Genomic DNA, 56,187 nt, shown 5'->3' on the forward strand with positions numbered 1-56,187 from the left:
GAGCTCCACCTCGAGACCCAGACCGCCCAGGCGGCGGTCGCCGAGGCGGAGCCGTCGTACGCCGGTCTCGGCGCCCGGGTCGAGAAGATCCTGCGCCTCGCCGAGGAGGAGGCCAAGGACCTGCGCGAGGAGGCGCACCGCGCCGCCGAGCAGCACCGCGAGCTCGCCGAGGCCGCCGCCCAGCAGGTTCGCACCGAGGCCGAGAACTACGCCAAGGACCGCAAGGCCAAGGCGGAGGACGAGGGTCTGCGGATCGTCGACAAGGCCAAGAGCGACTCCGCCCAGCTGCGCGCCGAGGCAAACAAGGACGCGCAGAACAAGCGCGAGGAGGCGGACGCCCTCTTCGAGGAGACCCGCACCAAGGCCGCCCAGGCCGCGCTGGAGTTCGAGACCAACCTGGCGAAGCGCCGCGAGCAGTCCGAGCGCGACCTGGCCGCCCGTCAGGCCAAGGCCGAGAAGCGGCTGGCCGAGATCGAGCACCGGGCCGAGCAGCTGCGCCTGGAGGCCGAGAAGCTGCGCACCGACGCCGAGCGCCGCGCCCGCCAGACCGTCGAGACGGCCCAGCGCCAGTCCGAGGACATCGTGGCCGACGCCAACGCCAAGGCCGACCGGATCCGCAGCGAGTCCGAGCGCGAGCTGGCGGCGCTCACCAACCGCCGCGACAGCATCAACGCCCAGCTGACCAACGTCCGCGAGATGCTGGCGACGCTGACCGGCGCGGCCGTGGCCGCCGCCTCGCTGCCGAACGACGACACCATGGGCGTGCCCGCCCAGCAGTCGCGCTGACGCACCCCGCGAGCCCCGACGGCCCCCGCCCCTCCCGGGCGGGGGCCGTCCGGCTTCCCCGGAACAGGCTTCAGGGGTTGTCGGACAACCCGTAGCGCGGGTAGGCGCCGTCCGGCCGCTGGTGGCCGTGGCTCAGCTGGTTGCCCTCGTCGTCCGAGACGGTGCCGAACCACGAGGTGCACCAGACCGACACCGAGTCCGGCCAGTACTGCACCTCGAACGGGTGACCCGGCCCGTAGTCGCCGTACGAGGTGACGATGAACGTCTCCCCCGGGCGCATCCAGTAGTCCTCCCCCAGTGGCTCCAGGGTCAGTTCGAGCAGTCCGTCGCCCCGGTTCGTCAACGGGATCCGGCCGGTCACCTCCAGGGCGGAGAAGTCCCAGCCGCCGGCCTCCGCACGGTCCTCCTTCATCCCGCCGCCACCACCCGCTCCAGCAGCCGGCGCGCGACCGCGTCGAAGGCCTCCGGCGCCTCGATCGCGCTCAGGTGCCCCACCCCGGGCAGGACGGTCAGCTCGGCGTCCGGCAGCGCCCGCGCCATCAGCTCGGCCTCGGTGACGGGCATCAGCGCGTCCTCCGCGCCCGCCAGCACGGCCGCCGGCACCCGCACCCCGGCCAGGACGTCCAGCCGCTCCGGACGGGCCGCCATGGCCCGCTGCGCCCAGGCGACGGTGGCCGGCGGTGCGGCGGCGATCATCCCCTCCACCCGGTCCACCAGGTGCTGGGAGTCGGGACCGAGCTGGCCGGCCGCCATGCGCTCGTCGAGCAGCAGCCGGACGCTGTCCCGGGCCAGCACCGCGGCGGCGATCCGCTCCCGGTTGGCCCTGGCCGGCCCGGGGTCGGCGGTGGCCTTGGTGTTGGCCAGTAGCAGGCCCGCCAGCCGGTCGGGGTGGCGCTCGGCGAAGGCCAGCGCCACATAGCCGCCCATGGAGAGCCCGCCGAGCACCGTCCGGTCGATCCCGGCGGCGTCCAGCAGTCGGGCCACGTCGTCGGCGACGGTGTCCAGCGAGGGCTCCTCGGAGCCCAGCCCGGCACCGCCGAAGCCGCGCTGGTCCGGGGCCACCACCCGGGCCCGGTCCCCGGTCGGACCGGGCAGCGTCTCCAGTTGGGCGGACCACATGGCGGCACTGAGCGGAAAGGCGTGCAGCAGCACGAGGGGAGTTCCGGTACCGCTCTCGCGGACCGACACTGCGGAGGGGAGCTGGGTCATGGGGCCACCGTATTCCGGTGCGCCCGGCGGGCCCACTCAGCGGGCCGCCTTGTCCGCTTTGTCATAGCCTGACGGAGAGTAAGGGAGCAGCGATGATCGAGTTGCACGACCTGACCAAACGTTACGGCAAGACCCTGGCCGTCGACCGGCTGAGCTTCAAGGTCCCCCAGGGCGTGGTCACCGGGTTCCTGGGGCCCAACGGGGCCGGGAAGTCCACCACGATGCGCATGATCCTCGACCTCGACCGCCCCACCGGCGGCCGGGTCACCATCGACGGCAAGCGGTACGGACAGCTGAGCGAACCCCTCAAGTACATCGGCGCGCTGCTGGAGGCCAAGGCCGTCCACCCCGGCCGCACCGCCCGGGACCACCTGCTCTGGCTCGCCCAGAGCAACCGGATCCCCGAGCGCCGGGTCGACGAGGCGCTCGGGCTGGTCGGCCTCACCCCGGTCGCCCGCAAGCGGGCCCGCGGCTTCTCGCTCGGCATGGGCCAGCGCCTCGGCATCGCCTGCGCGCTACTCGGTGACCCGGAGATCGTGATGTTCGACGAACCGGTGAACGGGCTCGACCCGGAGGGCATCCTCTGGATCCGCAACCTCATGAAGCGCCTCGCCGCCGAGGGCCGGACCGTCTTCGTCTCCTCCCACCTGATGAGCGAGATGGCCGTCACCGCGGACCACCTGGTGGTCATCGGCCGCGGCCGGCTGCTGGCCGACCTGCCGATGGCCGAATTCATCCGGCGCAACTCCCGCTCCGCCGTCCGGCTGCGCACCCCGCAGCCCGAGCGGCTGCTCGACGCGCTGGCCGGCGCCGGAGTGCGGCACGAGGCGGGCCCGACGGGCTCGGTCGAGGTGGTCGACGGCGACCTCGCCGCGCTCGGCGAGCTGGCCGCCGCGAACGGCGTGGTGCTGCACGAACTCAGCCCGCAGCAGGCCTCGTTGGAGGAGGCGTTCATGCAGATGACGGCCGACGCGGTGGAGTACCACGCCGGCGACGGACCGGGCCGGGACGCGGCCGGCGCACCCGGCGTCTGGGGCGCCGACTGGAAGGGCGGGGCGGCGGGCCAGCCGGCCGCCCGCGGCACGGAGGAGAACTGAGATGGCGTCCTTCCCCGCGGTCCTGCGCTCCGAGTGGACGAAGATCCGCAGCGTCCGCTCGACGATCTGGACCCTCGCGCTGACCTTCGTGGTCACCCTCGGCGTCGGCGCCCTGCTGTCGCTGCTGACCAACAACAACTTCGAGGAGTTCCGCAGCGACAACACCCCCTTCGACGCCACCGGCACCGCCTTCTCCGGCATCCTCCTGGGCGAGCTGGCCATCATCGTCTTCGGCGTCCTGGCGATCGGGAACGAGTACAGCAGCGGGATGATCCGGGTCACCCTGGCGGCCGTCCCGCAGCGCGGCACCCTGCTCACCGGCAAGGCCGTGGTGCTCGGGGGCCTCGCCCTGGCCGTCTCGCTGGTGACGGCCTTCCTGACCTTCTTCACCGGCCAGGCGCTGCTCGGCGACCACTCCACCTCGCTGGGCGAGCCGAACGTGCTGCGCGCGGTGTTCGGCGCCGCGCTCTACCTGACGATGCTCTGCCTCTTCTCGGCCGGGGTCACCACGATGCTGCACAACCAGACCCTCGCGCTGGGCGTGCTGGTGCCGTTCTTCTTCCTGCTCTCGCCGATCCTCTCGGCGGTGCCGGGCGCCAAGACCGTCGCCCACTACTTCCCCGACTACGCGGGCTCGCGGATGCTGCTGGTCTACGAGCAGAACGGCCAGCCGTACGGGCCGTGGGCGGGCTTCCTGATCTGCCTGGCCTGGACGGTCGCCGCGCTGGCCGGCGGCGCGCTGGTGCTGAAGAACCGCGACGCCTGAGCCGGTCGGGCGGACCGGTGCCGGCCGGTGCGGGTCAGTAGCGGGGAGCGCCGCGGCCGCGGAGCAGGTTCGAGGCCCGGCGCTCCCGAGCGCCCCAGCAGGCCCGGTGCCAGTGCCGCCGGTCGTCCACGCCCGCGCCGTGCAGCGGCCACGCCACCAAGTGCCCCGTCCCGGGCGGGATCTCCTGGTCGCAGCCCGGGCAGCGGTAGTGCCGGCCGGCCGTCCCCGCGACCGTCTGCACCACCCAGTCGTCGCCCTGGTAGCTCTCGGTCCGGCGCATCGAGCTGCCCATCGGGGCGGCCGGCTCCGCCCGGTCCGGTTCGGCGGCGCTCTTGATCCGGTTGCGTCGGGGCGACACGTCGGGCTACCTCTCTGCGGGGTGTCGGGAACCGTTCCAGCGTACGGCCGCACACCGGCCGGGTGGGCCACTATCACGGCATCGGAGGATGATCGGCTGTTTCCCCTGAGATCCACCCGATTCTCTGGGAAATTGGTGGTTCGGCGTGCCATTGGCACATGACATGGGCTACTCACGAGGGGACAGGCGGGGCCCGCAGACCCTGCGCGCACCCGAGGAGGCCTCACCATGACCCGAACCAGCACCCGCGCCGAGACCCGCCGGCCCGTCGGGGTCCGCCCGCCGGCTCCCGGCCCGGCGCTGACCCCCACCACCGTGACGGCCGCCGCCGGCACCCCGCTGCCGGCGGACCGGCGCACCGGCGCCGGCACGGCGGACACCGCACCCGTCCAGGTCGGCGCGTTCCTGCTCTCGGCGCAGTTCCCCGGCCAGACCCACGGGGAGGCGCTCGACCGCACCGTCCGCGCCGCCGTCGCGGCCGAACAGGCGGGACTCGACAGCGTCTGGCTGGCCGAGCACCACTTCGTCCCGTACGGGGTCTGCCCCAACGCCGCCACCCTGGCCGCACTGCTGCTCGGCCGCACCAGGCGGATCGGCATCGGCACGGCCGTCAGCGTGCTCTCCACCGTCCATCCGGTGGCCCTCGGCGAACAGGCGGCACTGCTCCACCTCACCTCCGACGGACGCTTCACGCTCGGGGTGGGGCGCGGCGGCCCGTGGATCGACCTGGAGGTGTTCGGCGGCGGTGTCGACGCCTTCGAAAGGGGCTTCCCGGAGCGGCTCGACCTGCTGCTGCGCTGGCTCCGCGGCACCCGGGTGGGCGCGGCCGGGCCGCAGTTCACCTTCCCCGAGGTCGCCGTGGTGCCCCGGGCCACCGAGCCGCCCCGGCAGCCGGACCTCGGCTCCTGGCTGGGCCTCGACGAACGGGCCGGCACCCTGCGGTTCCCCCGGCAGCGCCAGGACGTCGACGGCTCCGCCGAGGAACTCACCGCCACCGGCCGGCCGGTGGCGGGTCCGCCGATGGTGGTCGCCTGCACCTCGCCCGGCGGGGTCCGCACCGCCGCCGAGCGGGGCCTGCCGATGCTGCTGGGCATGCACTCCGGCGACGAGGACAAGCTGCACATGCTGGAGCTGTATCGTTCCGCCTGGCTCGCGGCCGGGCGCGGCGAGGAGCAGCTGCGGCGCATCACCCGCCAGCACGTCGCGGCCGGGGTCGCCCAGGTCGACGACCGCGCCTCGACGGCCCGGGCCACCCTGCTGCGCGCCATGCCCGGCTGGTTCGAGTTCGGGCTCGGCGCCCACCGCACGGTGGACGGCCGGGAGCGGAAGATGCGCGATCCGCACCAGTACACCGAGCTGCTCTGCGACCTGCACGCCGTCGGGACCCCGAAGCAGTGCGCGGACCGGCTGCTGGCCACCGCCGAACGGACCGGCATCCGCCGGTTCGCCCTGCTCGCCGAGGGCAGCGGCGACCGGGATGCCACCCTGCACAACATCGCCCGTATCGGCTCCGAGGTCCTGCCGCAACTGGGGTGAGGCACGGCCGCCGGGCACCCGTCAGGGGCCCGGCGGCCGGTACGGTCGTCGGACGAGAGCGCCGACCGTACGCACCGACAGAGGTGCCCCGGAGGCGAGCAGGTGACCTGCTCAGCAGTCCCGGAGTTCGTCGGACTGGTTGAGGAGTTGCTCGCGGACCGAGGTGAAGCGCTCGTACCGCTTCTTGTTGGCGGAGGACGGCCGGAAGACCGCCACCCGGTGACAGTTCTGGAAGGCCAGGCGGACGCCGAAGTGCCGTTCCAGGGCCCCCCGGATGGCGTCGCTGGCCAGTGCCCGCAGGAGCTGGCCGCGGGCCTGCTCGCTGGGCGGCGGTACGTGGTTGTCGGCGAAGTCGGTGCCGTCGACCTCGGCCCGGGCGACCAGCGAGCTGATCAGCTCCCAGGCGTACGGCAGGGAGACGCGGACGCAGTCGACGAACTCCCGCTCGTCGACCTCGTCCCGCGCGGCCTTCTCCAGCAGGGCCGGTGAGACGTCGAGCGACATGGATTCTCCTCTCGCGGTCCGCCCGCGCGGCGCGCGGGCGGTGAAATGCGTAGTCCAAGTCAGAGCTGAGGGTGAGGGTGTAGGCGCGTCTGTGTCCGGAACACCGTCGGACGGGTGTGACGCCGTCGGACGACCGTGTTTCCGGCAACACGCCGAGGCAGGGGCGCCGCTGGTGCGTCGAGGGACGCGGCCGGGGCGCCGCCCGCTTAGGACAGCGTGGCAGCCAACGACGGACCAGGCCGGTGGTTCCGGCGGATTCCTCCGGGAATACGCCCCTGTGCACCGGATTGGCCGGAACCTGTCGGATCGTTCATCTGAAGTCTCCATCCCCGTTGACAGCGCTCCCGCAAGCAAGCCGTCACACACCGTAGCTGTCTATGGTGATGGCCGCCAGGGTGCCGACAGGCTTTGACGGGATCGCAGGGCATCCATCGTGGCGGGGTTCGCGGATTCTTCACCCGGTCGTCGTGGAATCGCATCAACTGGCCCCGGTGGGCTAGCGTGGTCGACCGTGCGTCTCGTAATTGCCCGCTGCTCAGTCGACTATGCCGGTCGGCTCTCCGCCCATCTGCCCTCCGCCACCAGGCTCATCCTGGTCAAGGCCGACGGCAGCGTCAGCATCCACGCCGACGACCGCGCCTACAAGCCGCTCAACTGGATGTCCCCGCCGTGCGTCCTCAAGGAGGCCGACGGGGTCTGGACGGTGGAGAACAAGGCCGGCGAGAAGCTCATCATCACGTTGGAGGAGGTGCTGCACGATTCCTCCCACGAACTCGGGGTGGACCCCGGACTCATCAAGGACGGCGTCGAGGCACATCTCCAGGAGCTGCTCGCGGACCGGATGGAGGTGCTCGGCGCCGGCTGGTCGCTGATCCGCCGCGAGTACCCGACCGCGATCGGCCCGGTGGACATCCTGTGCCGCGACGCCGACGGCGCGACGGTCGCCGTGGAGATCAAGCGGCGCGGCGAGATCGACGGCGTCGAACAGCTCACCCGGTACCTGGAACTCCTCAACCGGGACCCGCTGCTGGCCCCGGTGAAGGGCATCTTCGCCGCGCAGGAGATCAAGCCCCAGGCCCGCGTGCTGGCCACCGACCGCGGCATCGGCTGCGTGGTGCTGGACTACGACGGGCTGCGCGGCATCGACGACGACAAGCTGAAGCTGTTCTGACCCCCGGCCGGCCGGTCAACCGGTCGGCGGAGGCGCCGGAGTGGACGTCGTCGGGCTCGCCGAGCCCGGCGACGTCGCCGTTCCGGAAGGGCTAGAGGTCGGGCTCGGGGGCTGGGTCGCCGTCGGGGAGGCCGTGGACGGGGACGGACTGGGGTCCCCGGGCGGCGGGGTGGTGCCGCCACCGGTCGTTCCGCCTGTCGACCCACCGGTCGTCCCACCGCCGCTCGTACCGCCCGCGGCGCCGCCGGTACCGCCCGCGGCGCCGCCCCCGGGGGGCTGCGGCGGGTTGGGGGCCTGGGTCTGCGGCGGAGTGGTGGCGGTGCTCGCCCCCGGGCTCGGCGAACCGCTCGGCTTCTTCGAGGCCGAGGCCGAACCCGAGGCCGACGGCGAGCCGGAGGGCGTCCGGGAGGCCGTGGTGCCGGCGCTCGGCGTACCGGCCGCCGACTGCTCCAGGACCGGCCCGCCCGTCGCTCCGGTGGCCGGCAGGGTGACCGGCGAGGAGGCCCCGGAGGCCGTCGGCCGGGGCGAGGACGGACGCGGCGAGGTCTCGGCGCCGGGCAGCGTGGAGCCGTCGTCGCTGCTGCTGTGCGGGTCGTTGCCGCGGTCCTCCCCGGTCACCGTCAGCCCGACCGCCGTACCGAGCACGCCCAGCGCCAGCACCGCCGCCGAGGCGGCTATGACCGTCCGTCTGCTCCGGCCCGGACCGGCCGCCGCGGCGGCGCCGATCCGCAGCGGCACCCGCGCGATGGCCCGGATGCCGGGCCTGCGGACGGATCCCGAACCGGCCGGGTCCGCGGCCGTCAGCTGGCGGCCCTCGGCCCGCAGCAGGTCGAGCATCCGGCGCGCCCCGGCCGCCCCGCGCACCTCGCCGAGCGCGGACCGCAGCGTCAGCGCGGCCTCCAACTCGGTGACGGCCCGCCCGGGTTCGCGGACACAGAGGGCGTACACCCCCAGCTCGTGGTGGAACCAGGCCTCGTCGGCCCCGGCGCCGGTCCGCCGGGCCGCCTCCAGGCCGAGCTGCAGCGCCCGCTCCCAGGCCCCCCAGCGCAGCGCCAGGGCCAGGGCCGGGGCCGCCGCCCGGGCCAGCCGCCGCACCGAGTCGTGCCGCCCGGCCTCCCGGTCGGCGAGCAGCACGCCGATCACCACCTCGGCCTCGGCCGCGATCTGCGACAACGAGACCGAGGAGTGCCCGACCCACCAGGAGAAGTGCTGGGCGGCGCCGTCCACGCTGTCCCGGGCCGGCCAGTGCGGGGCGAGCAGTTCCAGCGCCCCGGCGGTCAGCCGGTGGTGGCCGCCGATCGAGACCGCGAGCCCGGCGTCGGCGAGTTCGGCGAGCGCGCTCTCGCCCTGGCCGACGTCGATCAGGGCGGGCAGGTGCGGGGCGGTCGGGCACTCGCCGCCGAGGGCCACCGCGAGCCTCAGCACGGCCTGCGCGGTCTCGGTCAGCCCCTCGGCCAGCCGCACGGCGGGGAGGGTGGACTCGGCGACCGAGGGCAGCGGCACGGTGCCCCGCAGCGCCGCCTCGCGGACCGCCGGGTCGGGGTCGTGCACGGGCTCCCGGACGGCGCCGAAGACGTCCATCCGGTCCTCCTCGGCGGCGACCAGCGCGTCCACCGCGACGTCCCGCTGGCGCAGCAGCGCGGCGGCCTGGACGAAGCGCAGCGGCAGTCCCTCGGACTCGAACCAGAGGTCCACCGCCCAGGCCTTCTCCGCCGCGTCCAGCGGCCGTCCGGCCAGCCGGGCGGCGAGGGCCAGGCAGGCGGGCCGGGAGAGGCCGGCCACCAGGTGGTCCTGGAGCCGGGAGTCGGCCGGGAGCAGCGGGCCGTCGGCGGCGGAGGAGATCAGGAAGGCGCAGTCGGGGGCGGTGGCGAGCAGCGCCTCCAGTTCGGCGCCGTCGGGTTCGACCTCGTCGATGACGACGATCGCGCCGACGCCCGCGAGGTGCTCGGCGAGCTGGCCGGGGTCGGGGCGAAAGCCGGGGGCGTGGTGGGTCGCGGCGAAGAGCTCCTGGAGCAGGTCGGCGGCGGTGCGCCGGTGGCCGCGGAGCTGGACCACGCCGCCGGGGGCGAGGTCGCCGGCGGCCGCGGCGACGGCCGACAGCAGGGCGCTGCGGCCGGAGCCGGCCTGGCCGACCAGGCGTATCGAGCGCCCCTCGGCGAGCAGGCCGAGCAGTTGGGCGATGTCGGCCTCGCGGTCGAGCAGCGGGAGGTCGGCGGGGCCGGCGCCGAGCGCGAGCGGGCCGACCTGGCGGCCGGGGTCGCCGGCCGGGCCGCGGGCGGCCGCTCCCGGTTCGGTCCGGCGGGGGCGGGGGCGCCACTCCTCGGGACAGGGCCGGACCTCGGAGCCCTCGGGGCCGCCGACTCCCACCAGCAGTCCGCCGGAGACGAGTTCACCGTTCCGGGTGCGCACGGACTCCTGCCGGAAGTCCCCGGTTGGCTGTGCCACGTTCTGCTCCGCCCCACGCTCGCGCCGTCGCTCCGTACCGGCCGGCGTCGTCCACGGCCTGCGGCCGGGCCCCGGCGGCCGTTTCCTGACGCCAGACTCTCGCACATCCGCGCCCGCCCGTGCAGCGTCGGGCCGTCACCGGCCGCTGGGCGCAAGGATTCGCGGGGTCCGGGGCCGGGCCGGGGCTGGGCCGGGGCCGGGCCGGGGGTGTCGCCGCGGCTTCCGCCGGGACCGTCAGAGGGCCGGCAGGGTGGCGCCGAGCGGTTCGGCGGTGACGCCCTCGACGGCGAGGATGCGGTGCAGCCGGGTGGCCACCAGGAGGCGCTGGAGCTGGGCCGGGACGGAGCGGAGCACCAGTCGGCGCCCGATCCGGCCGGCCCGGCGGTGGGTGCCCATGATCACGCCCAGACCGGTGGCGTCCCAGAACTCCAGCCGGCCGAGGTCGAGCACGAGGTCGCCGAGGCCGCCGTCGACGGCCTGGTGCAGCCGCGCCCGCGCGTCGGCGGCGGTACGCACGTCGAGGCGGCCTTCGAGGGCCAGCGCCACGTGGTTGCCGGTGATGCGCATGCTCTCCTCCTCCGCGGGGCGGGCCCGGCGTGCCGGGGCGGACCGGGCTCGGCGCCGGTCCTGGCGGTCGGTGCCGCCGGGTGTCGGTGGCCGGGTGGGTCTCGGTGGGTACGGGTGCCGCCGGCGGTGCCGGGCCGGGGGCGGTGACGCTCCGGGCGCCGGTCGGGCCCTGCGGCCCCGCGCGCCGGCCCCGGACGGAATGCCGGGTTCCCCGTCATCCATCTGACGGCGAGCCGGGCCCTCGGGTTGCTGGTTCCGGCCGGATCTGAAGCAACTTCACTCGTCCGAGGGAATATACGCAGGAACTCTCCACACTTACGCTCGATTACCGCCCAAATCACCCGTCTGCGGCACCGGCGTGAGGAAACTCACCAGGCCCGGCAGAACGGGCCGCGCGGTCCCACGACCGCACGGCCCGTCCGATCCGTCGGCTCAGCCGGCGGCGGTCACTTGCCCGGGTACGGGTAGAAACCGCGGCCGCTCTTGCGGCCCAGGTCACCGGCGGTGACCATGCGGGCCATGATCTCCGGGGCGGCGAACTTCTCGTCCTGGGTCTCGCTGTAGATGTTCCGCGCGGCGTGCAGCAGGATGTCCACGCCGGTCAGGTCGGCGGTCTCCAGCGGGCCCATCGGGTGGCCGAAGCCGAGCCGGCAGGCGGCGTCGATGTCCTCGGCCGAGGCGACGCCCGACTCGTAGAGCTTGGCGGCCTCGACGACCAGGGCGGTGATCAGGCGGGTGGTGACGAAACCGGCCACGTCGCGGTTGACCACCACGACGTCCTTGCCGACACCCTCGGCGAAGGCCCGGGCGGTGGCCAGCGTCTCGTCGCTGGTCTTGTAGCCGCGGACCAGCTCGACCAGCTTCATCAGCGGCACCGGCGAGAAGAAGTGCACGCCGACGACGGACTCGGGGCGCGAGGTGGCGGCGGCGATCCGGGTGATCGGGATGGCGGAGGTGTTGGAGGCGAGCACCGCGCCGTCCTTGGCGAGCTTGTCGAGCTCCCGGAAGACGCCCTCCTTGACCTCCAGCTGCTCGAACACCGCCTCGACCACGATGTCCGCCTCGGCGACCGCGCCGAGGTCGGTGGTGGTGGTGATCCGGCCGAGCGCCGCCTCGGCGTCCTCGGCGGTCAGCCGGCCCTTGGAGACGAACTTGTCGTACGAGGCGCGGATGCCGTCGAGGCCCCGGCGCAGCGCCTCCTCGGTCACGTCGCGCAGGACCACCGGGTGTCCGGCCTGGGCGGAGACCTGGGCGATGCCGGCGCCCATCAGGCCGGCCCCGATCACGGCGATCTGCTTGCTGGACGCACTGCTCATGGCTTGGTCTCCCGATGCCGTCGCCGCCCTGGTGGGCGGGCCCTGAAGGCGGCTCAAGGCAGGGGTCACCCACCGAGCCGCATCACTCATGGGCGGGACTTTAATGCCGATTCGGCGCCCGTGGTGGCATCCGGGGGTGTGATCTGCGACAGACCTGAGCGGGCGAGAAGGTCAGCTGATCGGATCGATCGGACCGGTCAGATCATCAGCCCCAGATCCTGGGCCAGGATCGCCGCCTGCACCCGGCTGCGCAGCCTCAGCTTGGCCAGGATACGGCTGACATGGGTCTTGGTGGTCGCCTCCGCCATCTCCAGCCGCCCGGCGATCTCACCGTTCGACAGCCCGGCGCCGATGCAGGCCAGCACCTCCCGCTCGCGCGGCGTCAGCCCGGCCACCGCCTCCCGGACCTCCGGCCCCACCTGCCGCTCCGGGCGGGCGAAGGTCCCGATCAGCCGGCGGGTCACCGAGGGCGCCAGCATGCCGTCCCCGCGCGCCACCGTGCGGATGCCGTCGACCAGGGCGTCCGCCTCCAGGTCCTTCAGCAGGAACCCCGCCGCCCCGGCCCGCAACGCGCCGTAGACGTACTCGTCCAGGTCGAAGGTCGTCAGCACCAGGACCTGCGCCGCCCCGGCCGCCACCACCTGGCGGGTCGCCGAGACCCCGTCCAGCCGCGGCATCTGCACATCCATCAGGACGACGTCGGGCCGCAGCTCCAGCGCCAGCCGGACGGCCTCCTCGCCGTCCGCCGCCTGGCCGACCACTTCCAGGTCCGGCTCGGCCCGCAGGATCATCACCAGCGCCGCCCTGACCGCCGCCTGGTCCTCCGCGACCAGCACCCGGATCGTCATGACCGTCCCGCCCCCTTCTCCGTCGTCTGCTCCCTCGGCAGCACCGCGCGCACGCTCCAGTTCCCGTCCCCCGGCCCGGCCTCGAAGCTGCCGCCCAGCAGCGAGGCCCGTTCCGCCATCCCGACCAGCCCGGCCCTGGCCCCCGGCAGTGCCTGCCCGGCCCCGCTCCGGAACGGGCTGTCCACACTGATCCGCAGCTCCTCGACCCGGAAGTCCAGCAGTACCCGGACCTCCCCCGGGCCGGCGTGCTTGAGCGCGTTGGTGAGCGACTCCTGCACGATCCGGTACGCGGCCAGCCCGACCGGCACCGGCAGGACCCCGCGCTCGCCGCACTCCGTCAGCTCGAAGTCCAGTCCGACGTCCCGCCCGGCCGCCCGGGCCTTGGCGAGCAGCGCGTCCACCGCCGACAGGTCCGGCGCGGCGTACGACTCGTCGGCCTCGCCACCGCCGCTGTCCCGCAGCAGCCCGACGATGCGGCGCATTTCGGCCAAACCCTGGACGCTGTTCTCCCGGATCACGCCGAGCACCTCCAGCACCGGATCGTCCGCCGGCCGGCCCTGGCGCCGCGCCAGCGACTGCGCGCCGGTCGCGTGGATCGCGATCGCCGACAGGTGGTTGGCCACCACGTCGTGCAACTCGCGTGCCATCCGCGCCCGTTCGGTGACCACCGCCTCGCGCCGGTCCATCTCCGAGAGCAGCGCGGTCTGTTCCGCCCGCAGCCGCTGGGACTCCGCCTCCTGCCGGTGCTTGCGCACGATGTCGGCGCTCCACAGCGGGCCCAGGAAGACCAGGGTGGTGATCACCGCCACCGCGACCGCCGTACCGGTGTCGCTGTAGACGAAGCTCAGGGTGCTCAGCACCAGGACCGAGGCGATTCCGCTGATGTGCAGGATCGGCGACATCCGCCGGGGCCCGTACACCACCGCCGCGTAGAGCAGGTCGGTGTACATCATGGTGGTCGCCAGCAGGGCGCCGGAGAAGATGCTCCCGGCGAAGACCAGCCCGCCGAGGACGGCGATGGTGATCGGCCTGGTCCGCCGGACGAGTTCCAGGGCCGCCATCGCCAGCAGTGCAGGCAGCACCTGCCAGCGGGGGATGGCCGAGGAGTGGTCGTACACCTGGAAGGCGATCAGCAGCAGTCCGCCGAGCAGCCCGGCCAGCGCGATCGAGGCATCGACCTGCCGTGGGGTGGGTGTGGGTCTGCGCACGCCCCCATCAGATCATCCCCGGCCCCGCGGCCGACTCCGGAGGCGGGAGGAGCGCCGCTACATCGAAAGATGCAGGGCGGGTCCGTCCTCGCCGACGACGCGAGCGAGGGGGTGCCGCGGGGAGGCTGGAGGCGTCGTCGAGAACTGGAGCGCCTCATGATCGTCACCCTTGTCCTCGCCGCCGAGGTCGCCTTCTGGGTGGTTCTCGCGCTGGGCCTGGCCGCCCGCTACCTGCTGCGGTGGCAGAAGGTGAGCACCGTCCTGCTGGTCGGGCTGCCCGTGATCGACCTGGCGCTGTTCCTGCTCACCTTCTTCGACCTGCGCGGCGGCGCCACCGCCTCCTGGACGCACGCGCTCGCCGCGAGCTACCTGGGCTTCTCGGTCGGCTACGGGCCGTCCGTGGTCCGCTGGGCCGACGGGCAGTTCCTGCACCGCTTCGGCGGCGGCCCGAAGCCGCTGCCCGCGCCCAAGTACGGCACCGCCCGGAGCCGGCACGAGTGGGCGATCTGCCGGCGCACCCTGATCTCGGTGGCGATCACGCTCACCCTGATCACCTCGCTGAAGCTGTTCACCGACGCCACCGGGACCGGGGTGTTCGACCAGTGGTACTGGCGGCTGGGCATCGCCGCCGTGGTGAACCTCGTCATCGCCACGAGCTACACCCTCTGGCCCAAGCAGCCGCCGGCCGGCGCGATCGTCGAGGACGGCCGGGTCGTCGGCCGGAGCGTCCCCGAGCGGGCGAACCACTCCTAGAACAGCGACGGCGGGTGCGGGTGCGGTGGACCGAACGGGAGACGGTCCACCGCATCCGCGCGCGCTCGCCTCAGCGGTTCTCGCCCGGCACCCAGAGCACGTCGCCGCGCTCCTTGTTGGCGGCCCGGGCCAGGATGAACAGCAGGTCGGACAGCCGGTTGAGGTACTTGGCGGTCAGCGGGTTGACGGTGTCCCCGTGGGTGTCGATCGCCGCCCAGGTGGCCCGCTCGGCCCGCCGCACCACGGTGCAGGCCAGGTGCAGGTACGCGGCGCCCGGGGTGCCGCCGGGGAGGATGAAGCTGCGCAGCTTCTCCAGCTCCGCGAGGTAGTGGTCGCAGTCCGTCTCCAGCTTGTCGATGTAGGACTGCTCGACCCGAAGCGGCGGGTACTTGGGGTCCTCCACCACCGGGGTCGCCAGGTCGGCACCGACGTCGAAGAGGTCGTTCTGCACCCGGGTGAGCACCGTGACCACGTCGTCCGGCAGCGCGCCGGCCGCGATCGCCACACCGATCGCCGCGTTCGCCTCGTTGGCGTCGGCGTAGGCGACCAGGCGGGGATCGGTCTTGCTCGTGCGGCTCATGTCACCGAGCGCCGTGGTGCCGTCGTCGCCGGTACGGGTGTAGATGCGCGTCAGATTGACCATGCGGCCACCCTAGCCGGGCCGGTTAGGCGACGTTGACCCTCTGCCCGGGCGGGGCCGCTTCGAGCCAGGCGAGGAAGCCGGTGAGCGCGTCCTCGCTCATGGCGAGCTCCAGCGGGGCGCCCTCGTGCAGGCATCGCAGCACGACCGAGCCGGAGAGCAGGGCGAGCTCCTCCTGCCCCTCCGGGTAGCGCCGGCCCAGCACCTCGATCTCCCGGCGCGGCAGCACCTTGCGGGGGCGCGGGGCGTAGGAGAAGACCCGGAACCACTCGATGGAGTCACCGCTGTACCGGCCGATACCAAAAACCCACCCCTTGCCGTCGGTCTGGGGAACCGGGGCCGAGGTGGGTTTGCCGTTCTCGTCGAGGTCGGGCTGCGTGGAGGCGTCGACCGGCATTTTGAGCCGGTAACTGCAGTCGAACGTGCCGCCGACCCGCTGGATCACACGGCGGCGTACCGCGAACGCGACCAACCCGATCACTCCGAGCGCCACGACCGCCGCACACACCACAAGGGCGAGGACCATGCTCACCTACCTCCTCGCTACCCGCGTTCCCCGTTCGGCCGTACCAGGCGACCGCGTTGACCTACCAACTGAGACGACAGTCCCGGGGTCACGCTCACGCGTCCCCGGGACCGTCGGTCGACCCCGCTCAGGCGGGGTCCGGCACAATCAGGCGCGGGCCTTGAGGCCGCGCGCCGCGAACAGCCGGACCTCGGCACGCCGCTCGGCGTGCTCGTCCAGGTCGGACTTGGCCTTGTCCAGTGCGCGCTCGGCGCGCGCGACGTCGATCTCGTCCGCCAGCTCGGCGATCTCCGCGAGCAGAGACAGCTTGTTGTCGGCGAAGGAGATGAAGCCGCCGTGCACCGCAGCGATCACGGTGCCGCCGTCCGTGGTGCGGATGGTGACCGGACCGGTCTCCAGCACGCTCAGCACCGGGGTGTGACCCGGCATGATGCCGGTGTCACCGGAGGCCGTACGGGCGACGACGATGGTGGCCGCACCGGACCACACCTTGCGGTCGGCTGCGACCAGCTCGACGTGCAGCTCAGCCAACGTGGGCTCCTAGGCTCATGCAACCCCCGATTACTCGGGAGTTTCGGTAAGAATAACGGGCCCGCGCCCCCGGCATGAAACCGGCGGCACGGATTTGACCGGAATCACAGCCGATGCGACGCGAGGGGTGGGTCCCAGGGCTGGGGCCCACCCCTCACGATCACGCTCGGCTGCTACCGGCCGCGACTACTTCTTCGCGAGCTCGGCGGCGTTGCGCTCGAGGTCCTCGATGCCACCGCACATGAAGAACGCCTGCTCGGGAACGGCGTCGTACTTGCCGTCCGCGATCGAGTTGAACGCCTCGATGGTCTCGGACAGCGGCACGGTCGAACCCTCGACGCCGGTGAACTGCTTCGCCACGTAGGTGTTCTGCGAGAGGAAGCGCTCGATGCGACGGGCACGGTGGACCGTGATCTTGTCCTCCTCCGACAGCTCGTCCATACCGAGGATGGCGATGATGTCCTGGAGGTCCTTGTACTTCTGCAGGATCCCCTTGATACGGATGGCCGTCTCGTAGTGGGTCTGCGCGATGTACCGCGGGTCGAGGATGCGGGACGTGGAGTCCAGCGGGTCGACGGCCGGGTAGATGCCCTTCTCCGAGATCGGGCGCGACAGAACGGTGGTCGCGTCCAGGTGGGCGAAGGTGGTGGCCGGGGCCGGGTCGGTCAGGTCGTCCGCGGGGACGTAGATCGCCTGCATCGAGGTGATCGAGTGACCGCGGGTCGAGGTGATGCGCTCCTGGAGGAGGCCCATCTCGTCGGCCAGGTTCGGCTGGTAGCCCACCGCGGAGGGCATACGGCCGAGCAGGGTCGACACCTCGGAACCGGCCTGGGTGAACCGGAAGATGTTGTCGATGAAGAGGAGCACGTCCTGCTTCTCGACGTCACGGAAGTACTCCGCCATGGTCAGCGCGGAGAGCGCGACCCGCAGACGGGTGCCCGGCGGCTCGTCCATCTGGCCGAAGACCAGCGCGGTCTTGTCCAGAACGCCCGAGTCGACCATCTCGTCGATGAGGTCGTTGCCCTCACGGGTACGCTCGCCGACGCCGGCGAAGACCGACACACCACCGAAGTTCTCGGCGACGCGGTAGATCATCTCCTGGATCAGAACGGTCTTACCGACACCGGCACCACCGAACAGACCGATCTTGCCACCGGTCACGTACGGGGTGAGGAGGTCGATGACCTTGATGCCGGTCTCGAACATCTCGGTCTTGGACTCGAGGTCCTTGAAGTCGGGGGCCTTGCGGTGGATCGGCCACCGGACCTGGACCTGCGACTCGAACTCGTCCTTGTCGACGTTCAGCACCTCACCGAGGGCGTTGAACACCTTGCCCTTGGTGATCTGGCCGACCGGCACCGAGATGGCGGAGCCGGTGTCGGTGACCTGCGAGCCACGGACCAGGCCGTCGGTCGGCTGCATCGAGATGCCGCGGACCAGGCCGTCGCCGAGGTGCTGGGCGACCTCGAGGGTGAGGGTCTTCTTGCCGCTGCCGTCGGGGTTGTCCACCTCGACGTGCAGGGCGTTGAACATGTTCGGGATCGCGTCGACGGGGAACTCCACGTCGACGACCGGGCCGATGACCCGCGCGACGCGGCCCGTCGCCGTGGTCGGCTCAACAGTGGTAGTCATACTCATTCGCTCCCGCGGCTCGCGTCAGCGAGCGCGTTCGCGCCACCGACGATCTCGCTGATTTCCTGGGTGATCTCGGCCTGGCGGGCCGAGTTGGCAAGCCGCGTGAGCGACTTGATGAGCTCGCCGGCATTGTCCGTCGCGCTCTTCATCGCGCGGCGGCGGGCGGCGTGCTCGGAGGCGGCCGACTGCAACAGCGCGTTGTAGATCCGGCTCTCCACGTACCGCGGCAGCAGCGCGTCGAGGACGCCCTCCGCCGACGGCTCGAAGTCGTAGAGCGGGAAGATCTCCTTGGCCGACGACTCCTCGCTGACCTTGACCTCGTCGAGCTTCAGCGGCAGCAGCCGCGCGTCGACGGCGGTCTGCGTCAGCATCGACTCGAACTTGGTCGAGATCACGTGGACCTCGTCCACCCCGCCGGTCTCGGCCGTGAAGGCCTCGATCAGCGCGGCCGAGACGAGCTTGGCGTCGCCGTAGGTCGGCTTGTCCGAGAAGCCCGTCCACGACTCCGCGACCGCGAGGTCACGGAAGCCGTAGTACGAGACGCCCTTGCGGCCGACGGCGTACGTCACCACGTCCTTGCCCTCGGACCGCAGACGCTCGGCGAGCGCCAGCGAGGCCTTGATGGCGTTGGACGAGTAGCCGCCCGCCAGACCGCGGTCCGCCGTGATCAGCAGGACTGCGGCACGCGTGGCGTTCGGGTTCTCGCTGGTGAGCGGGTGCTTGGCGGTGGACCGGGTGGCCACTGCCGTCACCGCCCGGGTGAGCTCATCGGCGTACGGGGTGGAGGCGGCCACCGCGCGCTGCGCCTTACCGATGCGCGCCGCGGAGATCATCTCCATCGCCTTGGTGATCTTCTTCGTCGCGGTGACAGAGCGGATCCGGCGCTTGTAGACCCGAAGCTGTGCTCCCATGGGTCGTTACGTCCTTTCCCTCGCTACCGGACTCAGGCCTGCTCGGAGAGCAGCTTGCCGTCAGCGGTCTGGTAACCCTGCTTGAACTCGCCGATGGCGGCGGTCAGCGCGTCGACGGTGCCGTCGGCGAGCAGACCGGTCTCGACGATGCCCGCGAGCAGGTCCTTGTGCTGCAGGCGCACGTAGTCCAGGAACTCGCGCTCGAAGCGGCGGATCTCGGCGACCGGGACGTCGTCCAGCTTGCCGGTGGTACCGGCCCAGATGGAGACGACCTGCTCCTCGACCGGGAACGGCTGGTACTGGCCCTGCTTCAGCAGCTCGACCATGCGCGCACCGCGCTCCAGCTGGGCCTTGGAGGCCGCGTCCAGGTCGGAGCCGAAGCCGGCGAAGGCCTCCAGCTCACGGTACTGGGCGAGGTCCAGGCGCAGACGGCCGGCGACCGAGCGCATGGCCTTGATCTGGGCGGAGCCACCGACGCGGGAGACCGAGATACCGACGTTCACGGCCGGGCGGATGCCGGCGTTGAACAGGTCGGACTCCAGGAAGCACTGGCCGTCGGTGATCGAGATGACGTTGGTCGGGATGTACGCCGACACGTCGTTGGCCTTGGTCTCGATGATCGGCAGACCGGTCATCGAGCCGCCGCCCAGCGCGTCGTTCAGCTTCGCGCAGCGCTCCAGCAGACGGGAGTGCAGGTAGAAGACGTCGCCCGGGTACGCCTCGCGGCCCGGCGGGCGGCGCAGCAGCAGGGAGACGGAACGGTAGGCCTCGGCCTGCTTCGACAGGTCGTCGAAGATGATCAGGACGTGCTTGCCGTCGTACATCCACTCCTGGCCGATGGCGGAGCCGGTGTACGGAGCCAGGTACTTGAAGCCGGCCGGGTCGGAGGCGGGAGCGGCCACGATGGTGGTGTACTCCAGCGCGCCGGCCTCCTCCAGGGCGCCGCGGACGGACGCGATGGTGGAGCCCTTCTGGCCCACGGCGACGTAGATGCAGCGGACCTGCTTCTCCGGGTCGCCCGAGCGCCAGTTGTCACGCTGGTTGATGATCGTGTCGACAGCCACCGCGGTCTTGCCGGTCTGGCGGTCGCCGATGATCAGCTGGCGCTGGCCGCGGCCGATCGGGGTCATCGCGTCGATGGCCTTGATGCCGGTCTGCAGCGGCTGCTTGACCGACTTGCGGGCCATGACGCCCGGGGCCTGCAGCTCCAGGGCGCGACGACCGGTGGCGGCGATGTCGCCGAGACCGTCGATCGGGTTGCCCAGCGGGTCCACAACGCGGCCGAGGTAGTTGTCGCCGACCGGCACGGAGAGGACCTCGCCGGTGCGGCGCACCGTCTGGCCCTCCTCGATGCCGCCGAACTCACCGAGGATGACGACACCGATCTCGCGGGTGTCGAGGTTCAGCGCGAGGCCGAGCGTGCCGTCCTCGAACTTCAGCAGCTCGTTCGCCATGACCGAGGGCAGGCCCTCGACATGCGCGATGCCGTCCGCCGCGTCAGTGACCGTGCCGACCTCTTCCACAGAGGCGGCGTCCGGCTGGTACGACTGGACAAAGTCGGCCAGCGCGTCCCGGATCTCCTCCGGACGGATCGTAAGCTCCGCCATCAGGCTTCCCTGCTCTCCTAGTTTGCGATCCTCGGCCCGCCATTGAGGGCCGCAAGTGCTCGACTCTCGGCCGGGTCGTATGAACCGGCCGTACGTTTTGCCGACTCCGGTGGAGCCGGTTTCCCGACCGAGGGTCGGATGTGCTGCTTCGGTGCTCAGCCTTCGAGTACCTGGCGAGCGCCCTCGAGGCGGCTCGACACGGTGCCGTCGATGATCTCGTCACCGATCTGCACCCGGACACCGCCGACGACCTGGGGGTCGACATCGATGTTCAGGTGGACCTGGCGGCCGTACAGCCGGCCGAGGGCGCCCGACAGGCGCTCCTTCTGGCTGTCCGACAGCGGCACCGCGGTGGTGACCTGGGCCACCATGCGATCGCGCCGGGCGGCGGCGAGCTTGGAGTAGGACTCCAGCCCCTGCTCCAGGCTACGGCCACGCGGGTTGTTGACGAGGCTGGTGACCAGCCGCACGGTGCCCGCGTTGGCGCGGCCGCCGAGCAGCTTCTTGATCAGGCCCGCCTTGGCGACGGCGCCGGCCTTGGGCTCGGTCAGCGCGGCGCGCAGCTCGTGCGAGCCGCTCACCACCCGGCCGAAGCGGAAGAGCTCGTCCTCGACGTCGTCCAGGGCACCGGCCCTGTCGGCGGCGATGACCTCCGCGTACGCGGCCAGCTCCTCCACGGCGTCGACCAGGTCACGGCCACCCGACCAGCGGGAGCGGACCAGGCCGGAGACCAGGTCGGCGGTCTCGCCGGAGACCTGGCCGGCCAGCAGCGAGGAGACCAGCTGAGCCTTGTCCTGACCGGACCGGGACGGGTCGGTCAGGACCCGGCGCAGCGAGACCTCGCGGTCCAGCACGGCCGTGACGGCGGTGAGCTCCTCGGCGAGCCGGGCCGCGTCCACCGAGGTGGAGTCGGTCAGGCTCTCGAGGTTCTGCCGCCCGGCGGCGAGGGCCTCACGGCTGGCGCCGATCACTTCGCCGCACCCTGAGCAACGGTGGCCTTGGCCTCCAGCTCGTCCAGGAAGCGGTCGACGACGCCGCTCTGTCGCGCCTGGTCCTCGAGGGACTCACCCACGATGCGGGACGCCAGCTGGGTTGCCAGCGAGCCCACGTCCTGGCGCAGGGCGGCGGTCGCCTGCTTCTTGTCGGCCTCGATCTGGGCGTGGCCGGCGGCGACGATGGCCTCGCGCTGACGCTGGCCCTCCTCGCGCATCTCGACGAGCTGGGCAGCGCCCTGCTCGCGAGCCTGCTCAACGATGCGAGCAGCCTCGTGACGCGCCTCGGCGAGCTCGGCGCGGTACTGCTCGAGCAGGGCCTGCGCCTCGTTCTGAGCGGCCTCGGCGCGCTCCATGCCGCCCTCGATGGCATCCCGGCGCTCCGCCAGCACCTTCTCGATGCTGGGGAGGATCTTCTTGCCGAGGAGACCGAAGACGATGAAGAAGCAGAGCAGGCCGATGATGATCTCGGGCCAAGCGGGGAGGAGAGGGTTCATCTTCTCCTCGGCCGCGAGCTGAGCCGCGATGCTCATATCTGGACCTTCCTCGAATGGGTCTGCGGCGGGATTACTTGTTGCCGAAGACGAACGGCATGACGATGCCGATCAGCGCGAGGGCCTCGGTGAGCGCGAAGCCGATGAACATGTTGGAGCGGATGAGGCCGACAGCCTCGGGCTGGCGGGCCATGGCCTGGACGCCGTTGCCGAAGATCAGACCGACGCCGATGCCGGGGCCGATGGCGGCGAGGCCGTAGCCGATCGAGGCGACGGAACCGTAGACAGTGCCCTCAGCGAGGAAGCTCATTGCAGTTGTCCTTTGCAGGGTGGTGAACCGGTGGTGATTGGCCACCGGGCATTCCGGGAGGTGTGGATCGTGGCGGGCCCGGTGAGGGGCCCGGGCTCAGTGCGCCTCTTCGAGGGCACCGGCGATGTAGCTGCTGGCCAGCATCACGAAGATGTAGGCCTGCAGGAACTGGACCAGCAGCTCGAAGGCGGTGAGGCCGACGGCGACGACGAACGAGGCCGAGCCGTACAGCGCGCCCAGGGTCGGGCTGAGCAGGTACCAGGAGGCGATGGAGAACATCACGATCAGCAGGTGGCCGGCGAACATGTTCGCGAAGGCTCGGACCGCGAGCGTGAAGGGGCGCACGAAGATGTTCGAGAAGAACTCGATCGGCACCAGGATGAACATGACCCAGCCCGGGATACCCGACGGCCAGCAGAGGTTCTTCAGACCACCGACGAAGCCGTGGTTCTTGAAGGTCAGACCCATGTACGTGACCCACACGACGGCCGCGAGGCCGGCCGGGAAGGCGATCGCCGCGGTCACCGGGAACTGGGCGAACGGAATGACCGACAGGATGTTCATCAGCCAGATGATGAAGAACATCGAGACGAGCATCGGGACGTACTTCTCGCCCCGCTTGCCGATCGTCTCCAGCACGATGGAGCGCTTGACGAAGTCGTAGCCGATCTCACCGACCAGCTGCAGCTTGCCCGGGACGAGCTTCGGCTTCGCGAAGGCCGCCCAGAAGAAGCCGATGACCAGGACAGCCACGATCATCGACAGCAGCATCGGCTTGTTGAACTCGAAGCTGCCGATGGTGAAAATCGGCTCGAACTGGAACTCGTTCAGACCCGGGGCCGGGAAGCCGCAGCCAGCGTCCCCGAAGTGGCAACTGCCTGAGGCGAGGGACGTGAGTTCAGCACTCACCACGGACTCCTTCGTCGTGACGCATGGTTACGGCAACCTCGGTGTGTCGGCATGGCCTGGGGCCACGGAGCGGCACTGGAACTTGATGGGTTTCTCGCCGACCCCGCGCGGCAGAGCACTGCACCACAGCGGGATCATCGAAGACTGCGCGGATCCGGGGGGCGATCGATCCGCGGTGCGGATGGACCTGGCCTCTTCCCGTACTCCGTTGTTGCGACGGACGATAGCAGTCCGTCAGTGCGGCATAAACACCGCCCCCCTCGTCGGGGGGACAGTGGGCGGTCGTCACTGTTGACGCCCCTTGTCCGAGGGCTTCTCGGCCTTGTTTTCGGAGGCGTCGGTCTCGACGTAGAAGGTCTTGGCCTTGAGGAAGCCGCGCACCTGGAAGCCCGTCCAGATCAGCACGCAGCCCAGCAGGGTGAAGGCGAAGGCCTGCCGGTTGAAGAGCTCGGTGTTCTTGAAGACCGCCAGCACGATGCCGACCAGCAGGATCTGCGTGGTGTACACCAGCAGCCCGACAGCCATCATCATCTGCGGGTTCGACCTGGTCAGCCGGTCGAGGGCGACCTGGCCGGAGGCGAAGAAGACCAGCACGAGCAGGGCGCCGAAGAGAGCCCCGAGCAGGCCCTTGCCACCCGCGACGGCGAAGGAGATCGCCATCGCGATGACTCCGGCGACCGCAGTGGGGATCGCGGCGCCTCGGAGGATCCGGGCGTCGTTGGACGGCATGTCGGCAGCTCCGGCGGCATGTCGATGTGGCGGGGGGACGGGCACAGAACTCGGTGGGTGATACCGGACCGGAAACCACCGCAGGCCGACCTCTCGACGGCGAGCCCGTCGAGTGGGACCTGCCAGGGACGGAAGTCATCCACCTGTCAGGTCTTTCGGCGTGTTCTCGGTACTCGTGAACGGTATCACAAACTATTTGATGAGAGCTTTACCATGAATGTGTGGCACCTGTCACACCGATGGCCCAAGGGTGCCGCCGATCGGGTGAAGCCACTTGACGCGCCCTCACCTCTCCCAACGGCCGCGGCCGTTGCCGTGTCCGCGGCCGGTGACCGCCGACGATCCCTTGGGCACTCCGCCGAGCAGGCGCTTGTCCTCGGCCGACAGTTCGGCCATCGGCTCGGAGCTCGTACGCCCGGCCGACTCGGCGGTGAGCTCGGAGCCCTCGGTGCTCCCGGTGCTCTCCGCAACCGGGGCGGCGTCGGTCCGGCGCACCGGACGGCGGCGGTAGCGCGGCGGCACGAAGGCCTGCACCGCGCGCGGGGCCCGGGGCCGGAACCGCGGGGTGAGCAGCACCACCAGGCCGACCAGGCAGAGCCCCGCCAGCGTGAGGACGACGGTCCGGCCGGTGTTGGTGACCGAGAAGGCGACGGTCCCGAAGGCGATCAGCGCGGCCCAGAAGTACATGATCAGTACGGCGCGGCTGTGCGAGTGGCCGACCTGGAGCAGTCGGTGGTGCAGGTGCCGCTTGTCGGCGGCGAACGGGGACTGGCCCGCCCAGGTGCGGCGGACCACCGCGAGCAGCAGGTCCGCCAGCGGCAGCGCGATGACCGTCAGCGGCAGCAGCAGCGGGATGTAGATCGGCACCAGGGCGTGCACGGTGGCGGTCTGCGACCCCAGCTCGCTGGTGATGAGGTCGGGGTCGACCCGGCCGGTGATGGAGATCGCGGCGACGGCCAGCATCAGGCCGAGCATCATCGAGCCGGAGTCGCCCATGAAGATCCGGGCGGGGTGCATGTTGTGCGCCAGGAAGCCCAGGCACATGCCGATCAGCAGCACGCTGAACAGCACCGCGGGGGCGGCGTCGGAGATCGTGTAGCCGTACCAGAGCCGGTACGAGTACAGGAAGAAGGCGATCGCGGCGATGCAGACCATGCCGCCCGCCAGGCCGTCCAGTCCGTCGATGAAGTTCACCGCGTTGACCATGACGACGACCAGGACCACCGAGATGACCATGCCCTGGGTCGGACTGACCGCGACCGGCCCGACACCGGGCACCGGCAGGGTGATCACCGTGACGCCCTGCCACACCATCACGCCGGCGGCGATCATCTGGCCGCCCAGCTTCACCAGGGCGTCCACGCCCCACTTGTCGTCCAGCACGCCGAGCAGCCACATGATGCCGGCGCCGGAGAGCAGCGCGCGGATGTCGGTGCCCTGGGAGAACACCTTGCTCAGGTTGTCGAGCTGGGAGGCGACCAGGATGCCCGCGCAGAGTCCGCCGAACATCGCGATGCCGCCGAGCCGCGGCGTCGGCTCGCGGTGCACGTCGCGCGCGCGGACCGGGGGCATCGCCCCCGCCGCGATGGCGAACTTCCGGACCGGGCCGGTCAGCAGATAGGTGACCGCCGCGGTGCAGAACAGCACCAGCAGATACTCACGCACCACTGGCCTCCCGCAGCGCTGTCCGACGGTTGGGTACCGAAGGTACTCCCGTGCCTGTCCGAGGTTCGAGGTGCGTCGCCACGGCACACACCTTATTGAGTCGGACGCCCGGGGCACGCATCGCGGTTCGCCCTACCGGGTAGGAGATTCGGAAGCGCGGTCAGCGACGCCCGGCGAAGGCCCGCGCGAGCTCCCCGACCCGCTCCGCCACCCGGACGTCCGTACCCCCGGCGAGCAGCCGTCCGATCAGGGCGGCGATCTCCGCCAGCTCCGCCTCCCCCATGCCCTGCGTGGTCACGGTGCCGGTCCCGAGCCGGATCCCGGAGGCCTCCGACGGCGGCGCCGGGTCGTACGGCAGCGCGCACTTGCCGAACAGCAGTCCGGCGGCCGCGCAGCGGCGCTCCGCCTCGGCCCCGCTGACGCCGAGCGCGCCGACGTCGGCGGTCACCAGATGGGTGTCGGTCCCCCCGGTCAACGGGCGCGCGCCCACCGCCGCGAGCCCGTCCGCGAGCACCCGTGCCCCGGCCACCGTGCGGTGGGCGTAAGCCCGGAAGGCGGGGGTGGCGGCCTCGGCCAGCGCGACGGCCTTGCCGGCCACCTCGTTCATCGCGGCGCCGCCCTGGCTGAACGGGAACACCGCCCGGTCGACCCGCTCGGCCAGCTCGGCGGTGCACAGCAGCAGCCCGCCGCGCGGGCCCCGGAGCAGCTTGTGGGTGGCCGCCACGGTGACGTCCGCGTAGGGCACCGGGGACGGCGCGACACCGGCCGCGATCAGGCCGGTGGTCTGCGCGACGGAGGCCACCAGATAGGCGTCGGTCTCGTCGGCGATCGCCCGGAAGGCGGCCCAGTCGGGGTGCCGCGGATAGGAGATGGAGCCGGCCACGATCGCCTTCGGCCGGTGGCGCAGGGCCAGTTCGCGGACCTGGTCGAGGTCGATCAGCCCGTCCTCGCGGCGCACCCCGTAGCCGACGAAGTCGAACCAGCGGCCGGAGAAGTTGGCCCGCGAGCCGCAGCTGAGGTGGCCGCCGTGCTCCAGCGACATCGCGAGCACCACGTCGCCGGGCCGCAGCAGCGCGGCGTAGGCGGCGAGCATCGCCGCCGTGCCGGAACGCGGCTGGACGTTGGCGTGCGGGGCGGCGAACAGCTCGCGGGCCCGGTCGATCGCCAGCAGCTCGGCGGCGTCGGCGAGCGAGCAGCCGGCGTGGTGGCGGCGGCCGGGGTAGCCCTCGGCGTACTTGTCGATCAGCGGGCCGGTGAGGGCCGCCAGCACGGCCGGGCCGGTGAGGTTCTCCCCCGCCAGCAGCTGGATCGTCTCGGCCCGCCGTTCGGCCTCGGCGGCCATCAGGTCCGCCAGCTGGGGATCGGCCCGGAACAGGGCGGCGGAGAGCGCCTCGGGGGTCTCGACGGGGCCGGTCGCGGCATCGGTGACGGTCATGGCGGGGGCTCCCGGGCGCGTCGGGTCGGATCCCTCCAGCGTAGGACCGCCCCCGCGCCCCGGCACGGCGGCGCGTGCCGGGGTACGCCCGGCCGTACGAAGCGGCGCGACCCGGCCGGCGGTGCCGCGGCGACCGGCCGGCGGCCGGACCGGCGCTCAGTGCAGCGCGCGGACCCCGGTGAGGGCGGTGACCACCGGGTCGACGGCGTGGAATATCTCCTCGCCGCAGTTGCGGAACATGCCGATCGGCGCGCCGTACGGGTCGTGCAGCTCGTCCGTCTCGGGGTCGGCGGCCAGCAGCCAGCCGCGGAGCGCCGCGGCGGCCCGGACCAGGGCCCGGGCGCGCTCGGTGACGTCGGCGCCGCGGCGCGGGTCGGGCAGGGTGCCCGGGTCGATCGTCCGGACCAGCCGGGTGAACTCCTTCAGGGTGAAGGTGCGCAGCCCCGCCTCGTGGCCCATCGAGATGACCTGGGCCCGGTGGTCCAGGGTCGCGGTGAGCACCAGGTCGGCCTCGACCACGTGCTCGTCCAGCAGTTCGCGGCCGGTGAAGCCGCCGCTGTCGGCGCCGTACTCGTCCAGCACCGTGGCGGCGTGGTCCTCCATCGGCGCGCCGACATGGCCCCAGGTGCCGGCCGACTCGACCAGGATCCGGCCGGCCACCCGGGGGTTCAGCCGGGTGTCCAGCTCACGCCGGGTGAGCCGCTCGGCGATCGGCGAGCGGCAGATGTTGCCGGTGCACACGTACAGGATCCGGAAGTGGTCCAGCGGCCTGGGTCCCACGCTCAGGTACGGCGATATGCCGGGCCCGGCATGGAGGGAGGCGGCCGTCAACTGCCGGCCTCCAGGTCGGGGACGACCTCCCTCAGCTGCTCGACGGAGATCGCGCCGGCCCTCAGCAGCACCGGCACCTTGCCGGTGACGTCGACGATCGACGAGGCCTGGGCGTGGTCGGCGGTGCCGCCGTCCAGGTAGACCGAGATGGCGTCGCCGAGCTGCTGCTGGGCCTCGTCGCAGGTGGCCGGGGACGGGCCGCCGGTCCGGTTGGCGCTGGAGACGGCCATCGGACCGGTGGCGTTCAGCAGCTCGATGGCGACCGGATGCAGCGGCATCCGGACCGCGACGGTGCCGCGGGTCTCGCCGAGGTCCCAGCGCAGCGAGGGCTGGTGCTTGGCGACCAGGGTGAGCCCGCCCGGCCAGAAGGCGTCGACGAGCTCCCAGGCCTGCTCGGAGAAGTCCGTGACCAGGCCGTGCAGGGTGGTCGGCGAGCCCACCAGGACGGGCGAGGGCATGTTGCGGCCGCGGCCCTTGGCGGCGAGCAGGGCGGCCACCGCCTCCGGGGAGAAGGCGTCCGCGCCGACCCCGTAGAGGGTGTCGGTGGGCAGCACGACGAGTTCGCCGCGGCGGACGGCAGAGGTGGCCTCACGCAGACCGGTGGCGCGGTCCCCGGCATCGGCACAGTCGTAGCGGCGGCTCATCGGTGCGGTCCCCTTCCGGACGGGCTCATGGTGGTGCTGGTGCTGGTACTCGTGGTGGCGCTGGTGCTGGTACTCGTGGTGGTGCTCGTGCTGGTCCCGGCGGCGCCGCTGCGGCGCCCCGACGTGCCGCGGTGCCCGTCGGTCGCCCGCTCGGTCACAGCGAGGCCTTGCGGGCCGTGGTGAAGCGCGGGCGGTTGTTCAGATCGCGGTGGTCGGCGGTGTCGGTCCAGCCGGCCTCCTCGTTGAAGATCCACGGGACCTGGCCGCCCTGGGTGTCGGCGTGCTCGATCACCACGGCGCCGCCCGGGCGCAGCAGGCGGGCGGCGACGCGCTCGATGCCGCGGATGGTGTGCAGGCCGTCCTCGCCGGAGAACAGCGACATCTGCGGGTCGTGGTCGCGGGCCTCCGGCGCCACGTACTCCCACTCGGTGAGCGGGATGTACGGCGGGTTGGAGATGACCAGGTCGAAGCGGCCGTCCCAGGCGCGGTCGTCCTCGAAGGCCCGGGTGGCGTCGCCCTCGTGCAGGGTGACCCGGGCGCGGTCGGGCGAGGAGCCGATGTTGCGCCGGGTGTAGGGCAGCGCGCCCTCGTCCAGCTCGAAGGCGTGGACGACGGAGCGGGGCAGCTCCTGGGCGAGGGCGAGCGCGATGGCGCCGGAGCCGGAGCAGAGATCGACGACCAGCGGCTCGGCCACGTCCATGTCGCGGACCGCGTCTATGGCCCATTCGACGACCGACTCGGTCTCCGGCCGGGGCACGAAGACCCCGGGGCCGACCTCCAGCTCCAGGTAGCGGAAGAACGCCCGGCCGGTGATGTGCTGGAGCGGCTCGCGGGCCTCCCGGCGGGCCACCGCCTCCCAGTACCGGGCGTCGAAGTCGGCGTCCTTCACGGTGTGCAGCTGGCTGCGCCTGACGTTGTGGACGTGTGCGGCGAGTTCCTCCGCGTCGAAGCGCGGCGACGGCACGCCGGCCGCGGCCAACCGCTGGGTGGCCTGGGCCACCTCGGCGAGTAGCAGGTTCATCCGTACGACCTCTTGCTTCCGCTCTCCGGCCTCGACGTCGGTCCCGCCGCCGCCCGGTGTCAGTTCTGTTGGGCCGCGGCGAGCTTGGCCGCGGCGTCCGCGTCGACGCAGGACTGGATGACGGCGTTCAGTTCGCCGTCCAGCACCTGGTCCAGGTTGTACGACTTGAAGCCCGTCCGGTGGTCCGAGATGCGGTTCTCCGGGTAGTTGTACGTCCGGATCCGCTCGGAGCGGTCCACCGTGCGGACCTGGCTGCGGCGCGCGTCCGAGGCCTCGCGCTCGGCCTCCTCCTGCGCGGCGGCCAGCAGCCGCGAACGCAGGATGCGCATCGCCTGCTCCTTGTTCTGCAGCTGGCTCTTCTCGTTCTGGCAGGACGCCACGATACCGGTCGGCAGGTGGGTGATCCGGACCGCGGAGTCGGTGGTGTTGACCGACTGGCCGCCCGGGCCGGAGGAGCGGTACACGTCGATCCGCAGGTCGTTGGCGACGATCTCGACCTCGACCTCCTCGGCCTCGGGGGTGACCAGCACGCCCGCCGCCGAGGTGTGGATGCGGCCCTGGGACTCGGTGGCGGGGACGCGCTGCACGCGGTGCACACCGCCCTCGTACTTCAGCCGGGCCCAGACGCCCTGGCCGGGCTCGGCGTTGCCCTTGGTCTTCACGGCCACCGAGACGTCCTTGTAGCCGCCGAGGTCGGACTCGTTGGAGTCGATGATCTCGGTCTTCCAGCCGATCCGCTCGGCGAACCGCAGGTACATCCGGAGCAGGTCCCCGGCGAACAGCGCGGACTCCTCGCCACCCTCACCGGCCTTGATCTCCAGGATGACGTCCTTGTCGTCGTTCGGGTCGCGCGGGACCAGCAGCAGCCGCAGCTCCTCCGTCAGCTCCTCGCGCCGGGCCTCGCCGGACTTCACCTCGGAGAGGAACTCCGGGTCCTCGGCGGCGAGTTCGCGGGCGGCCTCGATGTCCTCGCCAGCCTGGCGCCAGGCCCGGAAAACCCGGGTGATCGGCGTCAGCTCCGCGTAGCGCTTGGCCAGCTTGCGGGCGTTCGCCTGGTCGGCGTGGACGGACGGGTCGGCCAGCCTCGCCTCGAGGGAGGCGTGCTCGACGAGGAGCTCTTCGACTGCCTCGAACATGGGGGTGGCCTTCTTCCCGGGGATCGGTGGGTGGATCTGAGGGGGACCGCGGAGCGCGGAAAGTGCGGGGGACGCGAACGGCGCCGGTCCCCAATGCCCCCGGAACGAGTACGGGGGCACCGGGAACCGGCGCCGAGGGAGCGCTAGGCCTTCGCGCTGTGCTGCTTGCCGAAGCGGGCCTCGAAGCGGGCGACGCGGCCACCGGTGTCGAGGATCTTCTGCTTGCCGGTGTAGAACGGGTGGCACTGCGAGCAGACCTCGGCGCGAATCACGCCGCTGGTCTCGGTCGAGCGGGTGGTGAACTCGGCACCGCAGGTGCAGGTCACGTGGGTGAGCACGTACTCGGGGTGAGCGTTGGACTTCAAGGGGTTCTCCTAGTGTTCGGGAGGGCACCGGGTCGGCGGCGGGGACGCCGCTCGTGAACCGGGACCGACGGACCAGTCTGCCAGGACCGGCCGCTTCTTCCCAAACCGGGGGGCGCTCCGGGATATTCCGGACCCCGGCGGGGGCGGGCCGGGGCTCGCCCGGGGCTCAGCCGTGCCGGGCCGGGGCGGTCGCGGGCGCCGTCGTGGGTGCCGTCGTGGGTGCCGTCGTGGGCGCCTTGGTGGGTGCCTTGCTGGGCGCCTTCGACGGGGCGGTCGCGGGCGCCTTCGCCGGGGCCGTGGGGGTGGCCTGGGCTGGGTTCGAGGGCTGGGCGGCGGTCACGCTCTCGGGGACCGGCCGGTCGGCCTTCAGGGCCGCCCAGAGCTGGTCGGCCTGCGGCTGCAGCTCGACCACCCGGTCCGGGTCGCCGGGGGCGGCCGTCACCGGCAGGGTGACCATGCCGAGCTGGTCCGGCCCGATCCCCTTGAGCTGCTCGCCCAGGCCGACCAGGGAGTTCACCGAGGCGAGCGCGGAGTCGGTAGTGATCGAGCGGGTCAGGGTGTCGCCGACCGACCAGAGCTTCACCGGATTGGTCAGCAGCCCCACGCCGCCGGCCTGCTTGAGCAGCGAGCGCACCATCTGCTTCTGCAGCTCGATCCGGCCGAGGTCGCTGCCGTCCCCCACGCCGTGCCGGGTGCGGACGAAGGCGAGCGACTGCTTGCCGTCGAGGTGGTGCTCGCCGGGCTGGAGGTCCAGTCCGCTGTCCTTGTCGTGGATGGCCACCGTGGTGGTCACGGTGGCGCCGCCCACCGCGTCCACGAGCCGCGCGAAGCCGGCGAAGTCGACCTCTACGTAGTGGTCCATCCGCAGCCCGCTGAGCTGCTCGACGGTCTTGACCGCGCAGGCCGCGCCGCCGGCCTCGTAGGCACTGTTGAACATCGCGCGCTTGGCGGCCGGCACCGCCCTGCCCTGCCGGTCGGTGCACTCGGGGCGCGGGACGAGGGTGTCGCGCGGTATGGAGACCACGTCGGCGCGCGAGTGGTCCTGGTTGACGTGCAGCACCATCGCGGTGTCCGAGCGGGCGGTGCCACCGGTGTCGCCGCCGGCCAGGTCCGCGTTGCCGCCGTCCCGCGAGTCCGAGCCCAGTACCAGCAGGTTGAACGAGCCGTCGGTGGCCGTGGGCGGGCGGGAGGTGCCGAGCCGGCCGTCGATGTCGACGCTCTTGATGTTGCCGTCCAGCCGCAGGTACGCGTACCCGGCGGCCCCCGCGCCGAGGACGACGAGCGCGACGGACCCGCAGGCGGCCGCGCGCACGAGCTTGCGGCGGCGGCTCGGGACCCTCTTGTGTTCGGCCATACGGTCCAGAATAAATCGGACAAGATGCCTGAAAGAGTCCAGACTGTCCCAAGTCTGGAACAAACCTCCGGAACGAACACCGGCCCGGAACGCGGCGAGCCCCGGGCCGCTCGCGCGGGCCGGGGCTCGTCCGTGTACCGAGGAAGGTCAGTCGCTGGACCCGGGGGTCGTCTTGGCGATCTGCATCAGGAACTCGGCGTTGCTCTTGGTCTGCTTCATCTTGTCCAGCAGCAGCTCGATCGCCTGCTGCGAGTCGAGCGCGTGCAGCACCCGGCGCAGCTTCCAGACGATGGCGAGCTCCTCGCCGCCGAGCAGGATCTCCTCCTTGCGGGTGCTGGAGGCGTCCACGTCGACGGCCGGGAAGATGCGCTTGTCCGAGAGCTTCCGGTCGAGCTTGAGCTCCATGTTGCCGGTGCCCTTGAACTCCTCGAAGATCACCTCGTCCATCCGCGAGCCGGTCTCGACCAGCGCGGTGGCCAGGATGGTCAGCGAGCCGCCGTTCTCGATGTTGCGCGCGGCGCCGAAGAACTTCTTCGGCGGGTACAGCGCGGTCGAGTCGACACCACCGGACAGGATGCGGCCGGAGGCCGGCGCCGCCAGGTTGTAGGCGCGGCCCAGACGGGTGATCGAGTCCAGCAGGATCACCACGTCGTGGCCCAGCTCCACCAGGCGCTTGGCGCGCTCGATGGCCAGCTCCGCGACGGTGGTGTGGTCCTCGGCCGGGCGGTCGAAGGTCGAGGAGATGACCTCGCCCTTCACCGACCGCTGCATGTCGGTGACCTCTTCCGGACGCTCGTCGACCAGGACGACCATCAGGTGGCACTCGGGGTTGTTGTGGGTGATCGCGTTGGCGACCGCCTGCAGCACCATGGTCTTGCCGGTCTTCGGCGGCGCGACGATCAGACCGCGCTGGCCCTTGCCGATCGGCGACACCAGGTCGATGATCCGGGTGGTCAGGATGCCCGGGTCGGTCTCCAGGCGCAGCCGGTCCTGCGGGTACAGCGGGGTCAGCTTGTTGAACTCGGGGCGGCCGCGGCCGCTCTCCGGGTCCATGCCGTTGACGGAGTCCAGCCGCACCATGGCGTTGAACTTCTCGCGGCGCTCGCCGTCCTTGGGCTGGCGCACCGCACCGGTGATGGCGTCACCCTTGCGCAGGCCGTTCTTGCGGACCTGGGCGAGCGAGACGTAGACGTCGTTCTGGCCCGGCAGGTAGCCGGAGGTGCGGACGAACGCGTAGTTGTCGAGGATGTCCAGGATGCCCGCGACCGGGATCAGGACGTCGTCCTCGCCGATCTGCGGCTCGACGACACCGGCCTCGAAGCCCTCGCGGCGGCCGCGGCCCCGGCGGTCGCGGTAGCGGCCGCGGCGGCCGCGCCGGCCGTCGCCGAACTCGTCGTCGTCGAAACCGCCCTGCGGCGCCTGCGACTGCGGCTGGGCCTGCTGGGTGGCGGGCTGGCGGCTCTGCTGGCCCTCGCCCTGGGCGCCCTGCTGGCCGCCCTGGCGGTCGGCACGGTCGGTGCGCTCGGGGCGGTCGGCCCGGTCCCGGCGGTTGCGCCGGTCGCGGCGCGACTCGCGCCCGTCGCCGTCCTGGCCGGCCGGGGCCTCGGCGGTCTCCTGGCGGCCCTCGCGCTCGCCGCCCTCGCGGCGGTCGCGACGGTCCCGGCCGTCGCGGCGGGTCTCGGTGCGACCCTCCTCGCGGCCCTCCAGGGCGCGGGCGCCCTCGGGGCGGGCCTCGGCCTGCTTGGCCTCGGTCGCCACGGCGGCGGGCGCCTCGGTGGCCTCGGCGGTCGGGGCGCCGGCGGCCGAGGTGGCCCGGCGGCGGGTGCGCTCGGCGCGGGCCGGCGCGGCGGTCTCGGCGGCGGCCTGGACCGGGATCTCGATCTGGGCCTGCGCCTCGGCGGCGGCCGGGGCCTCGGCCCGGGCGGCGGCGGCCTTGGTGGTCCGGCGGGCGGGCTTCTCGGCGGCCGGCTCGGCGGTCTCGGCCTTGGCCGCACGCTTGGCGGCCGGAGCGGCGGTGGCGCCGGCGAGGAGCGGGTCGCCCCCGCTCTTCTCCTTGATGGTCTCGATCAGCTGGCTCTTGCGCATCCGCCCGGTACCGGTGATGCCCAGGTCACCGGCGAGCTTCTGCAGCTCAGCCAGGACCATGCCGTCCAGGCCCGCGGCGGCGGTGCGGCGGCGCCGCGCCGGGGCCGCGGGGGCGGCGGCGGCGTCCGACGCCTCGGCGTCCGGGCGCGCGCCCATCAGATCGGTGGTGTCGCTCACTAAGGGTCCTTCCCTGGAGCGGACGTCGGCCTGTCTGGCTCGGCGACCGGTTGTGCTGTCCTGACCAACGCTCGACTGCGTCGGTCCGAGGCGGTGTTCCCCCGGACGGCGGTGCCGGTCGGGGGAGAGCTGCGAGGTGCGGTGCTAGAAGCACGGTGGTGCTGAGTGGCGTGGCGGGACGGTCGTGTGCCGACCCTCCCCCCGGCCGCCGGCCGGGAGCTGCCCCCACGCTGCCTGCGAATCCCGGGCCCCCGTCGCGTGACGGTCGCCCGCGCTCCGCCCGTCCTGTTCCTCCAGGTGGGAGGCCGCGGGGTGGGAGTCAGGTGCCGTCACGGCTTCGGGATGCGGCCGCAAGTCGCGCAGGCAGGCTGCGTACGCGCTGCGGTGGGCTCCCGGAGAATCGTCGCCCCGTGCATCGCCTGGACTCCGCTGACGCGGAGTGCTGGGATCGGGACGCGGCGCACCGAGCCCCGGAGGGCACCTGGTGCAGCAATGAGGTTAACACTACCGACCCCCTCAGACATTCCCCAGCCTTGCGCTTGCCAATCGTGTCCGGACGGCCCGGTGCCGGTGCACCGGGAGGGACCGCCGCGGACGGGGCGTTTCAGACGTCGAGCGGGAGCACCGAGGCTCCGGTCCGGTCGAGTTCGAGCCGGTGGGCGTCGAACGCCGGGCCGCCGGCGCCGTGGTCGGCCGCGAAGTCCAGCACCTTCTGCACGCCCGCCTCGTCGGTGAGCGCGAGCACGGTCGGACCGGCGCCGGAGATCACGGCGGGCACGTTCTCGGCCCGCAGCGCGGCCACCAGGGCGGCGCTGTCCGGCATCGCGGAGGCCCGGTAGTCCTGGTGGATCCGGTCCTCGGTGGCGGCGAGCAGCAGGTCGGGGCGCCGGGTCAGCGCCTCGACCAGCAGCGCGGACCGGCCCGCGTTGGCGGCGGCGTCGGCCAGCGGAACGGTCCTCGGCAGCAGCCCGCGGGCGGTCTCGGTGAGCACCTCGGTGGCCGGGACGAACACCACCGGGACGACCTCGGCGGAGGGCTCCAGGGCGATCGCCCGGGCCCGGTCCTCCTCGGTCCACGCCACGGTGAAGTTGCCGCGCAGGCAGGCCGCGACGTTGTCCGGGTGGCCCTCCAGCTCCGAGGCGAGCGCCAGCAGCGCGTCGTCGTCCAGGGCGGACGGGCCGCCGATGGTGACGGCGCGCGCGGCGACGATGCCGGCGCAGATCGCGGCGGACGAGGAGCCCAGGCCGCGACCGTGCGGTATGCGGTTGGCGCAGACGACTTCGAGGCCGCGCGGCTGGCCGCCGAGGCGGTCGAAGGCGGCGCGCATCGAGCGCACCAGCAGGTGGCGCTCGTCGCGGGGAAGCGTTTCGGCGCCCTCGCCCGCGATGTCGACGGAGAGCCCGGAGTCGGCGACCCGGACGACCACGTCGTCGTAGAGGCCCAGGGCGAGTCCGAAGGCGTCGAACCCCGGACCGAGGTTGGCGCTGGTCGCGGGGACCCGGACCCGGACGGCGGCGGCACGGAACGCAGGACCGGCCATGCGGTGGACTCTCCTGGGGAAATCGGGCGGCGCGAAGCGCGTCGGTGCGAGGGCGGGGAGCGGGCCGCGGGGCCCCGGCCGGGGCGGGCGGTCACATTCGGTGGTGCGGCCCAGAATGGGGTCGGACCCGGGGCATGTGCCACACGGCCGCACCCAGAGTATCGAAGACAGGTTCCACAGCGGTACACCCCGTGGGCCTTCGATCTGGTGTGTTGCCGGTTCTGGCCGGAATTCATGCCGGATTCGGATCCGAATCCAGCACTGAATTGACACAAAAGTGTCAGTCGAGAACGAGACCGGGCCGACCCCCGAAAGGGTCGGCCCGGGGTGGGGGGATGTTCATCCACCCGCCGTCCGCGAGGTGTTTCGCCGGACGCTCCGTCAGTCGAGCAGGCCCAGCTGCCGGGCGGCCGCCTCGGGGTCGATCGGGACGATCCGGGGCTGCGGCGCGCCGGCCACCGCCCAGTCCGGGTCCTTGAGGCCGTTGCCGGTCACGGTGCAGACGATCCGCTGCCCCGGGTCGACCAGGCCGGCCTCCGCCTTGGCCAGCAGCCCGGCCACCGAGGCGGCCGAGGCGGGCTCCACGAAGACGCCCTCCTGGGAGGCCAACAGCCGGTACGCGGACAGAATCTGACGATCGGTCACCTTGTCGATGAGACCGCCCGATTCGTCCCGCGCGGCGAGCGCGAAGTCCCAGGAGGCCGGGTTGCCGATCCGGATCGCGGTGGCGATGGTCTGCGGCTTCAGCACCGGGGCGCCGTCCACGATCGGGGCCGAGCCGGAGGCCTGGAAGCCCCACATCCGCGGCGTGCGGGTGGCCAGGCCGTCCGTCGCGTACTCGCGGTAGCCCTTCCAGTACGCGGTGATGTTGCCCGCGTTGCCGACCGGCAGGACGTGGATGTCCGGGGCGTCGCCGAGCATGTCGACGATCTCGAAGGCGGCGGTCTTCTGGCCCTCGATCCGGACCGGGTTCACCGAGTTGACCAGCGCCACCGGGTACTTCTCGGACAGTTCACGCGCAAGGGTGAGGCAGTCGTCGAAGTTCCCGTCCACCTGGAGGATCTTCGCGCCGTGCACCAGCGCCTGGCCCATCTTGCCGAGGGCGATCTTGCCCTGCGGGACCAGTACCGCCGACACCATCCCGGCCCGCACCGCGTACGCGGCGGCGGAGGCGGAGGTGTTGCCGGTGGAGGCGCAGATGACGGCCTGGGCGCCGTCCTCCTTCGCCTTGGAGATGGCCATCGTCATGCCGCGGTCCTTGAAGGACCCGGTCGGGTTGGCGCCCTCGACCTTGAGGTAGACCTCGCAGCCGGTGCGCTCGGACAGCACCTGGGCGGGGACCAACGGGGTGCCGCCCTCCAGCAGGGTGACCACGGGGGTCGCCGCGCTGACCGGCAGGCGGTCCCGGTACTCCTCGATCAGACCCCGCCACTGGTGGGTGTGGGTACCTCTGGCGGCGTTCTCGGCAACGCTGCTCATCATCTGTTCCTATTCCCCTTCGACCCGCATGGTGCTGGCCACGTCGCGCACGCTGTCGAGTGCGCGGAGCTTGTCGACCGTCGCCGACAGTGCGGCGTCGGTCGCACGGTGGGTGACCACGACGAGCGAGGCGTCGCCGTCGCGGCCCTGCTGGCGCACGGTGTCGATGGAGACGCCGTGCTCGGCGAAGACGGAGGCGACCTGGGCGAGCACCCCCGCGCGGTCGTCGACGTCCAGGCTGACGTGGTAGCGGGTGACGACCTCGTCCATCGGCTTGGCCGGCAGCTGGGTGTACACCGAGTCGCCGGGACCGGTGGCACCGGCGAGCTTGTTGCGGCAGACCGCGACGAGGTCGCCGAGGACCGCCGAGGCGGTCGGCGCGCCGCCCGCGCCCGGGCCGTAGAACATCAGCCGGCCGGCCGCCTCGGCCTCCACGAACACCGCGTTGTACGCCTCGCGGACCGAGGCCAGCGGGTGGGACAGCGGGATCATCGCCGGGTGGACCCGCGCGGTCACCGACTCGCCGTCGGCGGCCCGCTCGCAGATCGCCAGCAGTTTCACCACGCAGCCCATCTCCTTGGCGGAGGCGATGTCGGCGGCGGTCACCTCGGTGATGCCCTCGCGGTACACGTCCGCGGCGGTCACCTCGGTGTGGAAGGCGATACCGGCCAGGATCGCGGCCTTGGCGGCGGCGTCGAAGCCCTCCACATCGGCGGTCGGGTCGGCCTCGGCGTACCCGAGCGCGGTGGCCTCCTCCAGCGCCTCCGAGTACCCGGCGCCGGTGGTGTCCATCTTGTCCAGGATGAAGTTGGTGGTGCCGTTGACGATGCCCAGCACCCGGTTCACCCGGTCGCCGGCCAGCGACTCGCGCAGCGGGCGCAGCAGCGGGATCGCGCCCGCCACCGCGGCCTCGTAGTAGAGGTCGACGCCGGCCGCGGCGGCGGCCGCGTGCAGCTCGGTGCCGTCCTGGGCGAGCAGTGCCTTGTTGGCGCTGACCACCGAGGCGCCCTGCGCGAACGCCGCCAGGATGAGGTTCTTGGACGGCTCGATGCCGCCCACCACCTCGATCACCACGTCGATGTCGCCCCGGTTGACCAGGGCCTCGGCATCGGTGGTGAGCAGGTGCTCGGGCACGCCCGGGCGGACCCGCCCCTGGCGCCGGACCGCGATGCCGGCGAGCTCGACCGGCGCGCCGATGCGCGCGGCGAGGTCGGCGGCGTCTGTCGTCATGATGCGCGCCACCTCGGAGCCCACCACACCACAGCCCAGCAACGCCACCTTCAGCGGCCGCGTACGCATCATCCGACTCCGCTCTGCATTCGTCGTTCTTCGGTCGCTCCGGCGGGCATTTCGGTGTCCCGCCGGACTTTCGGTCTGTACCAGTCTCCGGGACTTTCCGTACGGATCTACGGTCGTTCCATGATCTGAGACAAGGATTTCGTCATCCGATATCGAGACGCAGGAGATCCTCCTCCGTCTCGCGCCGGACGATCACCCGGGCCGCACCGTCCCGGACTGCGAGCACCGGAGGCTTCAGGGCGTGGTTGTAGTTGCTCGCCATCGAGCGGCAGTAGGCGCCGGTGGCGGGCACCGCGATCAGGTCGCCGGGGGCCAGGTCGGCCGGCAGGAAGGCGTCCCGCACGACGATGTCGCCGGACTCGCAGTGCTTGCCGACCACCCGGACCAGCATCGGTCCGGCGTCACTGGTGCGCGACACCAGGGCGACCGTGTACTCGGCGTCGTAGAGCGCGGTGCGGATGTTGTCGGACATCCCGCCGTCCACGCTGACATAGGTGCGCAGACCTTCGAGCGCCTTGACGGTGCCGACCTCGTACAGGGTGAACGCGGTCGGGCCGACGATCGCCCGGCCCGGCTCCACGCTCAGCCGGGGGGCGGTGAGGTTCGCGGCGGCGCACTCGCGGCGGACGATGTCGGCCAGCGCGGCCGCGATCTCGGCCGGCTCGCGCGGGTCGTCCTCGCTGGTGTAGGCGATGCCGAGGCCGCCGCCGAGGTCGATCTCGGGCAGCTCGACGCCGTGCTCGTCGCGGATCGAGGCCAGCAGGCCGACCACCCGGCGGGCGGCCACCTCGAAGCCGGCGGTGTCGAAGATCTGCGAGCCGATGTGCGAGTGGATGCCGCGCAGTTCGAGGCTCCCGGGGTGCGCCAGCACCCGGCGGACGGCCTCGGCGGCCGCTCCCCCGGTCAGCGAGAGGCCGAACTTCTGGTCCTCGTGCGCGGTGGCGATGAACTCGTGGGTGTGGGCCTCCACACCGACGGTGACCCGGATCAGCACCGGCTGGCGGACGCCCTGGCGTCCGGCTACGGCCGCCAGGCGCTCGATCTCCTCGTAGGAGTCGACCACGATGTGCCCGACCCCGGTCTTCACCGCGTTCTCGAGCTCGTCCACCGACTTGTTGTTGCCGTGCAGCGCGATCCGCTCCGGCGGCATCCCGGCGGCCAGCGCGACGGCGAGTTCGCCGGAGCTGCACACGTCGAGGTTGAGGCCCTCCTCGTGCAGCCAGCGCACGACCGCCTTGGAGAGGAACGCCTTGCCGGCGTAGTAGACGTCCGCGTCGGTGCCGAAGGCGTCCCGCCAGGCGCGCGCCCGGGAGCGGAAGTCGGCCTCGTCCATGACGTAGGCCGGGGTGCCGAACTCGGCGGCGACGCGGTTCACGTCCAGGCCGCCGACGGTGACCACGCCGTCGGCACCGCGCGCGACGGTCTCCGACCAGACCTTGGGGTCGAGCGCGTTCAGGTCGGCCGGCGGGGCCTGGTAGTGGCCCTCGGGCAGGACGTCACCGTGCCGGGGGCCTGCGGGATGTGCGGAGCGAGACATGTCCTCGGTTTCCTCGACCTATGGCGAGGGGCGGCGACGGTCCCCGTTGACCGTCAGCCGCCCCCGCAGTGCGCATGGGGGTGGTGCCTACATCCGCTCGGGCGACGTCACGCCAAGGAGCGTGAGCCCGTTGGCGATGACCGTGCGTGTCGCGTCGGCCAGCCAGAGCCGGGCGTGCGTGAGGTCGGTGACCTCCTCGTCGCCCTTCGGCAGGATCTGGCAGTTGTCGTAGAAGCGGTGGTACTCGCGGGCGAGCTTCTCCAGGTACGTCGCGACGTGGTGCGGCTCGCGCCACTCGCCGGACTTGGCCACCACGCCCGGGAACTGGGCGAGCTCGCCGAGCAGGTTGGACTCCCACTCGGTCGCCAGCAGCTCCGGTTTGAAGTCCGCGCTGCGCGTGATGCCCTTCTCCACGGCGTTGCGCTGCACCGAGCACATCCGGGCGTGCGCGTACTGCACGTAGAAGACCGGGTTCTCGGCCTTCTGGCTGGTGACCAGGTCGATGTCGATGGTGATCGTGGAGTCGGTGGAGGAGCGCGCCAGCATGTAGCGGGCGGCGTCCACGCCGATCCACTCGACGACGTCGTCGATCGTGATGATGTTGCCGGCGCGCTTGGAGAGGCGGACCTCCTGGCCGTCGCGCAGCATCTTCACGAACTGGCCGATCTTGACCTCGATGTTCCGGTCCATGTCGTCGCCCGCGCAGGCGGCGATGGCCTTGAGCCGGTTCACGTAGCCGTGGTGGTCCGCGCCCAGCATGTAGACCGAGACCTCGGCGCCCCGGTCCCGCTTGGACAGGTAGTACGCGGCGTCGGCGGCGAAGTAGGTGGTCTCGCCGTCGGCCTTGATCAGGACGCGGTCCTTGTCGTCGCCGAAGTCGGTAGTGCGCAGCCAGATCGCACCGTCCTGCTCGAAGACGTGGCCCTGCTCGCGCAGCCGCTCCATGGCCTTCTCGACGGCGCCGGAGTCGTGCAGCGACTTCTCCGAGAACCAGACGTCGAAGTGGGTGCCGAACTCCTCCATCGAGCGCTGGATCTCGGCCACCATGAGCTTGAGGCCCTCGGTGCGGAAGACCTCCAGCTGCTCGCCCTCGGAGAGGTCGAGCACGCCCGGGACGCCCTCGACGATCGCCTTGGCGATGTCGGCGATGTACTCGCCGACGTAGCCGTCCTCCGGGACGGGCTTGCCGTTGGCGGAGGCCTGGAGCGACTTGGCGAACTTGGTGATCTGCACACCGGCGTCGTTGAGGTAGTACTCGGTGGTGACGTCGGCGCCGGTGGCCTTGAGGATGCGGCCCAGCGAGTCGCCGACGGCCGCCCAGCGGACGCCGCCGATGTGGATCGGGCCGGTCGGGTTCGCGGAGACGAACTCCAGGTTGATCTTCAGGCCCTTGAGAGCCTCGTTGCGGCCGTACGCCGGACCGGCCTCGACGATGGTGCGCGCCAGCTCGCCCTGGGTGGCGGCGTCCAGCGTGATGTTCATGAAGCCCGGACCGGCGATGTCGACCTTGGTGACGCCGGTGATCCCTCGCAGGCGCTCGGCCAGCAGTTCGGCGACGGCTCGCGGCGGCTTGCCGGCCGGCTTCGCGAGCTGGAGGGCCACGTTGGTCGCGTAGTCGCCGTGGTCCCTGTTCTTGGGCCGCTCGATCGTCACGTGCTCGGGCACGGCGACGGCCAGCTCGCCCGCCTCGACGGCGGCGCTCACTGCGGCCTGGACTGCCTGGGAAAGCTCTGCGGGGGTCACGACGCCAAGCGTAGGCGAGAGGGGGTGGCCCCTCGCCACTCGGTTTGCCGGTTGAGACACCGGGGCACCCCGCTCGGGCCCGGTCACTCAGGCCCGATCACTCCGGCCTGTTCGCCCAGGGCGAAACCCGTCCACCGCCCCGCCGTCCCGCTCGCGCTCCATCAGCCGCCGCACCAGCGCGACCAGGTCCGCCGGATCGAAGGGCTTGCCGAGGTAGCCGTCCACCCCGACCGACTCCCCCAGGTCCAGATCGGCCGGCGAGCAGGCGCTGACGATCGCGATCGGCAGCAGCCGCGTCCCCGGCGCCGCCCGCAGCCGGGCCGCCGTCCGCAGGCCGTCCAGCCTCGGCATCATCACGTCCAGCGTCACCACGTCGGGCTTCACCTGGCGGACCACCTCCAGGCACTCGGCACCGTCGGCGGCGGTCACCACCTCGAAGCCCTCGAGCTCCAGGTTGACCCTGATCAGCTGGCGGATCACCTCGCTGTCGTCCACCACGAGGACCCGCCCGGACACTCCCGACACCTCACCGAGGGTATCGGCGGGCCCGCCGCCCCGTCCGGCCTTTGGCCACTTCCGCCCGGACCGCCTGCCCCGGGCCCGTCCTCGGTCTCGTCCCCGACCTCGGGTCGGACCTCCGCGAAACCCGTGCACGGAGCACGGCGCGGGCCTGGTAGTGTTCTCCACGTCGAAGCGAACGCGACGACAACAACGAGCAAGCCCCCGTAGCTCAGGGGATAGAGCACCGCCCTCCGGAGGCGGGTGCGTAGGTTCGAATCCTACCGGGGGCACTTCGCAAGAAGTGCAGAACAGGCCCAGGCCAGTGGCGAGTTGCCACGGGACTGGGCCTGATTCGTTTTTCCGGCGCTCCCCGGCGGTGACGCCCGGTCAACCCGTGGGGCCGGGGCGCGGCCCCACGGGTGCGACGGTCAGCTCGCGGCGGCGGCACCCGCGCCGGCGGGGGCGGCGAAGGTCTCGGCGGGGCCGAAGTCGGTGAAGGTCACCTTGTTGACGGTCTTGGCGCCCTTGAGGACCACACCCTGCTCGACGTACCGGGTACGGCCCTGGGCGTCGATCCACTGGTCGAAGTCGAAGCCGGTGATGCCCTTGGCCTTCGACGAGCGGTAGGTGCGCGGGTCGATCTCGGCGATCTGCTCCAGGTCGACGTGGCCGGACAAGTGCTGCGTCGGGACGCCGTCACGGGTCTCCGCGCCCTTGCGGGCGGCCGGACCCTGGGCCAGCAGCAGCTTCGCATAGACCGTGTAGTCGAGCGCCGAACCCTCGGCGGACTTCGGCGCCTTGATCCACTGCTCGTCCGGGCCCATGCGGGTGTACGTGGCGTCGGCGGTGGTCACCGTCTCGACCACGAGGTCGGCCTCGGCGATCTTCATCTCGCCGCGACCGGTGTAGGCCGTGTTGAGGTTCTGCCGGGCGGTGGTGATCCCGGCAGCCTTGCCCCCGACCTCGGTGATCATCTTCAGGGAGACCGCGTAGGGCTCCTTGCTCGCGTTCTCCACGGCCTTCGCCGGATCGAAGTCCCCGGCCGGAGCGGCGGGGGTCGTGGCGACCGGCGCCGGGGTGGTGACGACCGGGGTCGGGGTCGGAGTCTCGGTGGCGGTGGGCGAGGGGGCGGCCGCGGTGGTCGCGGGCGCGGTGGCGGCGGTGGTCGCCGGGGCGGGGGCCGCCGCGTCCTTGTTCTCGGTGTCGTTGCAGGCGGTGAGCGCGGCCAGGGCGACGGCGGTCGCGGCGGCGGCGAGCACGGTGGTACGGCGCATCGTGGTGGAACTCCGGGGTGAACGGGCCGGCGGCCCGGTGAAGGTGAACGGTGGAACGGCTGCGGGGCGGTACACGCCCGGCGGGGTCAGTCGGCGAGCGGACCGGGCCCGGCGAAGGTCTCGGCGGGGCCGAAGCCCCCGAAGGTGGCGACGGCCGCGGTCCGCTCGACACGGCGGGTGCGGCCCCGGGCGTCGATCGCCTGGTCCAGGTCGACGCTCCTGGCTCCCGCCGTGCTCGGCTCACGGTGCGCCACCGGGAAGGCGGAGGCGGTCGCGGCGGCGAGGACCGTGCTGCGGCGCACGGTGGTGAAGGCCCCCCAAGGCGGAAACCGATGGTCAGTGCGCGGAGAGCTTCCCACAGGCCGCGGCCACCGGTCGAACCGGATTTCGATCCGGCGTCCCGGCGGCCCGACAAGGCTTCACGGGGCTTTCGGAGCCGTCCGCCAGTCGGTCCATCAGACGGGCGGCGCGGCAGAGCACTTCGCGCCCGACACCCTGGCCGGGGTGTTCGCGGACCCACCGAAAGCCGAGGTGGAAGACGCATTTCTTCGCGCTCAGGAAGTCGACCGGGTCGACTTCCCGCTCCGGGCTCGCTCCGGCCGAGCGCGGCCCAGCCTCGGAGGAAATCGGGTCCGGGGTTGGGAGTGGGAAGTCGACGCCCCCTACTTCCCAACTCCCGGGGGTTCTCCGGTGGCTCCCTTGCCGCTCGCAAGGGCGCCACCGGAGCCGACCTGCGTCACCACTGGAGTGGGAAGTCGGCCGGGCCGACTTCCTGTGCAAGGTCCGAAGCTGCCGGTCGGGCTCCGGCGGGGCCGGGGACGCGTTCCAGAAGGTCCGGCAGTGCTCGCAGCCTGGCGCCGGGCCCGCCGCAGCCGCTTCAGGAGGCGGCTGCGGCGGCCGCCTCCTGGTAGAGGGCCGCGATGGTGTGGTCGAAGTAGGCGCTGTAGGAGATGTCGTCGGTGTCGCCGCCCTGCTGGTAGCCGCCGATGGCGCCGACGACGTGGCCGGTGGCGGTGGAGATCCAGGGGCCGCCGCTGGTGCCGCCGGGGTAGTCCGGGCAGTCGACGACCCGCTGGTAGGCGCTCTGGCGGCCGGTGGTGTTGGTGCACAGCAGGGGCTGCTCACCGCCCGCGGGGTAGCCGTAGAGCCGGACGGTGGTGCCGAAGGGCTCGTCGGTGCCGAGCGTGTTGCCGCCGACCACGTCCTCGACCCGGCGGCCGCTGTCGTCGGCGGCGGTCTCCAGGACGGCGAAGTCCTCGTCCTGGTCGCCGCCGTGGGACCAGCCGGTGGTGGTGTGCACGGCGGTGACCCGCCAGGTGCCGTACGGGGCCTTGCCGTCGCGGTAGCCCGGGGCGAAGGTGACGCCGCTCGGGTCGTCGATGCAGTGGGCGGCGGTGAGCAGCAGGTTTCCGGTGGTGCTGTGCAGCACGCTGGCGGTGCAGAAGTGGTTGCCCGGGCGGACGGTGCCGGTGAACAGGGCGCCGACGGTGGCCGCCTCGGGGGTGGCCGGGGCGGTGGCGGTGGTGCCGAGGGGCCCGTCGGCGGGGGTGGGGGCGGCCGTCGTGGGCGCGGGCGTGGCCGTAGCAGTGGGAGTGGGCGTGGGCGCCGCAGACGCGGTGGCCGGATCCGGCTCCGAGGACACCGACGGCTCCGTCCCCGTGACCGGGACGGCCGCGGGGACGCTGGGCGTGCCCGGGACCGGCGGCGCGACGGTGGCCGAGGTGGCCGGGGAGGCGACGGCGGTGGCCCTCGGGGTCAGGCTGTGGGTGCCCACCACCACGACCGCCACGGTGAGGACGGACAGCGCCGTGGTGACCAGGGTCGGCGCCAGGAAACGGCGGCGGCGGGGAGTACGGCGGCGGTGCTGGCCCATGCTCGGTCGGCTCCTGCCCTGGTCGGCGGCGGTGCGGGGTCGGTCCCGACTATGGCGTCCCGAGCTGGGAGGGTCGTGATGCGTCGCTGGGAACGGCATGAGAATTCAGCCGGTCGCCCCCGTCCGGGCGGTCCGCGGGCGGGGGCGACCGGCTCGGGTCAGGTGGTCCGCTGTTGCTGGTGGGCCGTGGCCTGGGCCGGTGCCCCCGCGCTCGCCGGGGCCTCGGCGGCGGTGCCGGTCGCCCCGGTGGCCTCGCCCGGCGCGGGCCGGTGGTCGATCATCAGGAAGGCGATCAGCGCGGCCAGCAGCAGGATGCCCATGGCGACCCAGGTGGCGATCACATAGCCGTGCACCGCGCCCTGGGCCTGGACCGCCGGGTCCCCGGCGGTGGTGATCCGGGCGGCGATCCAGCTCGCGGTGGCACTGGCCGCGATGGTGTTGAGCAGCGCGGTGCCGAAGGAGCCGCCGACCTGCTGGGCCGAGTTGATGGTGGCCGAGGCGGCGCCGGCCTCGTTCGGCGCGACGCCGAGGGTGGCCAGGCTCATCGACGGCATGAAGATCAGGCCCATGCCGAAGCCGAGCAGCAGTTCGGCGGGCAGCACCATGCCGGCCCAGGGGCTGTCCACCTTCATCTGGGTCAGCCAGGCCATGCCGGCGGCGGCCAGCAGCAGTCCCGGTCCGATCAGGTTGCGGGACGGCACCCTGGTCATCAGCCGGGCCGCGAAGCCGGTGGAGCTGATGACGATGGCCGCCGTCATCGGCAGGAAGGAGACTCCGGACATCACCGGCGAGAAGTGCTTGATGACCTGCAGGTAGTAGGTCAGGAACAGGAACAGGCCGAACATGCCGATCATCGCCAGGCCGACCGAGAGGGCGGCGCCGCCGCGGTTGCGCTCGGCCACGATGTGGAGCGGCAGCAGCGCGTGCGGGGTGCGCTTCTCGACCAGGACGAACAGCACGAGCAGCAGCACGCCGAACCCGAGCGAGCCGAGCACCAGCCAGTCGCCCCAGCCTCGGGTGACGGCCTCGGAGGTGCCGTAGACGATGGCGAGCAGGCCGCCGCAGCCGAGCACGGCGCCGGGCAGGTCGAGTCTGGTCCGGGTGCCCTTGCCGATGTGGTCGCGGGTCAGCACGGAGAACGCCGCGAAGGCGGTGGCGATCGCGATCGGGGTGTTCACGAACAGGCACCAGCGCCAGTTCAGGTACTCGGTGAGCAGGCCGCCGAGGAGCAGGCCGATCGCGGCGCCGCCGCCGGCGATGGCACCGAAGATGCCGAAGGCGGTGCTCCGCTCCTTGGGATCGGTGAACGTCGTGGAGAGCAGTCCCAGGGCGGACGGGGCGAGCAGCGCGCCGAAGGCGCCCTGGAGGGCGCGGGCGGCGAAGAGCATGGTGGGCCCACTGGCGGCGCCGCCGATCGCCGAGGCGAGGGCGAAGCCGAGCAGGCCGACGGTGAAGACGCGCTTGCGGCCGAAGAGGTCGCCGAGGCGGCCGCCGAGGAGCAGGAGTCCGCCGAAGGCCAGCGTGTAGGCGGTGATCACCCACTGCCGGTCGGCGTCCGAGATCCCGAGATCCTTCTGGGCCGACGGGAGGGCGATGTTCACGATGGTGATGTCGAGGACGATCATCAGCTGGGCGATGGCGATGACGGCCAGGGCCCACCAGCGGCGGGAACCCGCCGTTCCATGACCGGTGGCAGCTTGGGCTTGGGAGGACACTTCGGGAGCCTTTCCGGAGGGGAGCGGAGAGGTCACGCAGTCGCCTTCAAGCCAAACTCGCCTCGCGGCGAATCGCAAGGAAAAAGCTCACCAAATCGGTTGAAATGGGACCAAAGAACCAGATCGACCGGGACCACGGCCCGAGTGGACCGAGGTCCCGGGAGCGTGCCCGGGACCTCGCGCCACAGCCCTAGAGCGCGGACAGCTCCGCGACCAGGTCGTCCAGGCCCAGCGAGCCCTGCGACAGCGCCGCCATGTGCCAGGCCTTGAGGTCGAACACCTCGCCGCGCGCCTCGTGCGCCGCCCTGGCCGCGGCCCGCCCGCGCAGCCAGGCCCGCTCGCCCAGCTTGTAGCCGATCGCCTGGCCGGGCAGGCCCAGGTAGCGGACCAGCTCGCTGTCCAGGAAGTCGGTGGACAGCCCGCAGTAGGTGCCGAAGAACTCACGGGCGGCGTCCGGCTCGACCCGCTCCCCCGGGCGGTACGGCGAGTCGGCCGGGAAGTCCAGGCCGGCGTGCATGCCGATGTCGACGATCACCCGCAGCGCCCGCATCATCTGCGCGTTGAGGTAGCCGAGCCGGTGGCCCGGGTCGGTGAGGTAGCCGAGCTCGTCCATCAGGCGCTCGGCGTACAGGGCCCAGCCCTCCAGGTTGGCGCTCACCCCGCCGAGGCTGACCTGGTAGGTGGAGAGCCGGTCCGCGACGTAGTTCCACTGCGCGAGCTGCAGGTGGTGGCCGGGGACGCCCTCGTGGTACCAGGTCGAGACGAGGTCCCACTCCGGGAAGCGCTCGCGGCCGAGGGTGGGCAGCCAGGTCCGGCCGGGGCGGCTGAAGTCCAGCGAGGGGGCCGTGTAGTACGGCGCGGCGGCGCTGCCGGCCGGGGCGATCCGGGACTCGACCCGGGTGATCGGCTCGGCCAGGTCGAAGTGGATGCCCTGGAGGTCGGCGATCGCGCTGTCCATCAGCCCCTGGAGGAACTCGCGGGCGGCCTCGGCGCCGAACCGGGCGGGGCCGTCGGTCTCCAGCCACTTCATCGCCTGCATCGGGTCGGCGCCCGGCTTCACCTTCTCGGCCTCGGTGCGCATCTGGGCCAGCAGGTCGTGGAACTCCTGCCAGGCCCAGGAGTAGGCCTCGTCGAGGTCGAGGTCGGCACCGGTCCAGTAGCGCACCCAGCGGCCGTAGCGCTCGCGGCCGACGGTGTCCGGGGCATCGGCGGCGGCCGGGCCGTAGACCTCGCCCAGCCAGTCGCGCAGGGCCACCAGGGCCTCGGCGGCGGCCGTCGCGTGGCCGGACAGCTCCGCGCGCAGCGACTCGGGGGCCTCCCGGACCAGGTCGCCGAACCAGCCGCCCGGGGTGTCGCCGTCGAGCCACTCGCCGAGCTGGCCGATCACCGTGGTCACCTGGCGGGGGCCGGAGAGCAGACCGCGCGCGATGCCCTCGGCGAGGGTCGCGCGGTACCCGGCGAGCGCCTCCGGCACCCGGGCGAGGCGGCGGCCGAGGATGCCCCACTGCTCCTCGGTGTCGGTGGGCATGAGGGTGAAGACGTCACGGAGGTTGTGCAGCGGCGAGCCCAGGTTGTGGACGGCCCGGAACCGCTCGCCCGCGTCGTGGACGGCGAGCTCGGCGACGAGCCGCTCGCGCAGCAGGCGGGCGCAGCGCCGTTCGGCCTCGTCCCGGGCGGCATCGGCCGTGGCGGCCTGGTCGAGTGCCGCCTCGGCCTCGTCGAGCCGGGCCAGGGTGGAGCGTCCGAGGTCCGCGATCGCCTCGGCCCCGGCCGGGGAGAGGTCGGGGAGGCGGTCGTCCTCGGGGTTCAGGCCCAGATACACCGCGGTCAGCGGGTCGAGCTCGGCGAGGTCCCGCACGTAGGCGTCGGCGACACGGCGGGGGGTGGTGCCGTCGGAGCTGATCAGTTCAACCATCCGGACATCATTTCGTGGCACGCGCCGTTTGCAAGCCCCTACCCGGTGGCATGGACCGGCCAATTCGCTCCCGTCGACGCGGGCTCACCCGTCCGAGCGAACCCGCCGCCAGTGCCGCAGCGCTCGGCCCGGGTCCCACCTGGACCGTCCGTGTGCGAAACGGAAGAAGCAGAGACCGATCAGCACGGCGCTGAAGTGCCCGAGGTCCGTGAACGTGTGCGAGACCACCAGGGGCACCAGATAGAAGACGACGACCCCGGTGCCGTACAGCCACCGCCAGCCGCCCGCGAACCGGTAGGTGAGCACCGCGACCACCCCCGCCAGCGCGTACGAGACCCCGACGTCCACCGTCTCGGCCATGCTCCGCTGCAAGGTCCCCCGGACGATCCCCCAGGCGACCACGCCCTCGCTCACCAGGGTCGCCAGCACGTGCGCGGTCGCCGCCACCACGAACCAGCGCGCGGTGCCCAGCCAGCGCTCGGCGTTGGCGTGGAACACGGTGAACAGCACCGCGTACAGCGGCCAACTGGACGTCTCGGTCCACAGCGCGCTGGCCACCAGGGCGTGCACCGGGCGCGAGCGCAGCTGCTCCAGATTGGTCGAGCGGGCGGCCAGGAACCAGTCCAGGGTGTGCTGGTCCATCCGGGCCACCGCCAGGCTGGTGACCCCCAGCACGAGCAGCCACAGGTACGTCCCCGGCGCCGAGCGCACCCACGCCAGGAGCGCCCCGCGCAGGCGGCGCGCGCGGGGCGGCCGTTCCAGCGTGTGCGCCATCCGGCGGGCCTCCTCGGCAGGGCGGCGGGGTGCGTCCCATCATCCTCGGCCGGAGGCCGGTGGAGCGCCTCCCGGAGGCGTCCCCCGGGGCCGCCCCGGCACGGCCCCGCGCGGACCTCCGGCCGGGCCGTCCCGGGGCGGGGCGGACCGCCCGGACAGGCGCAAACGCCCGTTCGGAAGATCGGTGCACACCCGGCTCCGATCCGGCCCGGGGCCGTTACGCTGACCGGCATGGAAGCCAGCTCAGCGCCCGTACCGCCAGCCCCCGAACCGGCCGCCAGACCGCGGCGCGCCGGGTACCGGCGGCTGCCGGTGCAGCAGCGGCGCGAGCAGCTGATCGCGGTGGCCCTGGAGCTGTTCGCGCACCGGGCGCCCGAGGAGGTCGGGCTGGACGACGTGGCGCAGGCCGCCGGCGCCTCCCGGCCGCTGGTGTACCGCTACTTCGCGGGCGGCAAGCAGCAGCTGTACGAGGCCGCGCTGCGCAGCGCGGCCGAGGAGCTCACCGGCCGGTTCGTGGTGCCGCTCGCCGGGACCCCGACCCAGCAGCTGTCCGCCGTCCTGGAGAGCTACTTCGCCTTCGTCGCCGAGCACGGCACCGGCTACTCGGCGCTGCTGCGCGGCGGCTCGGTGGTGGAGACGGCCCGCACCTCGGCGATCGTGGACGACGTCCGGCGGGCGGCGCTGAAGCGCACGCTGCGCCACCTCGGGGTGCGGCAGGCCGGGCCGAGGCTGACCCTGCTGGTGCGCTCCTGGATCGCGGTGGTCGAGGGGGCCTCGCTGAGCTGGCTCGACGAGGGCCGGGAGGTCCCGGTGGACGAGCTGCGGGAGTGGCTGGTGGACCAGTTCGTGGCGATGGCGGCGGCGACCTCGCTGCACGACCCGCAGACCGCCGAGGTGCTGGCCGGGCTGCTGGCCCTGGAGGGCGCGGACTCGCCGCGGACGGCCCGGCTGCGGGCGGCGCTGGGCGGCCCGGCCGCGTAGTGCGCCGGACGCGGCAGCGCGGCAGAGGCGCGGACAGCGGCGTCCGGGGTCCGGCGTCCGGCGTCCGGACAGCGGCGTCCGGCGTCCGGCGTCCGGGGTGCGGCCCGACCCCCGTGCCAAGGGTCGGGACGGCGGACGGCTACGCCTTGCCGAGCACCTGCCGCTGCCGGCCGAGCCCGTCGATCTCGATCTCGACGATGTCGCCGGGCGCCAGGTACGGCGTTCCCGGGCGGCCCAGGGTGACCCCGGCCGGAGTGCCGGTGACGATCACGTCGCCCGGCTCCAGCACCATGAACTGGCTCGTGTAGCGGACCAGCTCCAGCACCGGGAAGACCATCCGCTCGGTGGAGCCGTCCTGGCGCAGCTCCCCGTTGACCCACAGCCGCAGCGGCAGCCGCTGCGGATCGGCCACCTCGTCGGCGGTGACCAGCCACGGCCCGAGCGGGGTGAAGGTCTCCGCCGACTTGCCCTTGTCCCACTGGCCGCCGCGCTCGAACTGGAAGGCCCGCTCGGTGACGTCGTTGGCGATGGTGTAGCCGGCGATCACCCCGGCCGCCGCCGCGTGGTCCGGCAGGTAGCGGGCGGTCCGGCCGATCACCACGGCCAGCTCGGCCTCGTAGTCGGTCTTCTCGCCGCCGCGCGGCACCAGCACCTCGTCGTACGGGCCGACCACGGTCGAGCTGGGCTTGAGGAAGATCACCGGTTCGTCCGGGATCGCCGCGCCCGCCTCGGCCGCGTGGTCCCGGTAGTTGAGGCCGATGCCGACCACCTTGCCGGGGCGCGCCACCGGCGGGCCGACCCGCTGCCCGCCGATCTCGGCCACCGGCAGCCGGCCGGCCGCCACCTGCCCGGCCAGCGCGGCCGCGCCGTCACCGGTCAGTCCGGCGAGGAAGTCGCCGTCGATGTCCGCGGTCACCCCGGAGAGGTCGTACGCGGTGCCGTCCTGACCCAGCACGACCGGGCGTTCGGCGCCCGGCGGGCCGACGCGGAGAAGCTTCATCCGATCCCCACCTCCTAGTTCGTCGAGTTCGTCGCAGCGTGCCGGGCTTCGGACCCGGGCCGCCCGGAGGCGGCGCGGACCGTGCCCGGCCCCTGTGCTGCGAGGTATATCAACGGCGCGCCGCCCCGGACCAGACCGTCCCGATCGGCGAAATCCTCCCAACCGTCCGAGCCCGGTACCGGCCGCACTGGGTGCCCGTACGGTTGACAGCCGGCCGACCGTCCCGCCGGATCGTCACGCCAGGGGCGAACACCCGGTCGAACGGCCGCCGCCCGGGGCACGATCGATCCCATGGAGATCACCCGCATCCGACCCGAACTGACCGTCGTCACCCTGGACTTCGGCACCGTCTACCTCTGGCGCGACGAGGACGGCTCGCTCACCCTGATCGACACCGGCCCCGCCGGGCAGGCCGACGCCATCGAGGCGGCGATCCGCGCCGACGGCGCCGACCCGGCCGCGCTGCGCACCGTCGTGCTCACCCACTACCACGAGGACCACGCCGGATCGGCCGCCGAACTCTCCCGGCGGCTGGGCGCCGAGGTGGTGGCCCACCGGCTGGAGGCCCCGGTGCTCCGCGGCGAGCAGTTGCCCCGGCCGATGGTGCTGAGCCCCTTCGAGCAGGAGATCTGGGACAGCCTGCCGAAGCTGCCGCCCGCCCCGCCGTGCACGGTCGACCGCGAGGTGGCGGGCGGCGAGAAGCTCGACTTCGGCGGCGGCGCGGTGGTGGTGCACGTGCCGGGCCACACGGACGGCTCGATCGCGCTGCACCTGCCGGAGCGGGGCGTGCTGTTCACCGGTGACATCGCGGCCAACGTCGAGCAGCGCACCATGCCCGGCGTCTTCAACGCCGATCCGGCGCTGGCCGTGGAGTCCTTCCGCCGGCTGTCCGAACTGGAGGCGGACACGGTGCTGTTCGGGCACGGCGTGCCGATCGCCGAGGGCGGCTCAGCCGCTCTGCGCCGTGCCGTCGAGCAGCTCGGCCAGCACTAGCGGACGGGCCGGGTCGGGCGCGGCGTCGGTGCTGTCGCGCTCCCACCGCTCCAGGTCGCGACCGACGTCCTCGCGGGCCCGCGGGTGGCCGTCCAGCGCGGGCAGCAGCTCGCGCAGCAGGGCGACGGCCGCCCGCGGCCGGCCCGAGCGGGCCAGCCAGAGCGCCAGGTCGTGGCAGGTGCGCAGGGTCCGGGGGTCGGAGGCCCCGAAGGCCCGGGCGAACTGCGGGATCAGCGCGACGAGTTGCTCGGCGGCCCGCTCGGGCGAGCCGGCCGCGCCGCGCCGCCAGGCGTCGTCGGCCTTCTGCCGCAGCGCCTCCGGGTCGCTGCCGCCCTTGCGGTCCCGCAGCGCCTTGAGGTCGCGCAGCCGCTGCCGGACCTCGGCGGCGTCGGCGGGCCGGTCCTCCGCCTTCTTGGCGAGCAGTTGGAGGATCAGCCGGTCCAGGGCCGGGTCGGCGGTGTCCGGGGACAGCGGCTGCTCGTGGAGGTGCGCGTACATCATGGTGACGGCCTGGTCGGCGTTGAACGGGCGGCGGCCGGTGCACAGCTGGTAGAGCACCACGCCGAGCGCGTAGAGGTCGGCCCGGCCGTCGATCGGCAGGCCGGCCCAGCACTCGGGCGCCAGGTAGACCGGCGTGCCGATGACCACGTCGGTGGAGGTGAGTCCGCCGGCGGCGGGCTGGGAGAGCAGCCGGGCGATGCCGAAGTCCAGCACCTTGGCCTCGCCGCCGTCGGTGATCATGATGTTCTCGGGCTTGATGTCCCGGTGCACCACGCCGTTGCGGTGCGCGGCGTCCAGCGCCTTGCAGATCTGCCGCACCCACCGCAGCGAGACCGCCGGCTCCGGCAGGCCGTCGCGCATCACCTGGGCCAGCGAGCGGCCCCGGACCAGCTCCATCACCAGGTAGTGGGTCGACCGCGCGCCGTCCTGCACCCGCCCGTAGTCGTACAGGGTGACGATGTGCGGATTGGAGAGCAGGCCGACCGTCCTGGCCTCGCGGATGAACCGGCCGACCGCCTCCTCGTCGCCCGCCTTCTCGTCGGAGAGCACCTTGAGCGCGACCGCCCGCCCGATGGTCTCGTCGTGGGCGGCCCAGACCACACCGAACCCGCCCCGGCCCAGCTCCCGGTCCAGCCGGTAGCGGCCGCCCACGACATCGCCCGCCTGCATGCGTTCCCCCACCAAGTCCGCCGGAATCGAACACCGTTCATCCTGACCGGGTCACGATAGCGGCGGGGAGCGGCACCCGGGTGAACGACCCCGGGACCGCTCCCCCGCGGCGGTCCCGGGGGCCGCCCCGGGGCCCTCGCTACGGCTGCTTGGGCTTGGGCAGGCCGACCGGGTTGACCTCGGAGGTGGGCACCGCCTCGGCGTCCAGGCCCCAGCGCTTCAGCACCTGGGCGTAACTGCCGTTCTTGATCACCTCGTTGATCGCCCCGTTCAGTGCCCCGACCAGGCCGCTGTCCTTCCTGGTGGTCGCCCCGATCTTGCCGAGCACCTCGGCGCCGCCGCCCGAGTAGGTGCCGATGACCTCGGTCTCGCCGGTCTGCACGGCGTGGAAGGCGGCCACCGGGTTGGGGCCGACGTAGGCGTCGATCCGGCCGGAGGAGAGCGCCAGGTAGTAGTCCGAGGAGTTCTGGTAGTACTTGATGTCGGCCGGCTTCAGGCCGTTCTTGGTGTTCTCCTCGTTCCAGGCGATGAGCAGCTTCTCCTGGTTGGTGCCGGAGGCGACGGCGACGGTCTTCCCGGCGATGTCCTTGGGACCGGTGACCTTCCAGCCGGTGCCCTTCTTCGCCTCGAAGCCGAGGATGTCCAGCCGGTAGGTGGCGAAGTCGTACTTCTCCTTCCTGGCCTCGGTGACGGTGATGTTGGAGATGCCGACGTCGTACTTGCCGCTGTCCAGGCCGACGAAGATGTTCTCCCAGGAGACCGGGTTGAACTCGACCTTGAGGCCGAGCACATTGCCGATCAGCGAGGCGATGTCCGGCTCGACGCCGATCACCGTCCGGTCGTCGTTGGCGTAGAAGTCCAGCGGCGGCGTGGTGCCGAGCGAGTCGACGACGGTCAGCGTCCCGCGTCTCCTGATCTCCTCCGGCACCAGGGCGGCCAGGGCGTCCACCTTGGGCGTGGTCACCCGGTTCTGCTGCGGGGTGAGGTTCACCGCGGTGCCGTTCGGGGCGGTGCTGCCCTTGGCGGGAGCGAGGTCCGCCGCCGCGTCCGAGGAGCTGCCGCAGGCGGCCAGGGTGAGGGAGGCGGCGAGCGCGGCGGCGGTCACGAGGGCGCGACGGGGTAGGGACATGGCGGAACTCCTACGGATGGAAGGGGGGTGGGTGGACTCAGAGGACCTTGGCCAGGAAGGCCCTGGTCCGCTCGTGCCGCGGCTCGTCCAGGACCGCCCGCGGCGGGCCCTGCTCGACCACGACGCCGCCGTCCATGAAGACCACGGTGTCGGCGACCTCGCGGGCGAAACCGATCTCGTGGGTGACCACGATCATCGTGGTGCCGGCCCGGGCGAGGTCCTTGACGACGTCGAGCACCTCGCCGACCAGCTCCGGGTCGAGCGCCGAGGTCGGCTCGTCGAACAGCAGCACCTTGGGCTCCAGCGCCAGTGCCCGGGCGATCGCCACCCGCTGCTGCTGGCCGCCGGAGAGCTGCCGGGGGTAGGCGTCCGCCTTCTCGGCCAGGCCGACCCGCTCCAGCAGCTCCAGTGCCCGGGCCCGGGCCTCGGCCTTCGGCCGGCGCAGGGCGCTGACCGGCGCCTCGACGATGTTCTCCAGCACGGTGAGGTGCGGGAACAGGTTGAAGTTCTGGAACACGAAGCCGATGTTGGTCCGCTGGCGCAGGACCTCGCGCTCCTTGAGCTCGTGCAGCTTGTCCCCGGCCCGGCGGTAGCCGATCAGCTCGCCGTCGATCGCGACGAAGCCGCGGTCGACCTTCTCCAGGTGGTTGATGGCGCGCAGCAGGGTCGACTTGCCGGAGCCGGACGGCCCGAGCACCACGGT

The 56,187-nt window shown here is 72.4% G+C and carries 53 protein-coding genes and 1 tRNA gene (2 of these 54 only partly in view); 9 read left to right on the forward strand and 45 right to left on the reverse strand.

Annotated features, from left to right (window positions below; translation table 11 throughout):
* Positions 1–786, forward strand: the 3' portion of a protein-coding gene (locus IF01_RS0108930) for a coiled-coil domain-containing protein (protein ID WP_030302799.1). It extends 144 nt beyond the left edge of the window; only the last 786 of its 930 coding nucleotides appear in the window; its start codon lies off the left edge, out of view; it ends in the stop codon at positions 784–786.
* Between the two features lie 70 nt (positions 787–856).
* Here the strand turns inward: IF01_RS0108930 and IF01_RS41470 are convergent, their stop codons facing one another.
* Entirely contained in the window at positions 857–1,198 is a 342-nt protein-coding gene (locus IF01_RS41470; RefSeq protein ID WP_037779413.1) for a hypothetical protein, read from the reverse strand.
* Positions 1,195–1,995 carry an alpha/beta fold hydrolase gene (locus IF01_RS0108940; protein ID WP_030392765.1) on the reverse strand — a complete coding sequence of 267 codons (801 nt, stop codon included), beginning with the start codon at positions 1,993–1,995 and terminating at the stop codon, positions 1,195–1,197. The genes IF01_RS41470 and IF01_RS0108940 overlap by 4 nt, the downstream gene beginning before the upstream one ends.
* A 92-nt stretch (positions 1,996–2,087) precedes the next feature.
* Here IF01_RS0108940 and IF01_RS0108945 point away from each other — a divergent pair, with 92 nt between their 5' ends.
* Both IF01_RS0108945 and IF01_RS0108950 read left to right on the forward strand, forming a co-directional pair.
* Positions 2,088–3,092, forward strand: coding sequence for an ABC transporter ATP-binding protein (locus tag IF01_RS0108945; protein WP_051755034.1), 1,005 nt, complete (start codon positions 2,088–2,090; stop codon positions 3,090–3,092).
* Position 3,093: 1 nt separating this feature from the next.
* A complete protein-coding gene (locus IF01_RS0108950; RefSeq protein ID WP_030392767.1) occupies positions 3,094–3,858 on the forward strand; it encodes an ABC transporter permease subunit in 765 nt (254 codons plus the stop codon).
* Positions 3,859–3,892: 34 nt separating this feature from the next.
* On the opposite strand, the gene IF01_RS0108955 is transcribed toward IF01_RS0108950, so the two are convergent.
* A complete protein-coding gene (locus IF01_RS0108955; protein ID WP_030392768.1) occupies positions 3,893–4,216 on the reverse strand; it encodes an Rv1322 family protein in 324 nt (107 codons plus the stop codon).
* A gap of 228 nt (positions 4,217–4,444) precedes the next feature.
* Between IF01_RS0108955 and IF01_RS0108960 the strand changes: the two genes are divergently transcribed.
* On the forward strand, positions 4,445–5,752 hold the full coding sequence (locus IF01_RS0108960) for an LLM class flavin-dependent oxidoreductase (protein WP_078879805.1): 1,308 nt from the start codon (positions 4,445–4,447) through the stop codon (positions 5,750–5,752).
* Between the two features lie 111 nt (positions 5,753–5,863).
* Here IF01_RS0108960 and IF01_RS0108965 read toward each other — a convergent pair whose 3' ends face one another.
* Positions 5,864–6,256: an SCO5389 family protein gene (locus IF01_RS0108965; RefSeq protein ID WP_030392770.1), complete on the reverse strand. Its 393-nt coding sequence runs from the start codon at positions 6,254–6,256 to the stop codon at positions 5,864–5,866.
* A gap of 511 nt (positions 6,257–6,767) precedes the next feature.
* Between IF01_RS0108965 and nucS the strand changes: the two genes are divergently transcribed.
* On the forward strand, positions 6,768–7,427 hold the full coding sequence (nucS, locus tag IF01_RS0108970) for an endonuclease NucS (protein ID WP_030392771.1): 660 nt from the start codon (positions 6,768–6,770) through the stop codon (positions 7,425–7,427).
* 15 nt (positions 7,428–7,442) lie between these two features.
* Here the strand turns inward: nucS and IF01_RS0108975 are convergent, their stop codons facing one another.
* The 5 genes from IF01_RS0108975 to IF01_RS0108995 all read right to left on the reverse strand — a co-directional run bounded on the left by IF01_RS0108975 (position 7,443) and on the right by IF01_RS0108995 (position 13,811).
* Positions 7,443–9,872, reverse strand: a complete 2,430-nt coding sequence (locus tag IF01_RS0108975; protein ID WP_157855187.1) for an ATP-binding protein — start codon at positions 9,870–9,872, stop codon at positions 7,443–7,445.
* 234 nt (positions 9,873–10,106) lie between these two features.
* Entirely contained in the window at positions 10,107–10,439 is a 333-nt protein-coding gene (locus IF01_RS0108980; RefSeq protein ID WP_030392773.1) for an STAS domain-containing protein, read from the reverse strand.
* Positions 10,440–10,885: 446 nt separating this feature from the next.
* Complete coding sequence (locus tag IF01_RS0108985) at positions 10,886–11,755, reverse strand: 3-hydroxyacyl-CoA dehydrogenase family protein (protein WP_030392774.1); 870 nt, start codon at positions 11,753–11,755, stop codon at positions 10,886–10,888.
* 197 nt (positions 11,756–11,952) lie between these two features.
* Entirely contained in the window at positions 11,953–12,603 is a 651-nt protein-coding gene (locus tag IF01_RS0108990) for a response regulator (protein ID WP_030392775.1), read from the reverse strand.
* Positions 12,600–13,811: a sensor histidine kinase gene (locus tag IF01_RS0108995; protein WP_030392776.1), complete on the reverse strand. Its 1,212-nt coding sequence runs from the start codon at positions 13,809–13,811 to the stop codon at positions 12,600–12,602. Before IF01_RS0108995 ends, IF01_RS0108990 begins: the two co-directional genes overlap by 4 nt.
* Positions 13,812–13,967: 156 nt before the next feature.
* On the opposite strand from IF01_RS0108995, the gene IF01_RS0109000 reads away from it, so the two are divergent.
* Positions 13,968–14,564, forward strand: a complete 597-nt coding sequence (locus tag IF01_RS0109000) for a hypothetical protein (RefSeq protein WP_051741133.1) — start codon at positions 13,968–13,970, stop codon at positions 14,562–14,564.
* A gap of 70 nt (positions 14,565–14,634) precedes the next feature.
* Here the strand turns inward: IF01_RS0109000 and IF01_RS0109005 are convergent, their stop codons facing one another.
* The 26 genes from IF01_RS0109005 to IF01_RS0109135 all read right to left on the reverse strand — a co-directional run bounded on the left by IF01_RS0109005 (position 14,635) and on the right by IF01_RS0109135 (position 42,684).
* The gene (locus tag IF01_RS0109005) at positions 14,635–15,207 is read right to left on the reverse strand and encodes a cob(I)yrinic acid a,c-diamide adenosyltransferase (RefSeq protein ID WP_030392778.1); all 573 of its coding nucleotides are present in this window, start codon (positions 15,205–15,207) and stop codon (positions 14,635–14,637) included.
* Positions 15,208–15,229: 22 nt separating this feature from the next.
* Positions 15,230–15,730 carry a DUF2550 domain-containing protein gene (locus IF01_RS0109010; protein WP_030392779.1) on the reverse strand — a complete coding sequence of 167 codons (501 nt, stop codon included), beginning with the start codon at positions 15,728–15,730 and terminating at the stop codon, positions 15,230–15,232.
* Positions 15,731–15,877: 147 nt separating this feature from the next.
* Positions 15,878–16,261: a F0F1 ATP synthase subunit epsilon gene (locus IF01_RS0109015; RefSeq protein ID WP_030392780.1), complete on the reverse strand. Its 384-nt coding sequence runs from the start codon at positions 16,259–16,261 to the stop codon at positions 15,878–15,880.
* Positions 16,262–16,447: 186 nt separating this feature from the next.
* Positions 16,448–17,893: a F0F1 ATP synthase subunit beta gene (atpD, locus tag IF01_RS0109020; RefSeq protein ID WP_030392781.1), complete on the reverse strand. Its 1,446-nt coding sequence runs from the start codon at positions 17,891–17,893 to the stop codon at positions 16,448–16,450.
* Positions 17,894–17,895: 2 nt separating this feature from the next.
* Positions 17,896–18,807, reverse strand: a complete 912-nt coding sequence (locus IF01_RS0109025; protein WP_030392782.1) for a F0F1 ATP synthase subunit gamma — start codon at positions 18,805–18,807, stop codon at positions 17,896–17,898.
* Positions 18,808–18,839: 32 nt separating this feature from the next.
* On the reverse strand, positions 18,840–20,414 hold the full coding sequence (atpA, locus tag IF01_RS0109030) for a F0F1 ATP synthase subunit alpha (RefSeq protein WP_030392783.1): 1,575 nt from the start codon (positions 20,412–20,414) through the stop codon (positions 18,840–18,842).
* Positions 20,415–20,569: 155 nt separating this feature from the next.
* Complete coding sequence (locus IF01_RS0109035; RefSeq protein WP_030392784.1) at positions 20,570–21,385, reverse strand: F0F1 ATP synthase subunit delta; 816 nt, start codon at positions 21,383–21,385, stop codon at positions 20,570–20,572.
* Positions 21,382–21,939 (reverse strand): F0F1 ATP synthase subunit B, encoded by a 558-nt coding sequence (locus IF01_RS0109040; RefSeq protein WP_030392785.1) that lies wholly within the window; start codon positions 21,937–21,939, stop codon positions 21,382–21,384. The genes IF01_RS0109035 and IF01_RS0109040 overlap by 4 nt, the downstream gene beginning before the upstream one ends.
* A 34-nt stretch (positions 21,940–21,973) precedes the next feature.
* Positions 21,974–22,210: an ATP synthase F0 subunit C gene (atpE, locus tag IF01_RS0109045; protein WP_030392786.1), complete on the reverse strand. Its 237-nt coding sequence runs from the start codon at positions 22,208–22,210 to the stop codon at positions 21,974–21,976.
* Between the two features lie 96 nt (positions 22,211–22,306).
* The gene (atpB, locus tag IF01_RS0109050) at positions 22,307–23,119 is read right to left on the reverse strand and encodes a F0F1 ATP synthase subunit A (protein WP_030392787.1); all 813 of its coding nucleotides are present in this window, start codon (positions 23,117–23,119) and stop codon (positions 22,307–22,309) included.
* 285 nt (positions 23,120–23,404) lie between these two features.
* Positions 23,405–23,848 carry a Cg1360 family ATP-synthase-associated protein gene (locus IF01_RS0109055; RefSeq protein ID WP_030392788.1) on the reverse strand — a complete coding sequence of 148 codons (444 nt, stop codon included), beginning with the start codon at positions 23,846–23,848 and terminating at the stop codon, positions 23,405–23,407.
* Between the two features lie 285 nt (positions 23,849–24,133).
* On the reverse strand, positions 24,134–25,513 hold the full coding sequence (locus IF01_RS0109060) for an MraY family glycosyltransferase (protein ID WP_030392789.1): 1,380 nt from the start codon (positions 25,511–25,513) through the stop codon (positions 24,134–24,136).
* A gap of 160 nt (positions 25,514–25,673) precedes the next feature.
* On the reverse strand, positions 25,674–26,948 hold the full coding sequence (gene glyA, locus IF01_RS0109065; protein WP_051741134.1) for a serine hydroxymethyltransferase: 1,275 nt from the start codon (positions 26,946–26,948) through the stop codon (positions 25,674–25,676).
* Between the two features lie 156 nt (positions 26,949–27,104).
* Positions 27,105–27,728, reverse strand: a complete 624-nt coding sequence (locus IF01_RS0109070) for an arsenate reductase/protein-tyrosine-phosphatase family protein (RefSeq protein WP_233290170.1) — start codon at positions 27,726–27,728, stop codon at positions 27,105–27,107.
* Positions 27,729–27,775: 47 nt separating this feature from the next.
* Complete coding sequence (locus IF01_RS0109075; protein ID WP_030392792.1) at positions 27,776–28,423, reverse strand: L-threonylcarbamoyladenylate synthase; 648 nt, start codon at positions 28,421–28,423, stop codon at positions 27,776–27,778.
* Between the two features lie 154 nt (positions 28,424–28,577).
* The gene (gene prmC / locus IF01_RS0109085; RefSeq protein WP_030392793.1) at positions 28,578–29,444 is read right to left on the reverse strand and encodes a peptide chain release factor N(5)-glutamine methyltransferase; all 867 of its coding nucleotides are present in this window, start codon (positions 29,442–29,444) and stop codon (positions 28,578–28,580) included.
* Between the two features lie 59 nt (positions 29,445–29,503).
* Positions 29,504–30,580, reverse strand: a complete 1,077-nt coding sequence (gene prfA / locus IF01_RS0109090) for a peptide chain release factor 1 (RefSeq protein WP_030392794.1) — start codon at positions 30,578–30,580, stop codon at positions 29,504–29,506.
* Between the two features lie 143 nt (positions 30,581–30,723).
* Positions 30,724–30,945 (reverse strand): 50S ribosomal protein L31, encoded by a 222-nt coding sequence (gene rpmE, locus IF01_RS0109095; protein WP_030392795.1) that lies wholly within the window; start codon positions 30,943–30,945, stop codon positions 30,724–30,726.
* A gap of 166 nt (positions 30,946–31,111) precedes the next feature.
* Positions 31,112–32,299, reverse strand: a complete 1,188-nt coding sequence (locus IF01_RS0109100; protein ID WP_063764176.1) for an LCP family protein — start codon at positions 32,297–32,299, stop codon at positions 31,112–31,114.
* A 147-nt stretch (positions 32,300–32,446) separates the two neighbouring features.
* Complete coding sequence (gene rho / locus IF01_RS0109105) at positions 32,447–34,561, reverse strand: transcription termination factor Rho (RefSeq protein WP_030392797.1); 2,115 nt, start codon at positions 34,559–34,561, stop codon at positions 32,447–32,449.
* Between the two features lie 604 nt (positions 34,562–35,165).
* On the reverse strand, positions 35,166–36,101 hold the full coding sequence (thrB, locus tag IF01_RS0109110) for a homoserine kinase (RefSeq protein WP_030392798.1): 936 nt from the start codon (positions 36,099–36,101) through the stop codon (positions 35,166–35,168).
* Between the two features lie 381 nt (positions 36,102–36,482).
* Positions 36,483–37,580 carry a threonine synthase gene (gene thrC, locus IF01_RS0109115; RefSeq protein ID WP_045941643.1) on the reverse strand — a complete coding sequence of 366 codons (1,098 nt, stop codon included), beginning with the start codon at positions 37,578–37,580 and terminating at the stop codon, positions 36,483–36,485.
* A 9-nt stretch (positions 37,581–37,589) separates the two neighbouring features.
* On the reverse strand, positions 37,590–38,882 hold the full coding sequence (locus IF01_RS0109120) for a homoserine dehydrogenase (protein WP_030392800.1): 1,293 nt from the start codon (positions 38,880–38,882) through the stop codon (positions 37,590–37,592).
* A 139-nt stretch (positions 38,883–39,021) separates the two neighbouring features.
* Positions 39,022–40,416 carry a diaminopimelate decarboxylase gene (gene lysA / locus IF01_RS0109125; protein ID WP_030392801.1) on the reverse strand — a complete coding sequence of 465 codons (1,395 nt, stop codon included), beginning with the start codon at positions 40,414–40,416 and terminating at the stop codon, positions 39,022–39,024.
* Positions 40,417–40,503: 87 nt separating this feature from the next.
* Positions 40,504–42,159, reverse strand: coding sequence for an arginine--tRNA ligase (gene argS / locus IF01_RS0109130; protein WP_030392802.1), 1,656 nt, complete (start codon positions 42,157–42,159; stop codon positions 40,504–40,506).
* An 87-nt stretch (positions 42,160–42,246) separates the two neighbouring features.
* Entirely contained in the window at positions 42,247–42,684 is a 438-nt protein-coding gene (locus tag IF01_RS0109135; protein ID WP_051741136.1) for a response regulator, read from the reverse strand.
* 194 nt (positions 42,685–42,878) lie between these two features.
* Here IF01_RS0109135 and IF01_RS0109140 point away from each other — a divergent pair.
* Positions 42,879–42,950, forward strand: a tRNA-Arg gene (locus IF01_RS0109140).
* Between the two features lie 138 nt (positions 42,951–43,088).
* Here IF01_RS0109140 and IF01_RS43685 read toward each other — a convergent pair.
* From IF01_RS43685 to IF01_RS0109170, 6 genes are all read right to left on the reverse strand, one after another.
* Entirely contained in the window at positions 43,089–43,934 is an 846-nt protein-coding gene (locus tag IF01_RS43685) for an LppX_LprAFG lipoprotein (protein ID WP_030392804.1), read from the reverse strand.
* Between the two features lie 86 nt (positions 43,935–44,020).
* Positions 44,021–44,236: a hypothetical protein gene (locus IF01_RS0109150; RefSeq protein ID WP_030392805.1), complete on the reverse strand. Its 216-nt coding sequence runs from the start codon at positions 44,234–44,236 to the stop codon at positions 44,021–44,023.
* Between the two features lie 575 nt (positions 44,237–44,811).
* Positions 44,812–45,807 carry a trypsin-like serine peptidase gene (locus IF01_RS0109155; protein ID WP_051755036.1) on the reverse strand — a complete coding sequence of 332 codons (996 nt, stop codon included), beginning with the start codon at positions 45,805–45,807 and terminating at the stop codon, positions 44,812–44,814.
* 158 nt (positions 45,808–45,965) lie between these two features.
* The gene (locus IF01_RS0109160; protein ID WP_051741140.1) at positions 45,966–47,522 is read right to left on the reverse strand and encodes an MFS transporter; all 1,557 of its coding nucleotides are present in this window, start codon (positions 47,520–47,522) and stop codon (positions 45,966–45,968) included.
* 190 nt (positions 47,523–47,712) lie between these two features.
* Entirely contained in the window at positions 47,713–49,437 is a 1,725-nt protein-coding gene (locus IF01_RS0109165; protein WP_030392808.1) for a DUF885 domain-containing protein, read from the reverse strand.
* An 84-nt stretch (positions 49,438–49,521) separates the two neighbouring features.
* On the reverse strand, positions 49,522–50,211 hold the full coding sequence (locus tag IF01_RS0109170) for a rhomboid-like protein (protein WP_051741143.1): 690 nt from the start codon (positions 50,209–50,211) through the stop codon (positions 49,522–49,524).
* A gap of 231 nt (positions 50,212–50,442) precedes the next feature.
* Here IF01_RS0109170 and IF01_RS0109175 point away from each other — a divergent pair, with 231 nt between their 5' ends.
* Positions 50,443–51,192 carry a TetR/AcrR family transcriptional regulator gene (locus tag IF01_RS0109175; protein ID WP_037779415.1) on the forward strand — a complete coding sequence of 250 codons (750 nt, stop codon included), beginning with the start codon at positions 50,443–50,445 and terminating at the stop codon, positions 51,190–51,192.
* 139 nt (positions 51,193–51,331) lie between these two features.
* On the opposite strand, the gene IF01_RS0109180 is transcribed toward IF01_RS0109175, so the two are convergent.
* Positions 51,332–52,192: a fumarylacetoacetate hydrolase family protein gene (locus IF01_RS0109180; RefSeq protein WP_030392811.1), complete on the reverse strand. Its 861-nt coding sequence runs from the start codon at positions 52,190–52,192 to the stop codon at positions 51,332–51,334.
* 291 nt (positions 52,193–52,483) lie between these two features.
* Here IF01_RS0109180 and IF01_RS0109185 point away from each other — a divergent pair, with 291 nt between their 5' ends.
* Positions 52,484–53,185 (forward strand): MBL fold metallo-hydrolase, encoded by a 702-nt coding sequence (locus IF01_RS0109185; RefSeq protein ID WP_030392812.1) that lies wholly within the window; start codon positions 52,484–52,486, stop codon positions 53,183–53,185.
* Here the strand turns inward: IF01_RS0109185 and IF01_RS0109190 are convergent.
* The 3 genes from IF01_RS0109190 to IF01_RS0109200 all read right to left on the reverse strand — a co-directional run.
* Positions 53,141–54,355 (reverse strand): serine/threonine-protein kinase, encoded by a 1,215-nt coding sequence (locus IF01_RS0109190; protein WP_051755038.1) that lies wholly within the window; start codon positions 54,353–54,355, stop codon positions 53,141–53,143. The genes IF01_RS0109185 and IF01_RS0109190 overlap by 45 nt on opposite strands.
* Positions 54,356–54,494: 139 nt before the next feature.
* A complete protein-coding gene (locus IF01_RS0109195) occupies positions 54,495–55,484 on the reverse strand; it encodes an ABC transporter substrate-binding protein (protein WP_030392814.1) in 990 nt (329 codons plus the stop codon).
* Positions 55,485–55,521: 37 nt separating this feature from the next.
* Positions 55,522–56,187, reverse strand: partial view of an amino acid ABC transporter ATP-binding protein gene (locus IF01_RS0109200; protein WP_030309219.1) — the 3' portion only. It continues 87 nt past the right edge of the window; the window shows 666 of its 753 coding nt (coding positions 88–753); its start codon lies off the right edge, out of view — the gene reads right to left on this strand; it ends in the stop codon at positions 55,522–55,524.

The organism is Kitasatospora purpeofusca (genome assembly GCF_000718025.1).
GTDB lineage: Bacteria > Actinomycetota > Actinomycetes > Streptomycetales > Streptomycetaceae > Kitasatospora > Kitasatospora purpeofusca.

Bases quoted from the DNA above. Each gene is read 5' to 3' on its own strand.
- IF01_RS41470 (WP_037779413.1), bottom strand. From the start codon at position 1,198: ATGAAGGAGGACCGTGCGGAGGCCGGCGGCTGGGACTTCTCCGCCCTG.
- IF01_RS0108940 (WP_030392765.1), bottom strand. From the start codon at position 1,995: ATGACCCAGCTCCCCTCCGCAGTGTCGGTCCGCGAGAGCGGTACCGGA.
- IF01_RS0108945 (WP_051755034.1), top strand. From the start codon at position 2,088: ATGATCGAGTTGCACGACCTGACCAAACGTTACGGCAAGACCCTGGCC.
- IF01_RS0108950 (WP_030392767.1), top strand. From the start codon at position 3,094: ATGGCGTCCTTCCCCGCGGTCCTGCGCTCCGAGTGGACGAAGATCCGC.
- IF01_RS0108960 (WP_078879805.1), top strand. From the start codon at position 4,445: ATGACCCGAACCAGCACCCGCGCCGAGACCCGCCGGCCCGTCGGGGTC.
- IF01_RS0108965 (WP_030392770.1), bottom strand. From the start codon at position 6,256: ATGTCGCTCGACGTCTCACCGGCCCTGCTGGAGAAGGCCGCGCGGGAC.
- IF01_RS0108980 (WP_030392773.1), bottom strand. From the start codon at position 10,439: ATGCGCATCACCGGCAACCACGTGGCGCTGGCCCTCGAAGGCCGCCTC.
- IF01_RS0108985 (WP_030392774.1), bottom strand. From the start codon at position 11,755: ATGAGCAGTGCGTCCAGCAAGCAGATCGCCGTGATCGGGGCCGGCCTG.
- IF01_RS0108990 (WP_030392775.1), bottom strand. From the start codon at position 12,603: ATGACGATCCGGGTGCTGGTCGCGGAGGACCAGGCGGCGGTCAGGGCG.
- IF01_RS0109000 (WP_051741133.1), top strand. From the start codon at position 13,968: ATGATCGTCACCCTTGTCCTCGCCGCCGAGGTCGCCTTCTGGGTGGTT.
- IF01_RS0109005 (WP_030392778.1), bottom strand. From the start codon at position 15,207: ATGGTCAATCTGACGCGCATCTACACCCGTACCGGCGACGACGGCACC.
- IF01_RS0109010 (WP_030392779.1), bottom strand. From the start codon at position 15,730: ATGGTCCTCGCCCTTGTGGTGTGTGCGGCGGTCGTGGCGCTCGGAGTG.
- atpD (WP_030392781.1), bottom strand. From the start codon at position 17,893: ATGACTACCACTGTTGAGCCGACCACGGCGACGGGCCGCGTCGCGCGG.
- IF01_RS0109025 (WP_030392782.1), bottom strand. From the start codon at position 18,807: ATGGGAGCACAGCTTCGGGTCTACAAGCGCCGGATCCGCTCTGTCACC.
- atpA (WP_030392783.1), bottom strand. From the start codon at position 20,414: ATGGCGGAGCTTACGATCCGTCCGGAGGAGATCCGGGACGCGCTGGCC.
- IF01_RS0109040 (WP_030392785.1), bottom strand. From the start codon at position 21,939: ATGAGCATCGCGGCTCAGCTCGCGGCCGAGGAGAAGATGAACCCTCTC.
- atpE (WP_030392786.1), bottom strand. From the start codon at position 22,210: ATGAGCTTCCTCGCTGAGGGCACTGTCTACGGTTCCGTCGCCTCGATC.
- IF01_RS0109055 (WP_030392788.1), bottom strand. From the start codon at position 23,848: ATGCCGTCCAACGACGCCCGGATCCTCCGAGGCGCCGCGATCCCCACT.
- glyA (WP_051741134.1), bottom strand. From the start codon at position 26,948: ATGACCGTCACCGATGCCGCGACCGGCCCCGTCGAGACCCCCGAGGCG.
- IF01_RS0109075 (WP_030392792.1), bottom strand. From the start codon at position 28,423: ATGAGCCGCCGCTACGACTGTGCCGATGCCGGGGACCGCGCCACCGGT.
- prmC (WP_030392793.1), bottom strand. From the start codon at position 29,444: ATGAACCTGCTACTCGCCGAGGTGGCCCAGGCCACCCAGCGGTTGGCC.
- prfA (WP_030392794.1), bottom strand. From the start codon at position 30,580: ATGTTCGAGGCAGTCGAAGAGCTCCTCGTCGAGCACGCCTCCCTCGAG.
- IF01_RS0109100 (WP_063764176.1), bottom strand. From the start codon at position 32,299: ATGGCCGAACACAAGAGGGTCCCGAGCCGCCGCCGCAAGCTCGTGCGC.
- thrB (WP_030392798.1), bottom strand. From the start codon at position 36,101: ATGGCCGGTCCTGCGTTCCGTGCCGCCGCCGTCCGGGTCCGGGTCCCC.
- thrC (WP_045941643.1), bottom strand. From the start codon at position 37,580: ATGAGCAGCGTTGCCGAGAACGCCGCCAGAGGTACCCACACCCACCAG.
- IF01_RS0109120 (WP_030392800.1), bottom strand. From the start codon at position 38,882: ATGATGCGTACGCGGCCGCTGAAGGTGGCGTTGCTGGGCTGTGGTGTG.
- lysA (WP_030392801.1), bottom strand. From the start codon at position 40,416: ATGTCTCGCTCCGCACATCCCGCAGGCCCCCGGCACGGTGACGTCCTG.
- IF01_RS43685 (WP_030392804.1), bottom strand. From the start codon at position 43,934: ATGCGCCGTACCACCGTGCTCGCCGCCGCCGCGACCGCCGTCGCCCTG.
- IF01_RS0109155 (WP_051755036.1), bottom strand. From the start codon at position 45,807: ATGGGCCAGCACCGCCGCCGTACTCCCCGCCGCCGCCGTTTCCTGGCG.
- IF01_RS0109165 (WP_030392808.1), bottom strand. From the start codon at position 49,437: ATGGTTGAACTGATCAGCTCCGACGGCACCACCCCCCGCCGTGTCGCC.
- IF01_RS0109170 (WP_051741143.1), bottom strand. From the start codon at position 50,211: ATGGCGCACACGCTGGAACGGCCGCCCCGCGCGCGCCGCCTGCGCGGG.
- IF01_RS0109175 (WP_037779415.1), top strand. From the start codon at position 50,443: ATGGAAGCCAGCTCAGCGCCCGTACCGCCAGCCCCCGAACCGGCCGCC.
- IF01_RS0109180 (WP_030392811.1), bottom strand. From the start codon at position 52,192: ATGAAGCTTCTCCGCGTCGGCCCGCCGGGCGCCGAACGCCCGGTCGTG.
- IF01_RS0109185 (WP_030392812.1), top strand. From the start codon at position 52,484: ATGGAGATCACCCGCATCCGACCCGAACTGACCGTCGTCACCCTGGAC.
- IF01_RS0109190 (WP_051755038.1), bottom strand. From the start codon at position 54,355: ATGCAGGCGGGCGATGTCGTGGGCGGCCGCTACCGGCTGGACCGGGAG.
- IF01_RS0109195 (WP_030392814.1), bottom strand. From the start codon at position 55,484: ATGTCCCTACCCCGTCGCGCCCTCGTGACCGCCGCCGCGCTCGCCGCC.